Raw genomic sequence first — 54722 nt, forward strand, 5'->3', positions numbered from 1 at the left:
CCTCGGCCAGCGCCCTGCCCGCCAGCGACAGGCCGAGCGGGCCGGGGAACATCTCAGGGTAGAGGGTGAGGACAGCGGCAGTGAAAGTCATGTCCGGCTGCTCTTTTTGTCCAACACAAGCACGGTGATCGCCGAGAAGATCAGCCAGTTCAAATCAGGCCGCCCAATTCTCGACCTTCAACCCCGGCAGGTCGGCGAAATCCGAAACATTCGCTGTCACCAATATCAGTTGATGCGACAGGGCATGCGCTGCGATCAGTCGGTCATAACTGGCGCGCCTGAAAGGAATCTCGGCATATGTCTGCGCCGCCTTGTAATCGAAGGCAAGCACAGGCACTTCCTCTACGAAAGCGCGCAGTTGCTCGATCGCCGGAGGTTTACCACGCGCAGCGCCGTGGACGACTTCCGCGTACGCCACCGCCGAAGTGACGATATCGCCCTCCTCGCAATCGCCTGCACGCCGAACCACGCCGGCATCGGCGTTCATGACAAGGGCGATGATAACGTTGCTATCGAGCAGGTACTTCACGCGTCCCCGCTCTTATCATGCTCGTTCAGCAGACTGTCCCATAACAGCGGACGTTCCTTGAACACACGATCCTCGGGCTTGATGAACTCAAGGTTTGTCGCCGATCCCGCTACCTTGGCGATGTTGAACTTGCGCTGGGGCCGATCAACAGGCTCGAAACTGAAGAACTCGCCGTTTTCGACGCGAAGATCCATCTCGGTTCCAGCCTCCAACCCCAATCCTGCCGGTAAACGAAGCGCAAGCGAATTGCCAGATTTGAATACCTTGGCACGGAAGTGCTTTACGTCCTTGGTTTTCATCCAAGGTGCCGAACCGAACACGCGCATCAGGGCGGCCTTACGCCGATCCCGTACGGTATCGATTTTTTCTTCCGTGCCCATCACGGCCTCCGTATATACACGATGTATATACTACTCCGCGTAGACCGCTTCAATCAGCAATCGCTCGTGGTCCCATTCGAGCACCGCCGCCCCCTTCATCGGCACCATGAAGCGCTTGCCGTCGGGGCGTTCGATTTCCAGCACATCGCCGGCGCCGAAGTTCTCGACCGCCACGCACTCGCCCAGGTCCTCTCCGCTCGTGGAGACAGCGCGCAACCCGATCAGGTCTGCGTGGTAATACTCGTCCTCCTCCAGCTCCGGCATGGCCGAGCGGGGAACGGTCAGCGCCGTGCCGCGTAGTTTCTCGGCCGCGGTGCGGTCGGGCACTTCCTCGAAGCGCGCGATGGCGCCGCCTTTCCCGTCGTCACGCAGTTTTTTCAGAGTCAGCCCCCCTCCGCAGCCATCATCATTGAAGGCGCGGTAGCGCTTCAGCGCTTCCACGCCTTCTCCGAACAGCTTGAGGCGAACTTCGCCCGTCACGCCATGAGCGCCGGTGACGGCGGCCAGCGTGACAGGTTTGTCCCCGGCCAAGGCTCAGCCCTCGGCCTTTTCCTCAGTGGCTTCGGCCGCGGGAGCTTCTTCAGCGGGAGCTTCCTCGGCGACAACCTCCTCAACCGGAGCTTCGGCGGCGGCCTTTGCGGCTTCCTCAGCCTCGCGCAGCTTTTCAGCCTTTTCCTCTGCGCGATCCTTGGCTTTCTGGCCGGGTTCGCCCTTGTTCGGGTTATTAGTCGCGGCGCGTTCCTTGACGCCGGCCTTGTCAAGCAGACGGGCAACGCGGTCGGTCGGCTGAGCGCCGACGCCGAGCCAGTAGCGTACGCGGTCCTCGACCAGACGCACACGGTTTTCGTCGTCCTTGGTAAGCAGCGGGTTATACGTGCCGACCTGTTCCAGATACTTGCCATCACGCGGCGCGCGCGAGTTGGAGACGACGATCTTGTAATACGGGCGCTTCTTGGCGCCACCGCGCGAAAGACGGATTGAAACGGACATTTTTCTACCTTTCTATCAAATTTTTGGAATTACTTCTTGAGAAATTTACTAAGATCGGGCCCGCCACCGCCGAGACCCGGCAATCCTCCGGCGCCGGGTCCAAGGCCCTGCCCGCCCAGGCCAGGCATCGCGGCATCCAGCCCGCCCTTTCCGAACAGCGCCGCCAGCCCCTTAAGGCCACCCATCTTCTTGATCTGCTTCATCGCTTTGGACATCTCCATGTGCATTTTCAGCAGCTTGTTGACATCCTGAACCTGCGTGCCCGAACCATTGGCGACGCGGATCTTGCGCTTGGCGTTAAGCAGGGCGGGATTGCCGCGCTCCTTGGGCGTCATCGAACCGATGATCGCATCCATGCGCACCAGCACCTTGTCGTCCATCCCAGATGCCTGCATCGCCGCCTTGGCCTTCTTCATGCCTGGCATCATCCCGGCCAGCATGCCCAGGCCGCCCATGCTCTGCATCTGGCGAAGCTGCATGCGCAGGTCGTTCATATCGAACTTGCCCTGTTCCATACGCTTGGCCAGCGCCTCGGCTTCCTCGACCTTGACGGACTCAGCCGCCTTTTCGACGATCGAGACAATGTCGCCCATGCCCAGGATGCGGTTGGCGACGCGGCTGGGATGGAAGACCTCGATCGCTTCCATCTTCTCGCCGGTGCCGGCGAACTTGATCGGCTTGCCAGTAACCGCGCGCATCGAAAGCGCCGCACCGCCACGGGCATCGCCATCCATGCGGGTGAGCACCACGCCGGTCAGCTCAACCTCGCCGGCAAAGCTTTGCGCCACGTTCACGGCGTCCTGGCCGGTCAGCGAATCAACCACCAGCAGCGTTTCACGCGGATTGGAGATTTCGGCGACGGCCTTCATCTCGTCCATGAGTTGCCTGTCGACGTGAAGGCGCCCGGCCGTATCAAGCAGCAGTACGTCCACCGCCTGCAGCTTCGCCGCCTGCAGCGCCCGCGTGGCGATCTCGGTCGGTTGCTGGCCGGCGATGATCGGCAGCGTCGCCACACCCACCTGCTCGCCCAGCACCTTGAGCTGTTCCTGCGCCGCCGGACGGTTCACGTCCAGCGAGGCCATCATCACCTTCTTGCCCTGCTTCTCCTTGAGAAGCTTGCCGATCTTAGCGGTGCTGGTGGTCTTGCCTGAACCCTGGAGGCCGACCATCATGATGACCACCGGCGGGACAGCATCGAGATCGAGGCCCGGCGTGTGATCGCCACCCAGCATCTCGATCAGTGCATCATTGACGATCTTGACGACCTGTTGGCCGGGCGTGACAGACCGCAGAACAGACTGGCCGACCGCTTTCTCGGTCACCTGATCGACAAACCGGCGGACGACAGGAAGCGCGACATCGGCCTCCAGCAGCGCGATGCGCACCTCGCGCATGGCGTCACGGACGTCCTGTTCCTTGAGCGCGCCACGCCCACGCAGCTTGTCAAACACGCCGCCGAGACGATCGGACAGACTGTCGAACATCGCATCAACTCCAACTACGGCGCCGAAACGCCAAAAACGCCGGCGGACGAAACCTCGTCGGCCAGCGTATAATGTATCACCCCCACGAGACCGGGAAACCAGCCTGTGAGTATGGTGAGATTTGCTTCAGGCCGGCGCTAAAGCAGCGGTCTTCGGGAACCGGGGCGACGCAACCTTTACGGTCGTGAGCACCGGAAGCACAGAAGGCCGCGGATTGCAGCCCGGCCTGTAGCAAATATCACCATGCCCGGAAATGGTGGAGCCGAGGGGGATCGAACCCCTGACCTCTACAATGCCATTGTAGCGCTCTCCCAGCTGAGCTACGGCCCCGTGCCATTTTCGTTCGGATCGGCCCTGGGAGGTCCGCTCCGCCCCTTGCTTTCGCTTGGGAGGCCGCCCTCTAGTGGGGGCCTCCTCGGTTGGCAAGAGGGAATTTGGGAGGCGCCGGGTTTTTCACAGGACGCCTCAAGTCAAACTTTATTCGTCGCGTTCGTCGTCGTCGCCGCTGCCGATGCCGAGATCGTCGTCACCGCCCAGGTCGACGTCATTGTCCGGCGAATCGCCATCCTCGTCGAGATCCAGAACCTCTTCGGCCAGATCGACATCTTCCTCCTCGACGACTTCCTTCTTCTGGATTTCCTCGAAGGGAATCGGCTGCTTCGATTTCAGCACCGGTTCAGGGTGCCATTCGTAGCCGCATTCGATGCATTTGACCGGGTCGTCATTGCCCAGATCGTAAAAGCGGGTGCCGCATTTCGGGCAGCCGTGCTTGGCGCCCCACTCAGGCTTGGCCATGAAATGTCCTCATCTTGCCCGCCCGAAGGGACCGGGCGTGAAAATCCGTGTCTTGATGGTAAGGCGCGCACGCAAAATCAAGCCTGCAGGCCGCATCAGGGCGCGCGCCTTGCCATAGGCAGCCCGCGCTGTCAAAAGCCGCGCGTTTTCCAGCGTTCCGACAGCAGAGGCCGTTTTTTCCGTGAACCACGCCGATTCCGCCGCCATGCGCCCTCGCCGCTTTCGTCCTGCCGGAGCGTTGAAGGGACGGATTCGCGTTCCCGGCGACAAGTCGATCAGCCACCGATGCATCATGCTCGGCGCGCTGGCCTTGGGCGAAACGCGTGTAACCGGGCTTTTGGAAGGGGAGGATGTGCTGGCTACGGCAGCCGCCATGCGGGCCATGGGCGCCAGCGTGGTGCGACAGGGGGAAGGCACATGGTCCGTGCATGGCGTGGGCGTGGGCGCCCTCCTCCAGCCGCGCGGCCCGCTCGACATGGGCAATTCGGGCACCTCGACGCGCTTGCTCATGGGCCTTGTCTCCAGCCATCCGATCACCGCCTCGTTCGCGGGCGACGCCTCGCTTTCCAAGCGGCCGATGGGCCGGGTCATCGATCCGCTCTCACAGATGGGCGCAAGCTTCGAAGCCAGCGAAGGCGGCCGCCTGCCCCTGATAGTGCGCGGCGCTCTGCCAGCGGTGCCGATCTCATACCGCCTGCCCGTGGCCTCGGCCCAAGTAAAAAGCGCGGTCCTGCTGGCAGGGCTCAACACGCCGGGCATCACCACCGTGATAGAGCCGGTGCCTACCCGCGATCATTCCGAGCGCATGTTGCGCGGCTTTGGCGCCGAGTTGAATGTCGAGACGGAAACGGACGGCACGCGCATCATCACCATTCGCGGCGAGGCGGAACTCAAGCCGCAGATCATCGACGTGCCGGGTGATCCTTCTTCGGCCGCCTTTTTCATAGTCGCCGCGCTGATAGTGCCGGGCAGCGAGGTGACGATCGAGAACGTCGGACTCAATCCCACGCGCGCCGGACTTATAGAGGTGCTGCGCCGGATGGGCGGGTCGATCGAGGAGTTGAACCCGCGCGAAGTGGGCGGCGAGCCGGTCGCGGACTTGCTGGTGAAACACTCCCCACTCAGGGGCATCGAAGTCGATCCGGCGATCGCCCCCAGCATGATCGACGAGTTCCCCGCCCTCTTCGTCGCCGCTGCCCTGGCCGAAGGAATCACGGTCACCAGCGGTCTTGACGAATTGCGTGTGAAGGAATCGGATCGCCTTGCGGTTATGGCGGCTGCTCTCGGGACCGTCGGCGCGCGGATCGAAGAGCGCGAGGATGGCCTTGTCATCACGGGCACGGGAGGCGAAGCGCTGGGCGGATCCGCGGTGACCATCGCCACTCACCTCGATCACCGCATTGCGATGTCGATGGCGGTGGCGGGTCTCGTCAGCCGCGAAGGTATCGAGATTGATGACACGCGGCCCATCGCCACCAGCTTCCCGGTGTTCGAGGCGATGCTTCACGGCCTCGCCGCATGATCCTGTCCCACCAGGCAGCCAATGTCGTGGGATTCGCGGGCATGGCCTGCATTATTTTCGCTTACGCCTATGTTACCGGCCGAGCGCGAGCGAACCCATTCATTCAGCACGGCGTGAACCTGCTCGGCGCCTGCCTGCTCACGGTTTCGCTCTTGGTGAACCTCAACCCGCCCTCGCTTGTCCTGGAAGGCTTCTGGGCGGCCATCGCCATATGGGGCCTCACTAAGGCAATGCGCGCACGGCGAGGCGGGCATTGACGGGGATAGCTCACGGCCGCGCTTGCCTGATCCCGCGAGCCGCGCCAAAGGCGGCACAATGATTATCGCCGTCGATGGACCAACCGCCTCAGGCAAAGGCACGATCGCCAAAGCGCTGGCGGCGCATTTCCGATTGCCGCATCTCGATACCGGGCTCCTTTATCGAGCGGTCGGTCGCCAATGCCAGCTTGACGGAGGCGATCCCAACGATCCGGTCGCGGCGTTGGCCGCCTGCAGCTTTCCTGAAAGCCTGCTCGCCGATCCGGAACTGCGCTCGGAAGAAGCGGGGGGCCTGGCTAGCCAAGTCTCAGTGCATCCGACCGTTCGCCGCGCCCTTTATGAAAGGCAGCGCAGCTTCGCGCTGCAGCCTGGCGGTGCAGTGCTCGACGGGCGCGATATCGGCACGGTGATCGCGCCGGAGGCGGACATAAAGCTTTTCGTCACCGCTTCGGTCGAAGCACGGGCGCTGCGCCGTTTCCTAGAAATGCAGGCACATGGCCGCGCGGTGTCCTTAAAGGATGTCGCTACCGATCTGGCGGCCCGCGACGACCGCGACCTTAGCCGCAAGGAAGCCCCACTGGCCGTGGCCGAGGACGCGATAGTCCTCGATACATCCGAACTGGACCGCGATGAGGCGATTGCCGCCGCCATCGCGGTTGCGGGCAAGAGGCGCTAATCCCGCTTGCGATTGCGCCAGCGTTCGACGCCCGCTCGCGCGTCCTGCACGAAGCGCGAACGTCTTACCCCTTCCAGGAACAAGTTGCCGATTATCCACCCGACAGGGCCGACCGGCCGCTTGAATTGCACCAGCAGGACGATCCGCGTCTCGTCGCTGTCGTTGACAACCTCATGATTATAGACGTCATCGAAGACAAGGCATTTGCCTTCCCGCCATTCCAGCCATTCGTCAACGACGCGCATCCGGCATTTGGCGGACTCTCGCGGAACCTGGATGCCGAGGTGGCAGGTGAGGAAAGCCTTGGACACGCCGGTATGCGCCGGCAGATGCGTGCCCGGCACCAGAATCGAAAAGAATGCGGAGTTCAGCCCCGGCACTTTCGAAATCAGTTCAGCGGTGCGAGGGCAGGCGCGGCAATTCGCTTCATCGCGATATCGGTAACCCACCAGAAAGAATGAGCGCCAGCGCCCGGCCGGTGCGATCCGCCGGTGATCCGGCGAAATCGTCGCGAGCGGCGGCACTTCTTCAAGGTCCTGCAGCACGGCGGCCGCCTCATCGCGAATGATCTCCCAATTATCCTCAAGGGTGCGAGTCCAGGCGAAGTCGGCGGCATCATAGACCGGAACGTCAGGAACGCGCGAACTGCGCGAAATCCAGCGATTGGTCTTGGGCTGAATCCATTTGCCGAAACGAATGAGCAGGGAAGCCTTGGGCACCAGCGCCTTGCTGGGAGGCAATGTTGCATCGATAGCATCGGGAATGGGCGCGGTAACCGGGTCCGCCATGAAATGAAATGTCCTCAAATTGTTCCGGCAACTGAAAATGAAAGGTTTTACGCCCTTGCGCAAGCATCTTACTTTCCGGTCGGCTCTCTATTTGCGCCCGTTTTTCTTTGCATTTTCATGCCCAGGGGCATAAGGGCGGCCGGTCCGTCAGGCTATTGATGCTTGGCGGTCGCCGTGATCGGCATTCGGTCGCCACGGCAGTTCGGCCCTTTTGGCCCGCCGATGCAATGGTGCGGATGGCGGAGGAAGACCGGCGGAACCAACCGCCTGGCCGGAAAATCGTTAATAGAGAGAATCTTACATGGCATCTTTCGCCAACCCCACTCGCGATGATTTCGCGAAATTGCTTGACGAACAGCTCGGCGGCGTCGCCGATGATGGCTTTGAGGGCCGCGTCGTCAAGGGCACCATTACCGCCATCGAAAATGACAAGGCCGTCATCGACGTGGGCCTCAAGAGCGAAGGCCGCGTGCCGCTGCGCGAGTTCGCGCGCGGCGAAGGCGAACATGGCCTGAAAGTCGGCGACGAAGTCGAAGTCTATGTCGACCGTGTCGAGAACGCCGATGGCGAAGCCATGCTTTCGCGCGACCGCGCCCGCCGCGAAGCCGCGTGGGACAAGCTGGAAAGCGAATTTGGCGAAGGCAAACGCGTCGAAGGCGTGATCTTCGGCCGCGTCAAGGGCGGCTTCACCGTCGATCTCGACGGCGCCGTGGCCTTCCTGCCGGGCTCGCAGGTCGATATCCGCCCGGTCCGCGACGTGCAGCCGCTGATGGACGTGCCGCAGCCCTTCCAGATCCTCAAGATGGATCGCCGCCGCGGCAACATCGTGGTTTCACGCCGCGCCGTGCTCGAAGAAACGCGCGCCGAACAGCGCAGCGAACTGATCGACAAGCTCTCCGAGGGCCAGATCCTCGACGGCGTCGTCAAGAACATCACCGATTACGGCGCGTTCGTTGACCTCGGCGGCATCGACGGCCTGCTCCATGTCACCGACATGAGCTACAAGCGGGTGAACCACCCCAACGAGGTCATTAACATCGGCGACACCGTGCGGGTCCAGATCATCCGCATCAACCAGGACACGCAGCGCATCTCGCTGGGCATGAAGCAGCTTGAGAGCGATCCCTGGGAAGGCGCGGCGGTCAAGTATCCGGTCGGCGCCAAGCTCTCCGGCACGGTCACCAACATCACCGAATACGGCGCCTTCGTGGAACTGGAGGCGGGCATCGAGGGCCTTGTCCACGTGTCCGAGATGTCCTGGACCAAGAAGAACGTCCACCCCGGCAAGATCGTCTCGACCTCGCAGGAAGTCGAAGTCATGGTCCTCGAAGTCGACAGCGACAAGCGCCGCATCTCGCTTGGCCTCAAGCAGGCCCAGCAGAATCCGTGGGAAGCTTTCGCCGAGAAACACCCGGTCGGCTCGCAGGTCGAAGGCGAAGTCAAGAACGCAACCGAGTTCGGCCTGTTCATCGGCCTCGACGGCGATGTGGACGGCATGGTCCACATGTCGGATATCGCCTGGGGCATTTCTGGCGAAGATGCGCTGGCGCTGCATCGCAAGGGCGAAATGGTCCAGGCGGTGGTGCTTGACGTCGATGTCGAGAAGGAACGCATCAGCCTTGGCATGAAACAGCTTGAGCGTGGCGCCCCCGCTGCTGGCGGCGCGACTTCGGGCAGCTCGCTGCGTCGTAACGAGGTCATCACCGTGACCGTGCTTGAAGTGCGCGACGGCGGGCTCGAAGTGCAGGCCGGCGACGATGGCGCCACCGGCTTCATCAAGCGCTCCGACCTTGGCCGCGACCGTGACGAACAGCGTCCCGACCGCTTCCAGGTTGGCCAGAAGGTCGATGCCATGGTCACCGGCTTCGATCGCTCGAAGAAGCCCAACTTCTCGATCAAGGCGCGCCAGCTTGCCGAAGAGAAGGAAGCTGTTGAGCAGTACGGCTCGTCCGATTCGGGCGCGTCGCTCGGCGACATCCTTGGTGAAGCGCTGAAGAACCGTTGATCGCAGGCCCGGCTTCGCCGGGGCGCGAAACGAAAAGCCCGTCCGGAGCGATCCGGGCGGGCTTTTGCTTTGACGGACAAACGCTACATTAATGAACGAGGAGAAATCCGATGCTTGAAATTCACCAGTTCCCGTGCCTGTCCGACAATTACGGTTACCTCCTTCACGATCCGGAGAGTCAGGAAACCGCCTGCATCGACACACCCGATGCTGAGGAATATCTGCGCCAGGCGGGCCGCAAGGGATGGCAGATCACGCAGATCTGGAACACGCACTGGCATCCCGACCATGCCGGCGGCAACACTACGATCAAGGCAGCCACCGGCTGCCGTATCATCGCGCCAGCGGCCGAAGCCGATAAGATCGCCGGCGTCGATCGTAGCATCAAACACGGCGATGTTGTGGCGATCGGCAATCGCAAGGCTGCGGTGATTGATGTGGGAGGCCATACGCTTGGCCATGTCGCCTATCACTTGCCGGGTGCCTGCGTCGCCTTCGTCGGCGATTCGCTTTTCGCGCTGGGTTGCGGGCGCATGTTCGAAGGCACGGCTTCGCAGTTTTGGACCAGCCTCAAACGCCTGAAAGCGCTTCCTCCCGAAACCATGCTTTACTGCGCGCACGAATATACCGCATCCAACGCGAAGTTCGCACTGCACGCTGATCCCGACAACGCCGACCTTGCAGCCTATGTCGAGGAAATAACCCGCCGCCGCGCGCGCGATCTGCCCACCGTGCCCACCAAGCTCGAACGCGAACTCAAGACAAACCCGTTCCTGCGGGCGGATGATCCCAAAATGCGGGCCCGTTGGGGCGGCGGCGATGCCGTAGCGACGTTTGCGGCACTGAGGAGCGCGAAGGACTCTTTCTGATCGCGCGAAAAGGCGGGAACCGGTCTTTCGCAAAAAACGATGCGGCAACAAAGAATGAAAGAAGGCACCCCGCGTCCGCTTCAACGCAGCCCACGCTAAGGAACGTCGCCATGGATGGCGCACGATCCGATCGAATTGAATCAGATCATGCGCGAAATTTCCTTTTTGTGCATTTCCCGGCCGTCAGCGGTTCAAGCTGATTTGAAAATGCTTTAGCGAACCGTGAAATCGAAAATGCGGGCCGTCATCGCTCCGCCGGCACCTGCGCCGGCAAGGGAATAGATGAAGCCATATTCACCCGCCGGCAACGGCGCCTGAGGCTGAACGACAAATACCCCTGGCCGAACCGCCGAATGCGTAAAGGCAATCCGCTCCTTGTCCATCACGCCGGTCTTTGCGCCGCCAATGTTTACGCTGCCGACGCGCGCTTCCCGCCGCCCATTCTTTTTCGTCAGACGCACCAGCGTCAATTCGGCCGGCGAATTGACGACCGTGTTAGCGCCGCTCGCCCATGCGGAACTGCTGTCGCCATTGGACTCGGCCGAAAAAAAATAGAACTTCGGCTGAGTACCCATCGGCACGCGCGACGTGTCGTTCTGGATCGCGGCCTTGATGCTCATGCTCGCCAAGCCGCCTGTCAGAGCATAACCGAACAGCCCGCCGGTCTTTGCCTGATTGCTAACCGTCGGCTCCATCCGTTGCATGCGTTGAATCCGCCCCTCCTCCTGCAAGGCGTAGAATCCGGCAGGATGCGGCACCATGGGATCGGGCGAATCGAGGGATGGCGCAATCTTGGCTACGTAACGATTGCCGATCAGCGCAGCGATCACAGCCGAGGACACCCCTTGCCTCCGAAGCGCGATCATGTCGTCCGTGGAAAGATCGAAATCGACCTTGTCTGCTGCGATCTTGGCGATGATCGCATCATCGCCAAGTCCCAGTTGAGTCAATTGGACGGCCGATGTCTTGTCAAGCGGACCTGCCAGCACGGGAGCTGCCGCGCACGTTAACGAAAGCAGCATAGTGAATTTGGCGATAGCTTTCATATTCCCCCCTTGATTCCAAACACATGGAACCTCAACGAAGCCTCTCCGCCGGAATTATCATGACGGTGGCGAAATTAAAGCGGATCGACGATTAAATTGCTGAAAATCGTCCGCGAGGATAACGCCTTTCGCTCAGGCGCCCATTACGTTTTGGGAAACGCCATGGTCCGGTTAAGGCGATCCATCACTTCTTCCAGGGGCTCGACCACGGTAACGCTGCGGCCTTCTCCGAAACGGATGCGCGTGCCTTCGCTCACTTGCGAAATGAAAGTGACCTGGCCAGCGTTGATTGCGGTGGCAGTGCGATCGGTTCCGGTGAACTTGACGAACATGTGCGTCCTCTCCTTCCCAGCTCAATTCGGCTGGAAAGCTGGAGCCTAAGGCCAGACTGGTCACAGTGAAAGCTGTTCACGCAAAAAAGCCCCCGCCCAAACGCGGAGGCTTTCTTGTTCCAGATCGAGCCGAAGCGGCGCGAGATCAGATCCCGGCGATCGCCTTATCGACCAGCGCCTTGTCTGCAGCGGCCGAATGATTGGCTGCGATCAAACCCTTGGCGGCTGCAGCCGCCGCGGCGGCTGCCTGGTTGCGCAAGTCCGTGACGGCGGCGAGTTCAGCAGCGGCGATCTTGTCATGCGCCATCTTCTCACGCCGGGCTATGACCTCGGCGGTGTCCTTCTCCGCCTTGGCTACAATCGCCTCAGCTTCGTGGCGAGCGTGATCGAGCATGGCGGCGGCGTCCTTTTCGGCGCCGGCGATCTTGTCAGCATATTCCTTGCGCAACGCTTCGGCCTCAGCACGCAGGGTCTTGGCCTCCTCCAACTGGGCCTTGATCTCCGCGATCTTGGCATCCAGTCCGCCGGCCAGCAGCCGGGGCGCGCCCTTCCAGACCAGGATCGCCAGCAATACGATCATCGATGTGCTGACAATCGCGACCGGCGGCGCGAATCCGAGCAGCATCGGCTCAGCTTCATGCTCTACAACGGCGTGGGGGGCGTTCTGCGCCGTGACGGTATTTTCAGCCATGGACGAGGTTCTCCTTCACGGCGGAGCGCACCGCGCCATCGTCAAGCGAAATGCCCGCGATGCGGCTCACGATCTCGCGCGCGGCGTCGGCGGCGACGTCCTCAATCTCGGCCGAAGCCGAGCGGCGAGCTTCGGCGATGCGCTTCTCAGCGTCCGCCAGCTTGCCATCGATCACCACCTGAACCGCGCTCAAGCGCTCGGCAGCAGCGGATGCGGCCTTGTCGCGTGCGGCGGCGATCAGCCCGTGGGCTTCGGCGCGATTCGCATTCTCGCGAGCGAGCCAGTCCGCCTCCTCCTGTTCCGCCTGCTTGCGCGCACGCTCTGCGGCGAGGAGGTCATCGGCAATCTGCTTGTCGCGCTTAGCGACGGTATCCATCACCTTCGGCACCATGCCCCGCCCGACGACGAAGAAGGTGAGTCCGAAGAAAACCAGCAACCAGAAGATCTGGCTGGCGTAAAATTCGCCTAGCTGTGCGATCTGAGGCATGAATCAGCCCTGTCTTAAGGTGGCTGTGAAAAACGTCATTGCCGGATCGCCGACCACCCTGCCCAAAGGCGCTGGCGGCCGCTCGATCCGGCAATGACGGGCTATCACTTGAAGATCAGCAGCGCTGCGATAACGAACGACAGCAAGCCCAGAAGCTCCGCACCGGCGAAGCCGATGAAGAGGCGACCCTGCTGAGCGTCAGCGGCGCCCGGATTGCGCAGCGCGCCTTCGAGGAACTTCGCGAAGACGTTGCCCACACCGATCGAGGCGAGGCCAGCGCCGATAGCGGCGAAACCAGCACCGAGCAGCTTTGCAGCTTCTGCGTCCATTTCAAAAACTCCTTTGGTAAACCCGATTGGCGATAAAATCAGTGAAGGTTCTCAGCGTCGTTAAGGTAGACGCAGGTGAGAAGAGCGAAAACATATGCCTGAATGCCGGCGACCAGCAGTTCCAGCGCGCAGATGCCGACCATCAGGATGAAGCTTGGCAAGCCCGCAACCGCGAAGAGCACCGCCCCGCCATTGCCGCCGCTGATGACGAAGCTGGACAGCACCTCCAGTAGGACGTGGCCGGCCATCATCGCCACGAAAAGCCGCAGGCCAAGGCTGAACGGGCGCACCAGGAATGAGATCAGTTCCACGCAGAAGATCAGCGGGATCATGATGACCGGGGTGCCGTGCGGCACGAACAGCGAGAAGAAGTGCAGCTTGTGCTTGGCGAAGCCGACGATCAGCACGATCGAGAAGGAGAGGATCGCTAGCACGCCGGTGGCCGAGAAATGGCTGGTGAAGGTGAACGGGTGCAGGCCGAACACGCCCAGCGGCATCAGCCCCAGGAAGTTGGCGAAGAGAATGAACATAAACAGGGAAAAGATGTACGGAACGTATTTCTTGCCCCCCGGCCCGACGTTGGCGGCCAGCATTCCATCGATGAAGCCGGTGAAAGTTTCCACCGCCATCTGCCAGCGGCCGGGCACCAGTTGGCGCTTCATGCCGCCGGCCACGAAGATAATAAGCGCAACCGCGGCGATCGCCATCCAGAGCGCCGAATTGGTAAAAGGAATATGGTAGCCCGCGATGTTCCAGTTCGCTCCAGCCAGCGTCTCTAGCTGGAACTGGTGCATCGGGTCGACCTTGCCTTCGGCTGCCACGCGAATATCCCTGCTGCCAATGAACGACAGCGCCCTTTCCACCCCTGATGGGTCAGTCCGGGCGCCGGTTCGAAATCCGGATTATGTTCCTGAAGGCGACACCAATCCCAAGGAACAGCATCACCAACAGACCCCAGGGCGACGTTCCGGCAAAGTGATCGATCACCCAGCCCAGGAACAAGCCGCCCGCGATTCCCCCCAGCAATTCCGACAGCACACGATTACCGACGCGATAGCTCTCGTCCGTTTCCATGCCCGCCGCCGGTCGGTTGCGCTTCTCTTCCCGCTCACGAAGGGCTTTCAGCCTTTCGTCGAGCGCGTCCATCCGCGCATCCTCGCCAACAGGGTCTCGGGCAGGCGGCTCGTCGTTCATGTCAGGCTCCTTTTGCGCAGGAACGGTTGACGCGTGCAACGGCTACCCGCCGAGGGCGCCGCCCCCTTAGGTTGCGGCTTTTGCCAAGTCAACCTTGGCGGGCGCCGGGCCTTGCTTGTCATTTCGAATTACACCCGCTCGCCCGGATAAATTCGGGCGCCAACCGAACGGCAGCTTTCAACGAGCCGTTCCGAGTCCGAGAATGTCGGATTTTCAGGCGGGTCAGGATAGCCTTGCTCTGAACCAATCCGCCACTTCAGCTTCGGCCAGCGTGCCACTGGCCAGGGCCAGAACCATATGGACGGCTTCCTCAGGCACAAAACCGATCTGCACATCGTTAAGGGCCAGAAACAAACGCGCCAGCACCCACGCCGTGCGCTTGTTGCCATCTGTAAAAGGATGGTTGCGCGCCACGCCATAGGCATAGGCCGCCGCCAGAGCACACAGATCAGTTTCGCCATAGGCCCATTGGTTGCGCGGGTGGCCCAGTGCCGATTCCAGAATCGCAGTATCTCGCAAACCAATCGGGCCACTATGCTCGGCCAGTTGGCGATCGTGGATCGCCAAGGCAAGCTCGGTCTCAATCCAGACCGGTTCAGCAATTTGGACCATCTTACTTGGCCAGAACCCTCAGGATATCCCTGTCCTCACGCATGATTTGCTCGGCCAACGCCATTTTAACTTCGAATGAAGGATCGGCGGCCGTGATCCGGATGCCATCGGGCGTTTCGGACACGTATAGCGTGTCGCCCACCCCGGCGCGCAGCTTGGCGAGCAATTCCTTGGGCAGGACGACACCGGCGGAATTGCCGATCTTGGTGATCTTGAGGCTGGCGTTCATACGAGGGTTATAACATCAGATGCGAGATTCTCAACGGGCTATCCTGAAGCCGTGAACTGCCGATCAGGCCGCGCATGACTTAGGAGCCACGCTTCCAACCGCGTTATCGCATTCAATCGTGGTTTTCCCGCCCGCGGCCTTACAAAGTAGTAGCCCTCCCCAAGAGAGAGCGTTGGGCCTAGGGCGTAAAGATGGCCGGTCGCCAGATAGGGCGCGGTATAAGCGTGATCCATCATCGCGACGCCCGCGCCTGCCAAGGCGGCTTCCATCGCCTGCGCCCGGGTCTCGACCACCATGCTCCGATCAGGCGGATCGCCGACCTTGCCCAATGCTCTCCACCAACGATTCCAATCCCGAAAACGGGAGCGCGCGCGGATGACGGTGCTGGCGTCGCACAACTCTGCAATGTCAGGGTGTGCGACAGGATGCAGCGTTTCGTGGAATAGCCGGGTTGCGATCAGACCTCCCCAACCACCGAGACCGTGCCGAATGGCGCAGTCGAAGTCTTCAGCTTCCAGATCAACTGTTCTTGTCGTTGTGGAGATAGCCAATTCCACATCGGGGTTTTGACGTTGCCAGTCCGAAAGACGCGGTATCAACCAGCGCGATGCAAAGGTTGCAACTGTGCTGATCCGTAATTGTCCATGTCGGCGCCGAAGGGGTGTCACAGCGGCCTCTATACGGTCGAGCGCGTCTCCCATCACCATCAAGAGGGCTTCTGCGTCATCCGTCAATTTGGCGCATCGGCCAACCTGACGCACAAGCGTTACACCGAGCTGCCGTTCCAATTCTGCGATCCTGTGCGAGAGCGCCGAACGCGTCACACCTAGGGCCTCAGCCGCCCTCGATAGGCTTGGTGCGCTTTTCAGGGCGGCAAGAGCCTGCAAGCTTCTGGTTGAAGGTAAGTCCATGTCGCCTGTGCCCCCGATGCGACGCGTGAATATATCTCACGCAATTCTTTCCGCAAAGCCGCTACCTTCCAGGGAGGAGATCAAACATGAACGCAACAGTCTTCAACCAGTTCGCCGGTTACAATCGTTGGGCAAATGCCCGCCTTTATACGGCTGCCCTTGCCTTGCCGGACGAGGCTTATCGGCGTCCCTTAGGCGTTTTCTTCAAGAGCCTGCATGGCACGCTAAATCATCTGCTTGCCATCGATCGACTGTGGCTTCGTCGTCTGACAGGTGAAGGTGTGCCTCCTGATCGACTTGACGCCATCATACACAAGGATCGACACGATCTAGCGCGCGCCCGCGTCGAGGAGGACGAACGAATCTTGGCGGTTGTCTCAAGCTACGATGAAGCCGCCTTGGACCGCATTCATGCTTACCGGACGATCGGCGGCAAGCCACAGGAGCAGCGGGTCGCGGATATCCTCCAGCACTTATTCAACCATCAGACGCATCATCGCGGGCAAGCGCATGCCTGCTGCTCGATATTGACCGGGGAGGAGCCGCCCTCGCTTGACCTTCTCGCATTTCAACGTGGTGTTCCGGCGCCATCTCTGGCCGGCGATGGTTCCACTTCAGGATCGGCGCAGCAATCATAGAGTGCCTAAAACGTGATAGACCTGATACGACCGCCTCCCGCAGAGAAAGCATCAACAGTCAGCGCCAACTCTGCCGCTGAATGCCTTTGTCCGTGCCGGACTACCGGCGTGCCACGGTTATTTGCAGCCCGCCGGGCGCTGAGGCATGGCCGGACCGCGCGTTTGCCACGAACCGTCAGGCGCCTGGTACTTTTCGCCCGCCCTTGTTTCCGCCAGCAGGCGGCAGGCCGAGGCTGTGGCGTATTCCTGCACCGTGCTTTTCGACGTGGCGGCGCCTTCGGTATAGACTTGGCGGCGCTTGTTGTTCAGATCGCGCACCATCGCGGTGACCGAGGCCGGTTGGCTGCCCACGACACCGAGATAACCGTCCTGCTGCTCACCCACCTGACCGGCGGCGCGCGCGGCGGCATATTCGGGACTGCGCCCTTCGGCATGGGCCGTGACAGCGCCGGTCGCCAACACGGCAGCCGCGCCGGCCATTCCCAACGTTCTGAAACCTTTGATAGTCCATCTGGCCATCAGAAAATGTCCCTGTTCTGCTCGATCGTCTTGGCCGCGTCTCCGTCCAGACGATAGACTACTTCCTGCCGGATGTTGATGTTCAGTTCGATCACGATCGGCTTCTCGGGCGCCGCGACATTCACGCATCCGCCCAGTATTCCGATCGCGCCTCCGACCACCAGCATCACACCGGCGCGAACGGCGCGCCTGCCGGACCCGTGATTTTCCCGCTGCAGTTTCATTTCGCCCCGCCGTTTGTTGGGAGGGTACTTCGCAGCCGGAAAGCCTCCGGTCAATTCGCGTGCCTTCATGGATTTTTCTCACTGACTGGAGGCTGAATGGTCGGTTCGGGGCTGACCGGTTCGGCGCCTCGGTTCGGAAGCGGCCGCCCGTCCGTGCCGATAAGACCCAGCGTGCGTGGGTCGGTTACATAAGTGGGATCGTAAAGCGAGCGCAGCGGGGCAAAGAGGCTGAAGAACGGCGCCTTAACGTTGACGATGAAATGGATCGGCAGCTTCGCAACCTGCTTTGTCAGGAAATTCCGTTTGGCCCCGGCGCCCTGGCTGATGCCGTTGAAGCTGACGCGGGTGATGATTTCACCCGCCAGAGTGCCGTCCAGCGAGATTTCCATGCGTTGGTAATTCATCGACTTGAGCGCCTCGAAGGCGAAATTGCCCATCGCCGACAAATCCTTGTAGCTAAGCTCGCCCACGTAAGCGACGCTGCCCCCCGGTGGGCGCGAGACGAGGCGGCCCGCTTCGATGCGCCCACCGTTCTCGTCAAAGATCAGGGGCAGTTCACCATCGAAAACACCCGATGCGCTGAGGTTTTCTAGCTGCAGGTGCTGAACCAGCGCAGATGCGTAAAGGCCATTGACCTTCAGCGTGTAATGGCGGGTTTCCGCGATGCCGATTTTCATTCGCGCCGGCTCCAGCGCCAGCGTGCCGCCCATGAAGGGCCAGTGCGCGCCATTGATCTGGAGAAGATGATCCGGCTTCATCTCGAACGAGACGATGCCGTCCGTCACTTCGATGCCGGGATTGATCGAGGCGATGCGCAGCGTCTGGTCAGGAGCCGTAACAAGGCCGAGCAGATCAGTGAGCGCCACCTCACCGACAAGGCCCTTAACCGGGCCGAAAGGCGCGGCGAAGGCGAGCCCATCCGTGGCGAAGCGGCCATGGCTCGTAACGCCCTTGGGATTCCAGTCGATGCGTCCGGTGCCGCGGACGGTGCCTTCAAGGTTCGAGACTACGCCAAGCGCCAATGGTGAGAGCGTATCGGCCTGCAGCTTTTGATCGAACCGGACACCCTTCACCGTAAGGTCCGCGTGCCCGGCGGCGGTGGCAAGATTGTGGACGATTTCCTCCCGCACCACTTCGCGGTCACTCATCGGTTCGCGAAGGACCGCCTGTGCCGTGACGACATCGTTCGCCAGATGCAGGACGGCGTCGCGCGCGATCAGCGGCTTGAAGCGAGCGTCCTTCTGGCGATCCACAAGTGTGAAGCGCGCGCCGTCGATTGCCAGCATCCCGTTGGAATAGCGCCAGCGGCCAGCCATGTTCCGAAGATCAAGCGGCACCGCGTAAAGCCCCATGTCGGCGCGATCGAACGTCCCGGCTATATCCTTTCCGACGCTTGCCTGCAGATCACTGATGCTGAAATGCGAAGCGTTGGCAACCGGCCCCAGATCGATCTTGAGCGCCTGCGCTTTTATCGCGCCGGGCCGCGAGCCCGCTCGGGCAAAACTGATCGGACCGCTGGCAATGCGAATGGGCGTCTGCCCGAGGTGGCCGGCGAGATCAAGTGTGGGAACGCCGGCAGCGATCCGCCATTCCGCACCCTGCCCGGTCACAACCGCCCCACCACCGGCCGGACATAGTTTCAGTCGGTGGCGGTCAACCGTCAGACTTGCGAAAGTCAGGCGATCGAACGTCACTTGCGTGCAAGTCTGCCAAAGCGAGAGGTCGCCATTAGCGGCCCAACGCCCGTCAATCGGAAGCACCAGATTTTCGGCACGGCCACCGGGCAGATCGCCTGTGACTGCGGTTTGCCCACTGAATGCCAAGGTTCCGTCAGCGCTTACCGCGAGCGCCAATCGGGGCAAAGCGATGCGGGCGTTGCCAGCACTATATTCGGGCATGTCGACATGCATCGCCAAGGCGCCGCCATAGCTTTCCATTCGCCCGGAAACCTGCGGCAACTGACGACCGCCGGTGACGAAATTCCCGGTCACGTGCGGCCTGCCCGTGGCGGGGAACATCGCCTGAACACGCGAAAGCGTCAGCAAGGAGACTCCGCTGCCGCCTTTGAGCGCGCCGTGTGGCACGACCATGCTCATCCCCTCGGGAGAACGACGCAAGATCAGGTTGACCGCCAGTGTGCTGTTGCGGGTTTCGCGCGCCAGGCCCGCGCGTACTTGCGCGGCGATCGGCGCCAGCAACGTTCCCGTGCCCGCACGCTCGGTCTGAAGCAGCATCCGGTCAGGAAGGGAGCCGAGCGCTATCCCGTTGCCGTCGAAATCGCCCTCGACATCGAAACGGCCAAGTCCTTCTGCAGAGCGGGCGCGCCCGTCAAAGGAAAGTGCGGCGAAGCGTGCTTGCGGCGTCACCACGCCGCGGGCTGCGACGCGATAGCGAGCGTTCAGCGCATGCTTGCGATAAGTAAAGCCGCCGGTGCCTGACGCGCCCTGAAGCGCATTGCCCCCATAACGTCCACGATCGGCGCTAAGACCGAACTTCCCTTCGGCTCCGTCCAATCCCTTGTCGAAAGTGACCTTCGCCTGCAAACCCGCGCGGGCCAGCGCCAGCGACTGTGCTGGACAGACCAGGTCCCGAAGCCGCACCGGCCCTTCGAATCTGGGTTTCTGCGCTGCCGTGGTGACCTTTCCGTAAAGTGTCACCTGCCCCGTCTTGCAGCCGTTGATGGAGAGCGTCGGCATGATCGCGGCCAGTTCGCCGGAAAATCCCCCCCGCAGCCGGCCCTTGCCCTGCAATCTAGCGCCGAGCCGCCCATAATCGCTCTCAATCAGCGCACGACCGTCCACCACCGCCAGATCGAGGTCAGGCATCTCGAAGGGGCCGCCCTTCCCTTTGAAAAGGGCCTTGTCGAGACTGCCCAAAGTCAACTTTCCGCCATGCATGTCACCATAAAGGCGCGGCTTTACCACCGTTATCCGCCCGATGCCGGGCATGCCCCAATCCAGGCGCGTGGCCACGCGCAGTTCCTTGATGGTGATATCCGGCTTAGCCGGGTCGCCGATCACCAGATCGCGAACCACCTGCTCGGACGGACCGACCGACACAATCGTGTAGCGCGCATGCAGACCCAGCGAATCGAGCTGCCGGGCAATCACATTGTCAGCGATGTCCTTGCGCATCGCCCAGGTCAGACCCAGCGCGACTGTCAGCACGCCGGCGCCGACGAACAATGCGGTACGCCCGCGGGCACGGCGAAGTGACGGTGCGCCCGTGTCGTTCGCCGTAAGATCGGCGTCAGGGGACTGGTCCTGCTCTTGCACCATCTGCTCCATCCCTTGCGCTGGCGGCGCGAGAAAGGCAATTGGTTGCGCAGCATATGCCTGACGATGCCCCACTCTTTGATGAATGCGCCGCGCCGACTTCCCGTTCCGTTGATGCGGCTCATGATCCCTCCGGTCATCGCAAACGGCTTCGCAAGCGCTTGCTGGACGGCGGAACCGAGGCGCTTGCCGATCATGAGGTGATCGAGCTTCTGCTCACGCAGGCGGTGGCGCGGCGAGACATGAAGCCGTTGGCCCGCAGCCTGCTGCAACGCTTCGGTTCGCTGGCCGGCGTCCTCCATGCCGATCCGCGCACGCTGGCCACGCACCCTGGCATGGGCGAAGCAACCACTGTGGCGCTGCAGCTCGTTCGTGTCGCGGCCACCCGCATGGCGCGCCAGCAAGTGCGCGAGGCCCCCGTGGTGGGATCGTGGCAGGCCCTGATCGACTATCTGACAATCGACATGGCGCACCTGACGGTGGAGCGCGTTCGAGTGCTTTACCTTAACGCCAAGAACATGCTGATTCTTGACGATCTGGTCGGAGAAGGTTCGATCGACGAGGCCGCCATCCATCCGCGTGAAGTGATCCGCCGCGCGTTGGACGTGGGCGCGACGGCGCTGATCCTGGTGCACAATCACCCTTCCGGGGCCCCGAACCCCAGTCGCGCGGATATCGAGATTACCAATCGGATCGCCGAAGCGGGACGCCTTCTTGGGGTTACCGTATACGACCATGTGATTATCGGCCGCGAGGGGCATGTTAGCCTCAAGGCCAAAGGGCTCATCTGATGTGTGTCGCGGCGCTCGCCTGGGATGCGCATCCCGATTGGCTGCTCGTCTGCGCCGGCAATCGGGATGAGTTCCACGCCCGGCCTGCCGCTCCCCTGGCACGGTGGACGGATGATTCGGGCATTATCGCCGGCCGGGACCTGACAGGCGGCGGCACCTGGCTCGGGCTAACAGAGATGAGCAGGTTCGCGCTCGTCACCAATTACCGCGTGTCCGATGGCGCTCGACCCGGCCGTCCTTCACGCGGGCGTCTCGTCACGGACCTGCTGACCGGTGCGACGCCGCACGACATGGCGGAAATGAATCCTTTCAACTTGGTGCTGGTCGAAAACTGCAGCGCGTGGTTCCTGACCAATCATCCGCAAATCGAGCGGCGCCCCCTCTCGCCCGGGATTCATGGCTTGTCCAACGGGGGTTTCGATGTGCCATGGCCCAAGACTCTGAAGGTCGAGAACATGCTCGTGCAATGGCTCGAACATGCCCACGGCAATTTGGCCCCGTTGATCGATGCCCTGCGCGATGAAACGCCGGCCATCGATCCCAGCTCAGATCACGGTCCCGAGCCCAGGTTCGCGCCGGTCTTCATTCACAATCCCACTTACGGCACTCGCTGCAGCACGGTTCTGGCCATCGGCCGCAATGGCAAAGGCGTCGTGATGGAGCGCAGCTTTGCGCCGGAAGGAACGATGATCGGCGAGCGTATTGAAACTTTCATGTGGACTGAGGTATTCTGAACTTAAATATTTGAATAATATATATTTATCGTATTTTTTGGTGGATTTTCCTACACTGGACAAATCTGCGATACCTGCACGATGCAGTCCCACGAGCATTCTATGCCTTCCCTCAGGCGGGGCCGTCAGCCGGGCTTACGAAAGCCGCCGGAGTTTTCGCTCTGGACCGTGTCAACTGTGTCAACCGTCGGTATCGGCCCTCTGCATCTGCGCCCCTTTCGTGCATTGGGGCCGCCTCGGCCCTTGCCATTGCGCCCCCCCGCGCCTAGCGGCTCGCGCGTCAGGAATGTAGGAGTCGAACCATGGTCCCCCGCTACGCCCGCCCCGCGATGACCGCCATCTGGGAGCCGGAAGCGCGCTATCGCATCTGGTTCGAGATCGAGGCTCACGCCGCCGTCAAGATGGGCGAGATGGGCACCGTGCCCGCCAGCGCCGGTGCCGCGCTCTGGGACTGGTGGGCCAGCAACCCCGTCATCGACGTGGCGGCGATCGACGCGATCGAGGCCGTGACCAAGCATGACGTGATCGCCTTCCTTGATTGGGTGGCGCAGCAGGTCGGTCCCGAAGCGCGCTTCATGCACCAGGGCATGACCAGTTCCGACGTGCTGGACACCACGCTCAATGTCCAACTCACGCGCGCGGCCGATATCCTGCTCGCGGATCTCGATGCTCTGCTCACCGCGATCCAGCGCCGCGCGCAAGAGCACAAGTATACGCCCACGATCGGACGCAGCCACGGCATTCACGCCGAACCCGTGACTTTCGGCCTCAAGCTGGCCGAAGCCTTTGCCGAGTTTTCGCGTTGCAGGAAGCGCCTGGTCGCCGCGCGCGAGGAAGTGGCCACTTGCGCCATCTCCGGCGCGGTCGGCACTTTCGCCAACGTCGATCCAGCGGTGGAAGCTTACGTCGCCGAAAAGATGGACCTGAGCGTCGAGCCGGTTTCCACCCAGGTCATCCCGCGCGATCGCCACGCGATGTTCTTCGCCACGCTGGGTGTCATCGCCAGCTCGATCGAACGCCTTGCCGTCGAGGTTCGCCACTTGCAGCGCACCGAGGTGCTGGAGGCAGAGGAATACTTCTCGCCGGGGCAAAAGGGCTCCAGCGCCATGCCGCATAAGCGCAATCCGGTGCTGACCGAGAATCTGACCGGCCTTGCCCGCGTCGTCCGCTCGGCCGTCGTCCCGGCCATGGAGAACGTGGCGCTCTGGCACGAACGCGACATCTCGCACTCTTCGGTCGAACGCTTCATCGGCCCGGACGCTACCATCACATTGGACTTCGCGCTGGCGCGCCTCACCAGCGTCATCGACAAGCTGCTCGTCTATCCCGAACGGATGAAGAAGAACCTCGATCGGATGGGTGGCCTTGTCCATTCCCAGCGCGTCCTGCTGGCGCTAACCCAGGCCGGCCTGAGCCGCGATGAAAGCTACCGCCTCGTTCAGCGCAACGCGATGAAGGTGTGGGAGTCCGACGGACAACTCAGCCTCATGGAACTGCTCAAGGCCGATCCGGAGGTCGCCGCCGCGCTCCCGGCGGAAGTGATCGAGGAGAAGTTCAACCTCGATTACCACTTCAAGCACGTCGATACGATCTTCGCCCGCGTGTTCGGCGCCTGAACGTGCCTGCCGCTCTTCCCTTGCCCCGGATTCCGGCCTAGCATCCGCTGTCACGCGGGGGCGCAGGAGGAAGAATGCAGATCATCCGTACCGTGGGGTGGATCGCCGTCACAGCGATCCTGGTTGCCTTCATTGCCATGAACTGGACAAAGGTTCCGGTGAATTTCTGGCCGCTGGACGATGGCAACTATTTCCATTTCGAATGGCCGGTGGGGGTCATCGCGCTGGTGTTCTTCGCGTTAGGGATGGCGCCCTTGTGGCTTTACTTGCGGGCCGTGCGCTGGCGCCTGGGCAAGCGGATCGCCAACCTCGAAAATTCGCTGCGTGCCAGTTCCCTGCCCTCGATCGCCGCGCGCGCCGATGACGCTCCATCAATGGGGGCGACGTTTTCCGAAGCCCTCCCGCCAACTCCTTCTCCGGAAATCTGAGCAATGAATCACAATCCCGTCTACCTTGCGCTCGATCTGCCCCGCCTTGACGCCGCGGAAGCATTGGCGCGCAAGGTTGCGGGCCATATCGGCGGGATCAAGCTGGGCCTGGAGTTCTTCTGCGCGCATGGTCATCACGGCGTGCATGAATTGCACAAGCTGGGCCTGCCGATCTTCCTCGACCTCAAGCTGCACGATATTCCCAATACTGTCGCCGCCGCGATGCAGGCGATCCACGTGCTGGAACCATCGATCGTCACCGTTCACGCTGCCGGCGGCCGCGCCATGATGGAAGACGCCAAGGCCGCAGCGGGAGAAAATTGCAAGGTCGTGGCCGTCACGGTTCTTACCAGCCTTGACGGGGATGACCTATGCGCCACCGGCGTATCTTTTTCCCCCCACGATCAGGCACTTCGCCTCGCCGAACTTGCGAAAGCCGCCGGGCTCGACGGTATCGTCTGTTCCGGCCATGAGGTGAGCGCCGTGCACAGGCAGTGGAAGGACGGCTTCTTCGTCGTTCCCGGCCTACGTCCGGATAATGGCAAAAAGGGGGGCAAGAACGGTGACCAGAAGCGCACCGTAACCCCGCGCGAAGCCAGAGATGCGGGTGCCAGCGTGCTGGTGGTCGGCCGCCCGATCAGCCGCGCCGACGATCCGCTGGCTGCAGCGCGTGCCATAGAGGCGACACTCTAGCGCCATAAATTCGCTCCATCGGTTCAGGCACGCGCAATCTGCCTTGCGGCAAGCCGTTGTCGTTGTTGGACAAATGGAGAGATGTCGAATGAAACGCCCGAAGCTGCTTGCCAGCGCCCTCATCCTTGGAACCTGTGTCGCCAGCGCCCAGCCGGCAGCCGCCCAAGCAAGCCTGATTCCGGCGATAGAAGCGGGGCACACCCTGCTGACAGTGACGGCGGAAGGCAGTTCCACCCGGACACCGGACATGGCAGCCTATTCAGCCGGTGTGACCACGCAAGGCACCACAGCAAGCGAAGCTCTGTCCGCTAATTCCACTCAGATGAACCGCGTGATCGCCGCTCTCAAGCAGGCGGGGATCGCAGACAGGGACATTCAGACCAGCAATCTCAATCTCAACCCCGTCTATTCCCAACCCAAGCGCCTGCCAGACGGCAGCGATGTCGAGGGGCCGCAGCGCATCGTCGGGTATCAGGCGAACAACACCGTTTCGGTGCGCCAACGCAAGCTCGACGAAATGGGCAAAGTGATCGACGCACTGGTCCAGGCGGGCGCCAATCAGGTCAACGGCCCTGACTTCACACTGGCGGAACCTGCCGCCGCGCGTGACGAAGCCCGTGTAAAAGCGCTCAAGGATGCACGCGCCCGCGCCGACCTCTATGCCAAGGCGGCGGGCCTGCGTGTCGTCCGCATCCTCTCGATCAGCGAAAGCGGCGGTTATGCCCCACAGCCGATCATGGTCACGGCGATGCGTAAAGGGGCCATGGACTTCGCGGCCGCACCCGCGCCGGTGGCTGCCGGCGAACTGGAGATGAACGTCAATGTCACGGCGCAATTCGAACTGGCGCCGTGATTGTTTGACAGGCTAAGGGGCGGCTATGCCTGCCCCAGCGATCAAGATTTGCGGAATCAGCACCCCCGGCGCGCTCGAAGCGGCGATCCGCGCGCGCGCCGCTTATATCGGCCTCAATTTCTTTCCGAAGAGCCCGCGCTTCGTATCCCCGGGACAAGCGGCTGAGCTATCGGAGCGTGCAGAGGGTCGCGTCCGCCGCGTTGGGCTGTTCGTCGACGCGGACGACGACGCACTTGCCCAATTCATCGCAGCCACGCAACTGGACGGGCTGCAGCTTCACGGTTCGGAAAGTCCTGAGCGCACAGCTCAGGTTCGCGCTCGTTTTGGCCTGCCGGTGTGGAAGGCGCTGTCAGTGGCCAGTGCGGATGATGTCGCGCATGCTCATGCCTATGCCGGCGCCGCCGACCTCATCCTGTTCGATGCCAAGACGCCCAAGGGCGCCCTGCCCGGCGGCATGGGCCTGAGCTTCGATTGGAGCCTGGTGGCACAGTGGAAGGGAGCGGTGGCCTGGGGTCTTGCCGGCGGTCTTACCCCGGAAAACGTGGCCGAGGCGGTCGCTCTTACCGGCGCTCCGCTAGTCGACACATCCTCAGGCGTGGAAAGCGCACCGGGCATCAAGGACGAGGGTAAGATCGCGGCCTTTTGCGCTGCCGTTCAAAGGGCATAGAAAAAGGCGGCCCGCCCGAAGCGGACCGCCCTCCTCTTTTCCGACCTCGGTGCAATCGGATCAGAACTTCATGCCCACACCGGCAAGCACGGCATCGGTATCGGGCGTGTGATCGCCGATGATGTTATGGCGGTACTCCACCTTGCCGTAGAGCTTTTGGCCAATATCCTGCTGATAACCGCCGCCGACCGCGACCGACTCATTGCAAGTGGCGCAATTCTTGGTCTGGTAATCGGACAGGGCATAGAGTTTGCCGCCGCTGCCGGTCTTCATGCCCAGGCGACCACCGAAGCCCCAGGAAACGCGTGTACCGGAAGTCAGCAGCTTGTCGGCTGACACGTCGACGCCGACAAATGCCCGGCTGCCCAGATCGAAGTCATAGCCACCGGCCACGCCCGCTGTCGCTTCGGTATCGCCGTGATTCCAGACAACGCCGCCACGAGTCTCCAAGCGGGCCTCGTTGGCAAACGCCGGCGCGGCAAGCGCGGCGGTGGCGGCCGCGGCAAGCGAAAGGATGGCAATACGCATAATCGATACTCCAGATAATCTTCCCGGCTTACCGGGACCCACCCCGGCTAGGCCCGCCGCGCTTGCCCGCAGGTGAACCAATCGGGGCAATTTCAGGGCAAATGGTCGCAGGCCAACGACAGTTCACAACAACCGCGAGATAACTGAATCCTAAAGTTATTTTTTCACATTCATCCGCCTTTGCGCCATTCATTCGGACACGGGCAAGGTCCAACGGTCCGCCGCCCGGGCTGCGCCTCCGGCAAGACGATTGGAAGGGCCCGGCAAGGCTGCTCTGGACAAGCGTGGGAGCCTCTGCCAAGCGCGCTCTATGACTGTCCGACCGCCCGTGAACTCTCTGCGCTCGCTGCCTGACGCGACCGGCCATTTCGGTCAGTTCGGCGGCCGCTACGTGGCCGAGACGCTGATGCCGCTGATCCTCGATCTGGATAAGGAGTATCGCAAGGCGAAAGAAGATCCGGCCTTTCGAGCTGAGTTCGAAGACCTGCTGAAGCATTTCGTCGGTCGGCCAAGCCCGCTCTATCATGCGCCGCGCATGACCGAGCACTTCCGCGAACTGGCTCCGGCGGGCAAAGGCCCCAAGATCTATTTCAAGCGCGAAGACCTGAATCACACGGGCGCGCACAAGATAAACAATTGCATCGGCCAGATCCTGCTCGCCCGCCGCATGGGCAAGACGCGGATCATTGCTGAGACAGGCGCCGGGCAGCACGGCGTCGCGACCGCTACGGTCGCCGCCCGTTTCGGCCTTCCCTGCGTGATCTTCATGGGCGCCAAGGATGTAGAGCGGCAAAAGCCCAACGTGTTCCGCATGAAGCTGCTCGGTGCGGAAGTGCATCCCGTGACCAGCGGCGCGGAAACGCTGAAAGATGCGATGAACGAAGCGCTGCGCGACTGGGTCGCCAATGTGCATGACACGTTCTACATCATCGGTACGGCGGCGGGGCCGCACCCCTATCCTGAGCTCGTACGCGATTTCCAAAGCGTGATCGGAAACGAGACCCGCGAACAGATCATGGAAGCGGAGCGCCGCCTGCCGGACACGCTGGTGGCGGCCGTGGGCGGCGGCTCCAATGCGATCGGCATGTTTCATCCCTTCCTGGACGATCCCGATGTGGCGATGGTCGGCATAGAAGCTGCGGGCCACGGCATCGAAAGCGGTCAGCACGCGGCCAGCCTTACCGGCGGACGTCCCGGCATCCTTCACGGCAACAAGACGTATTTGCTGCAGGACGAGGACGGGCAGATCACGGAAGCTCACTCGATCAGCGCCGGTCTCGATTATCCCGGCCTTGGGCCGGAACACTCTTGGCTGCACGAAAGCGGCAGGGTCCGCTATGTGCCGATCACGGACGACCAGGCACTGGAAGCCTTCCAACTCTGCTGCGCGCTCGAGGGCATCATCCCGGCGTTGGAAAGCGCGCACGCCCTGGCCGCCCTGCCCCAGCTCACCGCCGAGATGGATGAGGACAAGATCCTTGTCGTGAATGTCTCCGGCCGGGGGGACAAGGATATCTTCACTGTGGCGGACGCCTTGGGAGTGGATCTCTGACATGACCCGCTTCGAAACCGCATTCGCAAAGGGCCCCGCCCTCGTCTGTTTCATCACCGCCGGTGACGGTGACACCGCCGCCAATCTGGACGCCCTTGTCGAAGGTGGCGCCGATGTGATCGAGCTGGGCATGCCCTTCACTGATCCCATGGCCGATGGCCCGGCGATCCAGGAAGCGAACCTTCGCTCCCTGGCCAAGGGCACGCGCACGGCGGACATCTTCCGCATGGCGGGCGAATTTCGTCAGCGCCATCCGCATGTGCCGCTTGTACTGATGGGCTATGCCAATCCGATGACCATTCGCGGCCCCGAATGGTTCGCGATCGAATGTGCCAAAGCGGGCGTCGATGGAGTGATCTGCGTCGACATTCCGCCCGAGGAAGATGCGGAGCTTGGACCGGCCCTGCGCACCGCAGGCGTCTCTCTGATCCGGCTTGCCACGCCTACCACGGACGCGGCGCGGCTTCCCGCCGTGCTCAGCGGCTCCTCAGGCTTTCTCTATTACGTCTCCGTTGCCGGAATCACCGGGATGCAGCAAGCCGCGCAGGCGTCGATCGAGCAGGCGGTAAGCAAGCTCAAAGCGGCATCGGACATCCCCGTCGCTGTCGGCTTTGGCGTCCGTACGCCGGAACAGGCCAGTGCAATCGCCAAAGTGGCGGACGGCGTGGTGGTTGGCTCCGCACTGGTGGACGTTGTGAAGCAGCATGGCGACGCGGCGGCCGCTCCCTTGCGCGAATTGACGGCCGCTCTTGCCAGCGCGGTACATTCGGTGCGCTGACTATGCGCGACTTCGCGGTTTCAGACGATCCGCGCGTGCAGGCGCAACTCGATCGGCTCGGAACGCTGTCCTTGCCGCAGGGGCGGATCGGGATCGAAACGATTGGTGCGCTGCTGGAGCGTCTTGGCGACCCGCAGCGACGCTTGCCGCCCGTATTCCACATTGCCGGGACCAACGGCAAAGGATCGACCTGCGCCTTTCTGCGCGCCGCTCTGGAGGCGGCGGGCCATAAGGTCCATGCCTTCACCAGCCCGCATCTCGTGCGCTTTAATGAGCGGATTCGCATCGCCGGAAAACTGATCGACGACGAAGCCCTGGCAGCCCTGCTTGCAGAAGTGCTGGATGCGGCCGAAGCAGCAGGGATCGCCGCCAGCTTTTTCGAGATTTCGACCGCCGTCGCCTTTCTGACCTTCGCCCACTCCCCGGCCGATGCCTGTGTGATCGAGGTTGGTTTGGGCGGTCGTTTCGATGCAACCAACGTGTTGGAAAGCCCCGCGGTCTGCGGCATCGCTTCGCTCGGCATCGATCACGAGGCGTTCCTGCTGGCCGCCGAAGAAGGCGCACCAAGCGCGCCCTTTTCTCGCATCGCCTTTGAAAAAGCGGGAATCGCCAAACGCGGCGTGCCGCTCGTCACGCTCGATTATACCCCAGCGATGAACGAGACCATTGCCGACCAGGCCGCGCGGGCGGGCGGGCCGCTCGTTCGGCAAGGGCGCGAATGGTCCCTTCATCCCCAAACCGAAGGTTTCATCTATCGCGATGCTAAGGGAGAAGTAGCGCTTCCCGCACCTGGCCTGCCTGGCGCTCATCAGATCAGCAACGCGGGCCTCGCGGTGGCCATGCTGCGGCACCAGGATGCGATCCAGATGTCCGAGGCGGCGCTGGCCAGCGCCGTCAGCAGTACTCATTGGCCGGCGCGTCTCCAACCACTGCGAGAAGGTCCGCTGACCGCCCTTCTCCCTTCGCGCGCTCCATGCTGGCTCGACGGAGGGCACAACCCTGACGCGGGCAGAGCGCTGGCGAGCCATTTCAGCGCCTCGAACGCGCCAATACATCTCATCATCGGCATGCTGGCAAACAAGAATCCGGCTGCGCTGCTCGCCCCTTTGGAAGGCCGGCTGGCGAGTGTGACGGCGGTTCCGGTTCCCGGTCATCCTTCACACGACGTCGCGGCTTTCGCCCAGGTTTCAGACAAGGTCCGGCCTGGCGCGGCGGCTAACGTCGCCGAAGCGCTGCGCCGGCTTCCCATCAATCCAGACGCAGGGGAAATCGTGCTGATCGCAGGTTCGCTCTATCTGGCGGGCGAAGTGCTGCGACTTAATCAACAGATTCCGGACTGACCCGTTTTTCCCGGCTGACGCGCAGCCATTCCAGCGACACGAACAGCACCGATATCAATGCGGTCGCCGCGGTCACCCGAAATACGGGGGCATAGCCGTAAAGATCAAACGCCTCACCAACCGCGCCGCGTCCGAGGGTGCCGACCAGCGAAAGCAATGATGAAAGCAGCGCATACTGAATCGCGCCGTAACGCTTGCTGACGATGCCGGATACGTAGGCCACAAAGGCCGTCAGCGCGAGGCCGGTGGCTACGTTCTCATAGCATATCGCCAGCAACAACCGCGTCATCCGTCCGTCGGAACCCAGGGAGGCGGCCAACGAATCAAGCCGCAAGAGATGTGAAAACGCGTCAATCGTATGCCCCCCTTCCGCAAGGTCAGCATAAAGAAAGTTGCCGAGTGGTGGCAGCACAGCGCCCAGCATGATCGTGGGGAATCGACCGATCCGGGTGAACAGATAGCCGCCCAGACTGATCCCCAGCATCGTCATCACGATGCCAAAGATCTTGGAGGCGAAGGCGACCTCTTCCTTGGTATACTTCAGTTCATCAAGGTAGAAAGGATACGCGAAACTGGCCCAGATATTATAGCAGATCGCATATGTCAGGATGAAGCCGAGCACGATCAACACACCTATCTTCAGTCGCCCGGCAAGTTCCGCCAGCGGCGCGACCAACGCGGAATAAAGGTGATTGGCGACCGTCCGTGCGGTGGAATGCACTGGATCATGCCGGGCCAGCACTTGATCCGGCCGGGTCTTCAACCAATTGCTGAAGGCGGCGACCGCAAGGGGCAGGAAGACAGTTGCGAGCAGAATCCACGGCCCCCAGATGCGTGTAAAATCGGCAACCGAAGGTGGCGCTTCGCCCGGCGCGGCTTCATTCAGCATCGAGACCGCGAAGCTGGCGATGCGCCAGATCGCCCAAAGCCAACTCAGCCCCACCACGCCAAGGCATACAGCGCGTGTGTGCGGCTTGAGTGCGCCGGGCTCCGCGAGCGCTCCCTGCAGGATCTGACGTTGGGGGCGCGGCGTGTCCGGCGCCGCCAATGTCAGCGCGATCAGGACCGCCACCACCGCGGCCATGGCCAGATAGACCTCCGCCCAGCTCATATGGCTTGCCATAACCAGCGCGATCGCCCCTCCCACGATAGAGGCAGTGCGATACCCGAACTGATAAATGGCCGAGAGCAGTTCGATCGGCACATCATCATCCGCAACATCGATCCGCCAGCCGTCTATCGCGATATCATGCGTGGCGGAAGCCAGCGCACCGACGAAGGCAAAGCCGACGAAGCTGCCGATTGAATTTACGGGATCAGTAAAGGAAATGCCGGCGAGGGAAACGAGGATCAACGCCTGGCACAATGCGATCCAGCTCTTGCGTCGGCCCAGTCGCTCCAGCCCAGGCAAACGCACCCGGTCAACTACCGGCGACCATATGAACTTGAACGAATAGCTCAGGCCGATCCAGGAGAAGACGCCGATCATCGCCAGCTTCACGCCAACTTCCCCCAGCCAGGCGGTCAGCGTGCCCACCAGGAGCGCGAAAGGCAGGCCGGACGAGAAACCAAAGGCAAGCATCATCGCCGATTTGCGGTTCTGCAAGGCCAGCCACAGCAATCGCAGCCCTTTTGGGCGCTCCGGCTTCGTAGTTGCTGCGGTAGTCATGCCTGGATATTGCCTCCTGCCTGCAAACATCGGAGCTTAACGCCCGACGCCCTCAAGGGAAGGCTGGATGAACTGCCGATCAACAGCTAAGGCACTGCCATGCCAAGACCTCCCAGAAAAACCAGCGGGCCAGGGGGCGGTCCGCCACGCGGCCGCCATTCCGACAGCAGCCGCGGCGCGCCGCCGCACTCGCGCAAGCCCGACAGCGAAAGGGCGCGAACGAATAGACCACGCGCGGCAGCTCCGACGCCTAAATCACCTTCCCTGCCCCCGCGCGAGGGAGAACGCATCGCCAAGCTGCTTTCCCGCGCCGGAGTTGCCAGCCGGCGGGAGGCGGAACGACTGATCGCGGAAGGACGCGTCAAACTGGGAGAACAGGTGATTGATGCACCCTCGACCGTGCTCACCAGTTTGAAAGGCGTGACGGTTGACGGCAAGCCGGTCAAGGAAGCGGAAGCTACGCGTCTGTTCGTGTTCCACAAACCCGCCGGCCTTATCACGGCGGAACGCGATCCGGCCGGACGGCCTACGATCTATGCGGCGCTAAGAAATGCGCTTCCCGCAGGAGCCGGGCGAGTCATGCCGATCGGCAGGTTGGACTTCAACACCGAGGGGCTGCTGCTGCTGACTAACGACGGCGAGTTCAAGCGCCAGTTGGAGCTGCCCGCCACTGGGGTGCCACGCACTTATCGTGCGCGCGCTTTCGGAGATATTACACAAGCCCAGCTTGAAGATCTGATCGACGGGATCGAGATTGACGGCGTACGTTATGGCCGGATCGACGCGAATATGGAGCGCCGCACCGGGCGCAACCAGTGGGTCGAAATGACGTTGTCGGAAGGCAAGAACCGCGAAGTCCGCCGCGTGCTCGAACATCTCGGCCTTAAAGTGAGCCGCTTGATCCGGGCGGCATATGGCCCCTTTGTGCTCGGCAATTTGCCCAAAGGCACAGCCGGGGAAGTCGCCCCCCGTGACATCGAAGCTTTCCGGCGAACCTTGCCGGGAGGCAAGGAATGAAAGACGGGCTGCGCATCGTGGCGGGCGAATGGCGCGGACGCAAGCTGGCCGCCCCTGAGGGTGATACCACCAGGCCCACGGCCGATCGCACCCGCGAGACTTTGTTTTCCATGCTCACGAGCCGCCTTGGCTCGTTCGAGGGCCTGAAGGTGGCCGATCTTTTTGCCGGATCGGGCGCGTTGGGGCTTGAAGCCTTGTCACGCGGTGCCGCGCATTGCCTCTTCATCGACCAGGATCCAGCGGCGATCCGCGCGATCCGACGCAACATCGCAAACCTGCAAGCACAGACCCGCAGCGAGGTGCGCGCCTGCTCCGTTCTCTCGCTCGGGCCAGCACGAGAGCCGCTTGATCTCGTTTTGCTGGACCCGCCTTACGGGACCGGCGCCGGCGCGGTCGCGATCGATAAGCTGGCAAGGCTCGGCTGGATCGGCCACATGACCTGGATCAGTCTCGAAACGGCGCGGGACGAAACTGTCTCGATCAGGGGTTTCGAAACGGAGACCATGCGGGATACGGGTAAGGCACGGCTACATATCCTGCGGTGGCAGGGCCAGTCGTGAACGTAGATGGGACGCCTACTTTCCCGGCGCCCACCTTCCGTCTCCTGGCACGGTCTTATGCGCTGTTGGTTTTGGCGGGTTCATGCTCGCGCGCCCAATGTTGAAGGGGCTGATTACCCCAATTCAGTCCGGCCTGGCCGGATTGATGCATTCATCCTGCTTTTGAGCGTTGCAGACGGCGTAATTCTGACCGTCAAACCTGCACTTCCGTGGCTCGGCCGTGACTATCCCTGGATATGACCTGTGTCGGGCCGGCGGCGGCGGCGCTAGCCGTCGCAATTACCGCGGCGATGACAGAAAGCACCTGCTTCATCATGGTCGATCTCCCAATCTGGGTCCCCTGTCGCTGCGTCTAAAACGGCGCCTGGATTGAAGTTCCCGCCGTCAGCAAACGTGCGACAAATGACGAGACTTGGGAGGTAGCCTCGAACCAACGATCTTGCCGAAGAACGGGCGGCTCATTTACCGCCCGGATTACGGCAGTTGTCCTGAATTTTTCTGGTGCAAACCGGATAAGTCTTGTTCATCTCAGTGGCCGGCGGCGGTGTCAGCGCACCCTTATACGGCCCGGCGTGATAGCTCTGGTCAGCCGGCATGGCTGGGGGCACAGGCTCGCTGGCCGTGTGGGGATCGGTGGGTCCACTTGTCGGCGTTCCTCCTCCCGGTGGGTTGGCCTGTTTCTGCACTGTGTTCGCCGTGCTTGCGGCCTGCCCCTTGAGTTGCTGCATAACGGATTGCCAGGCAATTTCCCGCTGCTGCGGGCTCATTTTGTAAATCTGGCCCCGTTGTTCAGGCGTAAGCGCCCAATAGCCTTCCTGCCGCTCCGGCGGCAAAGTCCAGAAGTAGGCTTTGTTCTCGGGCGGCCAGCCAGCATAGTCCGCTTGCCGCTCAGGCGGCCAGGCGTCGTGAGCAGCTTGTTGCTGCGCCGTCAGCTTAGGCTCCCCGGCAGGCGTCGTGGCTGCCGGTCCTGACTGCGTGGGATCAGACGCGACTGGCGGTGTCGATCCGGGTGTGGACGGCTCAGATGAGGAAGGCGACGACCCAGCCGGGTCCGAACCGGATGGTGGAGGCACGGCGTCACTGGGAACTTCGCTGGCGGCGTCAGCGACCGAACTCACGATCGGTCCGACCGTCAGAGCCATAACCGCAGCCCCGGCAAGAAAGAACTTGCGCATGATTTTACCCTCCGTCGCGATGATGCAAGTGGGGGAAACACGAACCGGCCTGGCCATTGTTCCATTCGTTGCGACGAAGCGGCCTTGCGCCACGACACTCCGTTCCCTAGTTGTTCACGGGTGAACGATTTGAAATATCCCCTGTCCGCCGGCTCTGAAGACCCGCTGATCGTGGGGCTGAACGCCCCCCAGCGTGAGGCTGTTCTGACAACCGAAGGCCCTGTGCTGATGTTGGCCGGCGCGGGCACCGGCAAGACGGCAGCGCTTACCGCACGGCTTGCGCATTTGATCCGCAGTCGTCTCGCATGGCCCAGCGAGATCCTTTGCGTCACTTTCACGAACAAGGCGGCGCGCGAAATGCGTCAGCGCGTAGGAGGGCTGATCGGCCCGGCGGTGGAGGGCATGCCCTGGCTGGGCACCTTCCACGCCATCGCTGCGAAGATGCTCAGGCGACACGCCGAACTGGTGGGGCTGCAAGCCAATTACACGATCATCGACACGGACGACCAGCTTCGCCTGCTCAAGCAACTAATCCAAGCGGAAGGGGTGGATGAAAAGCGCTGGCCTGCGCGCCAACTGGCCGGCTGCATAGATCGCTGGAAGAATCGGGGCCTTAATCCGCAAGACATCGATGCAGGAGAGAACGAAGCTTACTGCAATGGCCGGGGCCGAAAGTTCTACCAGCTTTACCAGGATCGTTTGAAAGCGCTCAATGCATGCGATTTCGGCGATCTTCTCCTGCACATGCTGAATATCCTGCGCACTCGCCGCGAGGTGCTGGAACAGTACCAGCAACGGTTCAAGTACGTGATGGTGGACGAATATCAGGACACCAACCAGGTGCAGTATCTTTGGCTGCGTCTGATCGCACAAGGCCGGCAGAACATCTGCGTAGTGGGCGATGACGATCAGTCGATCTATTCCTGGCGCGGCGCCGAAGTGGCGAATATCCTGCGCTTCGAGAAGGATTTTCCCGGCGCCAAAGTGATCCGGCTGGAGCAGAATTATCGCTCCACGCCGCAAATATTGGCCGCCGCCTCCGGCCTTATCAGCGAGAACAGCCAGCGCCTGGGCAAGACGCTGTGGACCGAGCGCCACCCCGGCGACAAGCTGCGCGTGATCGGCGTTTGGGATGGCCCCGAAGAAGCGCGTCGGATCGGCGACGAAATCGAACGGCTTGAACGCGAAGGCGCGCCGCTCGATCAGGTCGCCATTCTCGTTCGCGCGCAATATCAGACGCGCGAACTCGAAGACCGCTTTATCAGCATCGGCCTGAGATACCGCATCATCGGCGGCTTCCGCTTTTATGAGCGTGCCGAGATCCGTGATGCATTGGCATATCTGCGCGTAATTGAGCAGCCGGCTGACGATCTTGCTTTCGAACGCATCTACAACACGCCTAAGCGCGGGCTTGGGGCCAAGGCGATCGAAGCACTGCACCAGCTGGCCCGCCGTCAGTCCATCCCGCTTACCGCCGCCGCGATTGAGATCGCCGATACGGACGAACTGCCCGCGCGCGCCCGCAATACCTTCCTTTCGCTGATGCGCGATTTTGCGCGCTGGCGCAGCCTGTCAGGCTCCGAAAGCCCGGCCAACCTGTTGCGCACTGTACTCGACGAAAGCGGCTATACCGATGCACTCCAGTCCGAAAAGACGGCAGAGGCGGCTGGGCGGCTGGAGAACCTCGTCGAACTCGCGCGCGCCATGGAGGAATATGACGGCCTTGGCGACTTCCTTGAGCATGTCAGCCTGGTGATGGACAACGACGCCGCGGCTGATGAGGAAAAGGTGACGATCATGACCATGCACGCCGCCAAAGGGCTGGAATTCGATCACGTCTTCCTGCCGGGCTGGGAGGAAGGGGTGTTTCCGTCACAGCGGGCGCTTGACGAAGGCGGCCTCGCCAGCCTTGAGGAGGAACGGCGCCTCGCTTATGTCGCCATCACGCGGGCGCGTCGCAAATGCACGATCCTTCACGCTGCCAACCGGCGCATTTATGGCCAGTGGACCAGTTCCATACCCTCGCGCTTCATCGCCGAATTGCCCGACGAACATGTGGAACAGGAAACGACACTTTCCGGGGGCGCGTCGCTGTGGCGAGCGCAATGGTCGGAACACGCCGATCCCTTCGCCGATGTCGCGCGCGCCAATCCTGCCCGCACGGTGACGCGCGGTCCAGGCTGGCAACGCGCGACGCGTCAGGAATACGATCCCATGCCGCGCAAGATCGCGGAAACCACGCGTAGCGCCGCAAGTTTCGCCGCCAAACCGCGCACGGACATTGCGGTGGGCGCGCGCGTCTTTCACGAAAAGTTCGGTTACGGCGTGGTTGCGGGGCAGGAAGGCAACAAGCTGGAGATCGATTTCGAACAAGCGGGCCGCAAGCGGGTGATCGACAGCTTTATAAAGATTCCGGATTGAAGGCGGCGTCGAGCAGACGCCCCGGCCCGCTTAAGTTCAAATCACGCCGGGTATTAGCCGCGATCGTACCGCGCTGGCATAGCTGCGATAGGCCGGGTCCTGCAGCAAGACCTTCTCTTCCTCACCGGCCCGCATCCAGAGCAGGATCCAGCACAAGGCGATCACAGCAACGTTCCAGACCGAAAGAAACAGCAGCAAAATGCCAAGGTGATTAATCAGATAACCGGAATACATGGGATGGCGCACGAAGCGGTAAAGCCCGCTCCGCTTTACGCCACGGTTCGCGGCCACGAGCCCGAAGCTGCGGCGTAACGAAAGCTTGGCCAGGATCGACAGCGCGACGCCGCCGGTGACAAGAGTGGTAGAAATCGCGTCCGGCAGTATCTGCTTGCCGACCGGCAGGATCAGAAGCGGACAGGCGGTTCCAACGAAGCCTAGCAACACCGGACGCAGCGCCATCGCCACCTCACCTGGCCGCTGCAATACGACCAGCAACACGCCGAGAATTTCGGCTGTCAGGAACACAATCACCTGCGGATGATGCGTCATTGTTGCGGCCATGCGGCTGACCGCTAACGAGGCCAGAGCAATGAGCAGCGCGCATTCGGTGTAGTGAATCAGACGATAACGCATCACCGCACTCCCCCAGATCACGCAAAACGTCGTCCCCTAACGACAGATCATCCGTACCGGATCGCGGTAAACAACCCGTTATGACGATCCGACAGCCCCCCATTTAGTCTTCAGAAACCACATGATGCTAAATCTCGATCTCGCAAAGAAACGGGCAACGGCATAAAAAAGCACAAATGCTGGATCTGATCGTCATCGTTGAGGCGCTTGTCGTGAGCGCGTTGCTGTTCGTTCCCTTAGAACGGCTTCTCCCGGTGCCGGATGCCGGTCGTCGAACATTGAAAAGCTGGATCGTCGATTTGGCTCATGCCACGCTAGGCGGTCAGGCCATCAAAACCGGCGCGACCGTGCTGCTGGCTCTCATCCTGATGGGCCATCCGCAATCGACGCTGGCCGCATCTCTGCCAATTTGGCTTCAAGTGATCCTCCTGCTTCTCATCTGTGATTTGATTATCTGGATTGTGCACCGTGCCTGCCATGCCATGCCTCTGCTATGGCGCTTTCATCGCATTCATCACAGCAGCACGCGCCTTGATTGGTTGGCGGCCTCCCGCGTCCACCCCTGCGAGCAAATCCTGATGACGACGGCAATCGCCTTGCCGATGCTGACACTGGGCTTTTCCCCTGCAGCAACCGCCATTTATCTTGGTGTTTACGAAGTTCATGCAGTGCTGCTTCATGCCAACACCCGTATGTCACTCGGCCCGCTGGAAGCGATCTTCACGCCGCCGCGCATCCATCACTGGCATCATGCCGACGAACCCCATGCCTATGACAGCAATTTCGGATCACAGCTCGTAATCTGGGACAGGATGTTCGGCACGGCCTATCATCCTCAACGACGCTATCCGAAGCGTTTCGGAGTAGATGCACCGCCGGAGGAGGATTTCGTCACGCACCTGCTCGCGCCGTTCAAGGCACAGCCTCCGGTCGCTGCCGATAGCGCATCAACCTCACAAATCGTGTGACGCTATACTCGCGTTACACCAAGGCGGACACACTGAGGAAATCCGGCACCGGACCGTTCCAACCTTCCTCAGCCGCACCGATATCCAGGTCCTCACGACGCGTGCCTCGCGCTTTGCGTGGCTTGACGGCGCTCTGTTCCTGTTGACGCGCGCTCTGGTCCCGCTTCACCCGGGGGCTGGTTTCGCGTCCACCGCTCTGGCCCTCGCGCCGCTGGCGCGGCGACGCTTCCTGGAAACGCTCTTCCGGCTCATCAAGCCGGAGTTCATAAATCGGAATTTTGCCTCCGGTCAGCTTCTCGACACTCTCGATCGCTTCGGCATCTTCCGGCGTGACAAGAGTGAAGGCGCGCCCCGTCGCCCCACCTCGGCCAGTGCGGCCGATACGGTGGACATAGTCATCCGGATGCCAAGGCGTGTCGAAGTTGAAGACGTGGGAAACGCCCTTGATGTCCAGGCCGCGTGCCGCGACATCGGATGCGCACAGGATATTGATCTCGCCGGCCTTGAAGCGGTCAAGCTCGGCAAGGCGGGCGGGTTGGTCCATGTCACCATGGATCTCGCCAGCGGCAAAGCCGTGTCGCTTGAGGCTTTTAGCCAATTCCCGCACCGCCGTCTTGCGGTTGCAGAAGACAATGGCGGTCGAAACGTCATCCGCGTGGAGCAAATGGCGTAGCGCCTCGCGCTTCTTCCTCGCAGGCACTGCCACTTTATGCTGCGCGATGTTGGTATTCGTCGTCGCCGGCCGCGCGACCTCTATATACTTGGGATTTGAGAGGAAGCGGTCAGCCAGCTTTTTGATCGGCGGCGGCATGGTCGCGGAAAAGAGAAGAGTCTGGCGATTTGTCGGCAGTTTCGCGCAGATATTCTCGATGTCGGGGATAAATCCCATGTCGAGCATGCGGTCTGCCTCATCGATCACCAGGAGTTCACAGCCGGTGAGCAGAATCTTTCCGCGCTCAAACAGGTCCATCAGGCGGCCCGGCGTGGCGATCAGCACGTCCACCCCTTCCGAAAGCGCCTTGACCTGATCGCCCATCTGCACGCCGCCGATCAGAAGCGCCATCTTCAGATCGTGATTCTTGCCGTACTTCTCGAAATTCTCGGAAACCTGTGCGGCCAGTTCGCGCGTAGGTTCCAGGATCAGCGAGCGCGGCATAAGTGCACGGCGCCGGCCGTGAGCAAGAATGTCGATCATCGGCAACACGAAGCTCGCCGTCTTGCCGGTGCCGGTCTGAGCGATGCCGATCAGATCCTTCATCATCAGAACCGGCGGAATCGCCTGCGCCTGAATAGGAGTCGGCTCCGTGTAGCCTGCGGCTTCCACCGCTTGCAGCAATTCGTCTGACAGGCCGAGATCGGCGAAGCTCATAAGTGACTGGTTTTCCGGAAAGGCTTGAGTGCATACGCACGACGCCGACCTGGAACGGGATCATTCATCCCCTCGCAAGCCGATCATGCAACTGCGCGGGCCCTTTGCGCGAAAGCGCGTCAAAGTCAAGGATTTCCGCGCCGACGGCGCAGTAAGATCAGCGGCTCACCGGTCGCTTTCCGTGAGTTGCCGAATGCGGGTGAGTTTGCAGTTCATCCCGCTACGCGAAAGCAGCGTGTCGCGATCGACGCAGAGCTGCCCGTCGGCCGTTCGCGAAAGATAAAAGCCCAGATAGAAATCGCGCGCCCGGCAGGATCGCTCCAAATCGGCCGCTACAAGCCGCCGGTCGCGCATATATAGCAGCAGGCGATTGCCGCGATCCGGTTGCACGCCCGCAATGCCGGCAATGGAAAGACAATTGCCGATCTTACGCTCCTTGTAACGCACCTCGCTTTCGGCTTCGGGAATGCCGATGAACATGGGCGGCGATATTGGAATGGTTCCGCGCGGGCTGATGCGGATTTCCATACGCTGTTCGATATGTACCTGCCAGCCTGGTTCCGGTTCGACCTCCCGCAGCATGATGGTCGCAAAAGGCCAATCCGGCGCCAACACAGAGGGAACAGCATCGCCTCCGGCATAATGGGGCGAACGAGCGTCAGTCGGCAAGGCTATGACCGGCGGCGCGTCAGCGTCCGAATCACTCTCAATCGCGCCTGCCGTCGGAAGCAGCATGACGATCGGATAGAGCAGAACGGAAACGAGGTTCATTCTTGGGCGGATCTCCGAGGCACCGCAATGCCGCGCTGGAGAGCTTATCGCAAGACCTTGAACCAGCGCTTAACTTCGAGAACTGTGCATTTCGCAAAGGGTGCAAACCGACTGACGCCGTGCCATATCAAGAGGATGACGACACTAACTGACTTTCTTGATGAGGTAGCCGCCCGTCTGGGACCTCGGGGTCTGACCCGCGACGGCGACCTGATCGCGCCCTGGCTCACCGATTGGCGTGGCCGTTTCACCGGGCAAGCCTGCGCTATGGCGTCCCCGGCGAATACGCAGGAAGTTGTCAGTCTGGTGCAACTTTGCGCAACGCATGGCGTGCCGATCGTGCCACAAGGCGGGAACAGCGGGATGTCAGGTGGGGCGACCCCGGACGAGACCGGGAACGCGCTGCTCCTGTCGATGCGGCGGATGAACGCGATCCGCGAGATCGATGTGGAAACGCGGCGCGTCACATGCGAAGCCGGTGTCGTTCTGCAAACGCTGCACGACACGGTCGAAGAGAAGGGCCTGCGCTTTCCCCTGACACTGGGGGGAAAAGGATCGGCGACGATTGGGGGCTTAATTTCGACTAACGCGGGCGGCTCGCAAGTCCTTCGTCATGGGTCAATGCGGGAACTGGTGCTGGGGCTGGAAGCCGTCCTGGCGGATGGCAGGGTGTTCTCGATGCTAACGCCGCTCAAGAAGGATAACCGGGGGTTTGATCTCAAACAATTGCTGATCGGCTCGGAAGGCACGATGGGAATCGTCACCGCGGCCACTTTGAAATTGCTGCCCACAATGGCGGAGCGGGTGGTGATCTGGGCCGGCGTGCGTTCGGCCACCGTTGCGCGCAGCCTGCTTCTGTATTGCGAGGATGCGGCTGGGCAAGCGCTGGAAGGTTTTGAGGTCATGCCGCAGCAATGCCTGGATGCCGTATTGGACCACTTGCCCACGGCGCGGGCGCCATTGCCGGATCGTCATCCCTGGCATGTTCTTATCGAAGTTGTCGCGGATCATGGTTCTGCCGCCTCTTTGCGCGAACGCTGTGAGACGATGATGGCCGAAGCCTACGAGCGGAATCTGATTGAAGACGCGGTGATGTCCGCAAGCGAGGCGCAGGCGGAAGCCTTCTGGTTGCTGCGCGAATCGGTTTCACCGGCGGAACGCGAGCGGGGCCCCGCAGTTCAGCATGATATTTCCGTTCCGGTCGAGAAGATGCCCGAATTTATCGAACTAACCGCCCCCATGATCGAGGCGGAGTGGCCTGGCACGGAAGCTATCGCTTTCGGGCATCTCGGCGACGGAAACGTTCATTATCACGTGATCGCCCCTCACGTGACGGATGGGCGCGCCTGGCAGAAAAACGAAGGCAAGGCGATCAGCCGCCGCGTGCATGATCTCGTTACCGAATGGGGCGGCTCTATCAGCGCCGAACACGGCATCGGCCAGCTCAAGCGCGAGGAACTCGCGCGGTTGGGCGATCCCGTGGCCCTTTCAATGCTGCGCGCAGTCAAGAAGGCGCTCGATCCGCAAGACCTGCTGAATCCCGGCAAGTTGATGTGAAACCCGACAGCGCCGGCGCGCGCTTGCGCCGCCTAAGCCCAGCCTCTAAAGCGGCGGCTATTTCACGCCCCATTCGCGGAGAGTAAGCCATGGCCACCGCGCCGCAAGATCCCGGACTGCCCTTGTTCTACAAGGACCTCATCCCGCTCAACTCGCAGCAGCACGCGAATTGGAAAACCCGCTCGACGGACAAGGCCACCTGGCTTGTCAACGTCAACTCCGTACCGCTCACGGTTGAAGAGTTCCCGCAGGCGCAGCGCAATTTCCCGATCATCTTCACCAGTGGAGATAATCCGATTCCGCTTGCGCTGATGGGAATGAATGAAGGCGTCAACGTCTTCGTCGAAGATGACGGCAGCCTCATCTCGCCTGTATACATTCCCGCTTACGCTCGCCGCTATCCGTTCATGCTCGCACGGCTGCGGCCGGACGCAGAAGAGCTTTCGCTCTGCATCGACCCGACGAGCGATCTGGTCGGCGAGCTTGACGACGGCGAAGCGCTGTTCGCGGATGCACAGCCGAGCGAAGCCACGAAGAGCATGCTCCAGTTCTGCGAGAATTTCGAAATCGCCGGCACTAAGACCGGTAACTTCGTCGCCGAACTCAAGAAGCACAACCTGCTTATGGATGGAGAGCTTAACATCGACACCGGCGATGGCAGGCCGTTCAACTATCGCGGTTTCCAGATGGTCGATGAAAACAAGCTTCGCGACATGCGCGGCGATATCCTTCGGCAATGGAATCAGAACGGCATGCTGCCGCTCATATACGCGCACCTGTTCTCCCTTGAGCTTGTCCGCGACATTTTCGGCCGCCAGGCGGCCCAAGGGAAAATGCCTCAGCCTCCGCTGAATGCCTAAGCGCTTTCGGGCGGGCGAATTATGGCACAATTGTCACACAAGCAACCATTCTTCGCCCCACCACAAAGCAGCGCTGGACAAACCGCATTTGATTTGCATCAACGAATCTCTTGAAACTCGCCGCAGGTTTGCTTATGTTGGCAATGCCTGATCGGCGCTACCCTCATGGCCCGGTCAGGTTGGTGCACATTGTGCACCTCCTCCCTGAACCTTGGCCACCTCGTGCTATGCACGAGGTGGTTTTTTAATGCCTACTCGGCTGCCAGAGGCCAACCTTTCCCATCGACGCCTTGTCCGAGCCCGGAGACGACCGCCGCCAAACAGCGGACAAGCGCGCACATATCTTCGATCATGGAGGGCAGGCCCCGGCCCGGTTCCACAAGGCCGTGGTCCAGATATCGGCTGCGATCTATCTCGAGTTGAATGGCATGAAGTCCGGAACGCGGGTCAGCGTGGCGCTCCAGCACATATCCTCCCGCATAAGGGCGATTATGTGCAGCTTCACGGCCCGACTTGGCGAGTTGAGAGAACGCTGCCGCCACCAGACTACCGTGGCAGGCAGCGCCAAACCTATCACCGACCACCACTTCAGCCGCCACTGCGCCCGCGCGCGCCTGCAATGGCGGCATCGAATGGAGATCGATCAGCAGCGCAGCCCCCCACCGATCCCGCAAGGCACGTAACGCCCGTTCCAACGCCGCGTGGTAAGGGGCGTGGATGCCTTCGATCCTGTCCGCAAGGTCCGCAAGGGCAAGCCGCCGCCGCCACAGCTCGCCGATCATGGGCAGCCGGCGAGGTATCACCCCCAGCCCTGTCCGCGCCCGCCGACTCGGTGCGGTTGCCCAGTCAGCCGGCCTATCGCGCCGCACGAACATCTCCCAATCCACGTCGTCCGGCGCCCGGTTCAAGTCGATCATTGCGCGCGGGGCGTTAGCAATCAGCAGATGCGCGCCCGTCGCCCGTGCGACGCCGCGGGCGATCCTATCGACATAGCGGTCCTCAAGACGCAGCAGGACCGATTTGTCATGGCGCATATCGCCCAGCAACAAGCGCGGATAAGCACGGCCACTGTGAGGCACCGCGATCAGCACCGGGATCGCGGAGGGCTCACCCCCGTGAAGCATGAAGGCAGGAATGCCCGGAGAGCCCGGAATTAGCCCTCCCGATTGCAACAGCGAATCACTCTCCGGGGGCTGCTCGATCATCCGCTCACGCTGTCCCTTTCATCTTGTCGAGTCAAAGCGTCCCGTTACCGGTCAGTCCTGAATCCGGGCGAGAAAATTAACTGCTAAAGGGTTATACGCCTCACCAGAACCTGTAGTCGCACAAGCACTCAACAATCTGGAATCAAGCGATGATCCGCATCCTCCTTGCCGAAGATGACCCGGCAATGCGCACTTATCTTACGCGCGCTCTTCAAAATGCCGGTTACGATGTCGTCGCCGTCGACAGAGGGTCCGCGGCGCTGCCCTATCTCGAGAGCGAGGAATTTGACCTGTTGCTTTCGGATATCGTCATGCCGGAGATGGACGGCATCGAACTGGCACAGCGTTGCGCGGAGATTTCGCCACTGACGAAAGTGATGTTCATCACTGGTTTTGCCGCCGTGACTCTGCGCGCGAGCCGGGAAGCGCCGCACGCTAAAGTGCTTTCCAAGCCTTTCCACCTCCGCGACATCGTGATGGAAGTGCAGCGCATATTCGGCCTTTCCGCGCACGCACAGCTTTGACCGGGAATTTTTCCGCGCCAAAGCGTCTTGCATCGATAAAAAGCCGACGCTAAAGGGCCAGTCCTCCAAGCGGACAGTCTCTAGGGATCACTGCAAGGAAGCTCGGTGGAATGGGCGTATAGCTCAGTGGTAGAGCACTATGTTGACATCGTAGGGGTCGCAAGTTCAATCCTTGCTACGCCCACCATTCCCTGAAAGCCCGCCGCGACCACCGGCGGGCTTTTCGCTTTTTTGCAGCCTCCTGCTTCCTCAGCGACGTGATCGTCCTTGCGACCGGAACTCACGCGCCGCCCACCTCCTATCCTTGCCTTGCTATGCGCCCTTCGCCTGCCTAAGGAGGCGCGCAAATTCTCATCCCTCAGCGGAGCTTTCGCGAATGGCAAAGATCAAGGTTGCAAACCCCATCGTCGAGATGGACGGCGATGAAATGACGCGGATCATCTGGCAGTGGATCCGCGAGCGTCTGATACTCCCTTATCTCGACATCGATCTGAAATATTACGATCTCTCGGTCCAGAAGCGCGATGACACGAACGATCAGATCACCGTCGATGCCGCCAACGCCACGAAGCAATATGGCGTGGCCGTAAAGTGTGCGACGATCACACCGGATGAGGCCCGCGTCGAAGAGTTCAGCCTCAAGAAGATGTGGAAGTCGCCGAACGGTACGATTCGCAACATCCTGGGCGGCGTCGTCTTTCGCGAGCCGATCGTGATCTCTAACGTACCGCGCCTGGTTCCGGGCTGGACCGATCCGATTGTCGTCGGCCGTCACGCCTTCGGCGACCAGTACCGCGCCACGGACACGCTGATCCCCGGCGCGGGCAAGCTGCGCCTGGTGTGGGACGGCGAAAACGGTGAGAAGATCGATCTCGACGTATTCGATTTCCCGGCCCCTGGCGTCGCCATGGCGATGTACAACCTGGACGAATCGATCCGCGACTTCGCCCGCGCCTCTTTCAATTACGGCCTTTCGCTGGGCTGGCCCGTGTATCTTTCAACCAAGAACACGATCTTGAAAGCCTATGACGGGCGCTTCAAGGATCTGTTCCAGGAAGTCTTCGACAATGAAGGCTTTGCGGAGCAGTTCAAGGCCAAGGGCATCACTTATGAGCACCGTCTGATCGACGACATGGTTGCCTCAGCCCTCAAGTGGTCGGGCAAGTTCGTCTGGGCGTGCAAGAACTATGACGGCGATGTACAGTCGGATACGGTGGCACAGGGCTTCGGCTCGCTGGGTCTGATGACGTCGGTGTTGATGGCGCCTGATGGCAAAACCGTTGAGGCAGAGGCTGCTCACGGCACTGTGACTCGCCACTACCGTCAACATCAGCAAGGTAAATCGACATCGACCAACCCGATCGCCTCGATCTTTGCCTGGACCCGTGGCCTCATGTATCGTGGCAAGTTCGACAACACACCGGAAGTCGTGAAGTTCGCCGAGACTTTGGAACGCGTTTGCGTGGAAACGGTCGAGAGCGGCAAGATGACGAAGGACCTCGCTCTTCTGATCGGCCCGGATCAAAGCTGGATGACCACCGAGCAATTCTTTGAGGCGATTGTCGAAAACCTTGAAAAGGAAATGGTGAGCTGGGCGTAGGCTCTTCACCGATTTCAACGGCATTCTAAAGCCCCCTTCCGGCGACGGGAGGGGGCTTTTACTTGGCAACGAAGCGCGTCGCCCCGCGTGCCGCATTGACTATTTGTTCTTGATATGTTCAATTACTCCAATGTCGGCAATCAGAGGCAGAGGAGCAGTCAGCAGCAACGCGAGCGCGCGTTTCAAGCTGCCCGCGAAGGAACCGGACGGCGATTGGCTGGATGGCCTCGAGGCGATCGACGGCGAACAACGCCATCCCGCCACGACTGTTACGGAAGAACACCCCCGGTCGATCCTGTCGTTCAACAAATCGCCTGATGTTCCTTTCGACCGTTCTATCAATGCTTACCGCGGCTGCGAGCATGGCTGCATCTACTGCTTTGCCCGGCCCACGCATGCTTATCACGATCTCTCGCCGGGATTGGACTTCGAAACCAAGCTGTTCGCCAAGCCTGACGCCGCACGGCTCTTGCGAGAAACGCTTGCCAAGCCGGGGTATTCCCCCGCGCCGATCGCTATGGGCACTAACACTGATCCATATCAGCCGATCGAGAATCGTTATCGAATAACCCGGCAGATCCTCGAACTCTGCCTGGAAACGCGCCATCCCGTGACGATCACCACCAAGTCGGACCGAGTGCTGCGCGATCTCGACCTTCTGGAAAAACTTGCACAACAAAACCTCACGTTCGTCGCCATTTCCATCACCAGCCTCGATCCGCATCTCTCGCGTCTGCTGGAGCCGCGCGCAGCCTCACCGGCCAAGCGCGTCGCCGCGTTGGGGCGGTTGGTGGGCGCCGGGGTGCCCGCCTATGTCTCGATCGCGCCGGTTATTCCTTCGATCACGGACAGCTTCCTGGAAGCCATTCTAGCCGAAGCTGCAGGGCACGGAATCCGCGCGGCAACCTGGCTTTTGATCCGGCTGCCTCACGAAGTCGCCCCGCTGTTTCGAGAATGGCTGGAGACTCACTTCCCTGACCGTGCGGCCAAGGTTATGGCGACGATCCGTTCGATGCGCGGGGGCCGAGACAACGATCCCCAGTTCTTCACCCGAATGAAGCCCGAGGGGGTCTGGGCGGACTTATTCCGCCAACGCTTTCGCTTAACCGCAAGGCGGCTGGGAATTGGTAAGCCCGACGTAAAGCTCGATTGCACCGCATTCCGGCGTCCATCCCTGAACGGACAGCTGCCACTGCTATAGGCGCGCGCATTCGTACAAAGAGTGCTCAATTCTCTCAATGCGAGGGCAGAGGAAACCTCTGGAACCCGTCGCGCGTTTGTCTGGCCATACTCGTCATTAACGAGAGGAGGCAGATATGGCCGACGAAACCGTCACAACCTCTGACCCGAATGAACCAACGCCGACGGCGCATACCACGATCATCCGCGAGGGATCATCCGGCAGCGGCCTGGGAATATTCCTGGCGGTGATCCTGCTGATCGCCATCATTGGCGGCATCTACATATTCAACCGCAATTCCGCGAGCGAGGATACCCGGAACAACGCCGTCGCCGAAGCGGCCCGAAATGTCGGCAATGCCGCAACGAAAGCCGGCAATGCGGCAGAGAATGCCGCGAACAATACCGCAGACAATGCACAACCGCAAAAATGACCAAGTCCGCTAACGGTGTCGGGCATCAAGCAACCCGACGAAGAGGTTCCGGACGCCTGCTTGCCGTTAGCGAAATATTGGAGAGGCCATCAATCGAAGCAAGCTGTTCCGCGAAGTCGCCGTCCAATGCAAAATCACGGCCCAGTCTGACTTTCTGCTGCTGGCCATTTCCGAGCTGAAGGGTTGCGATAACTTCACCGCAGCCCTTGGTGCCGGGGCGCATCAGCAATGCCAATTCCTGCACCGCCTCAATCCGATCGATATCGAGCCGGAGCAGCATGCGTGCATCGGCCTTTACCTCGGCCAGCGGTCTCGCCCCGCGAACGGTGACACGCGGCGGTTCGTCAACACTCGGGCTGTCGAGTTCGACAGTCAGCAGGACGCAAGCGCCCTCCCTCGCCCACCTGACAAAATCATCAACAAGGCTTTCCTCGAAGCAGGAGGCGGAAAAGTTGCCGGACTGATCCGAGAAATCAGCCATCACGAAATCCCTGCCTTTACGCGTCTTTCGCTTTTGCACGGATTCCACCATCGCGGCCATGACCGCGCCGGTGCGACCGCCAGCGCCGCTTGCAGTCAGGCTGGCGTGCGTGCGTGCGCCATTGGCTGAGGCTACGGTGCGATATTGCTCGACCGGATGAGCGGCGAAGTAGAAGCCGAAGTTCTCGCGCTCCTTGGCCATTTGGTCCGTCCGACTCCAGGGTTCACATTCGATGAGGCGTAATGCCTGTTCCGTGTGATCGCCGCCGCCGAACAGCCCATGTTGGTCGCTGGCGCGCTCGCGGGAGGAGCGATCCGCCTCGGCCAGCAGCGTATCAGCGTTGGCAAGCACTTTGGCGCGGTTCGGCTCAAGGCTGTCAAAGGCACCTACAGCCGCAAGGCTTTCAAGTTGGCGACGGTTCATTGACCCGGCGGGCGCGCGGCGGAATACATCGTCGAGGTCAACGAAAGGTCCTTTCGCTTCACGCTCGGCGACAATTGCCTCCATCGCTTTTTCGCCGACATTGCGGATGCCGGCCAGAGCATAGCGCACGGCATGGCTTTCCGCCGTCTCCTCAACGCAGAACTCGGCTTCGGAACGGTTGATGTCGGGCGCGGCGATCTCAATCCCGTTGCGACGGGCATCATCCACGAAGATGGCGAGCTTTTCTGACTGATGCATGTCGAAACACATCGCCGCGGCATAAAACTCATGCGGGTAATGCGCCTTCAGCCAGGCGGTGTGATAAGCGAGCAAGGCATAAGCTGCGGCGTGCGATTTGTTGAAGCCGTATCCGGCGAACTTGTCGATCAAATCGAAAAGCTCGTTGGCCTTGGCCGCGTCGATACCGGACACCGCCTTGCAACCGTCGACGAAGCGCTGGCGCTGCGCATCCATTTCCGCCTGCACCTTTTTGCCCATAGCGCGCCGCAACAGATCGGCATCGCCGAGCGAATAGCCGGCCAGGATCTGCGCCGCCTGCATAACCTGTTCCTGGTAAACGAAGATCCCGTATGTCTCACTGAGAATGCCGGCGAGTTTCTCATGCGGATATTCGATCGCCTCCAGTCCGTTCTTGCGGCGACCGAACAGCGGAATATTGTCCATCGGGCCGGGTCGATAAAGCGAAACGAGCGCGATGATATCGCCGAAATTAGTCGGTTTGACCGCCGCCAGCGTGCGACGCATGCCCTCCGATTCCAGCTGGAACACGCCAACCGTATCACCTCGCTTGAGCAGTTCATAAACAGCTGGATCCTCCCACCCCAGCGTCGCGAGGTCGATCGATATCCCCCGGCGTTCCAGCAGGTCGCACGCCTTGCGCAGGACTGACAGCGTCTTGAGGCCCAGAAAATCGAATTTCACTAGGCCGGTATCTTCGACGTACTTCATGTCGAATTGGGTAACCGGCATGTCGGACCGCGGATCGCGATACAATGGGATCAGCTTTGCCAGCGGTCGATCCCCGATCACCACACCCGCAGCGTGCGTAGAGGAATTGCGTGGCAAACCTTCGAGCTGGACCGCAAGGTCAACGAGGCGTTTCACCTCGGGATCAGTGTCGTATTCGCGGCGAAAATCCGACGCGCCATTGAGAGTACGTTCGAGCGTCCAGGGATCGGTGGGATGGTTGGGAACCATCTTGCACAGCGAATCAACACGGCCATATCCCATCTGCAATATACGTCCGCAGTCCCGCAGCACCGCGCGCGCCTTCATTGTGCCGTAAGTGATGATCTGAGCGACGTGATCGTCGCCATATTTGGCTTGCACATAGCGGATCACCTCTCCGCGCCGGGTTTCACAGAAATCGATGTCGAAGTCCGGCATCGACACGCGTTCCGGATTGAGAAACCGTTCGAACAGCAGACCCAGCTTAAGCGGGTCGAGATCGGTAATCGTCAGCGCCCATGCGACCAGCGAGCCCGCCCCTGATCCGCGGCCCGGTCCCACGGGAATGCCCTGCTCCTTGGCCCACTTGATAAAGTCGGCAACGATCAGGAAATAGCCGGGAAAGCCCATGCCAATGATGATCTTTGTCTCGAAGTCGAGCCGATCGGCATAAGCGAGGAAGTCTTCGCCAACGCCTTTTTCACGCAAACTCTCGTAAGCCGCTTCACGTTCACCGCCGGTGCGTGCAAGCACATCGGCCAGGTCTGCCTCGGTGACGCCCGGCCAATAAAGCGCCAGGCGCCGTGCAAGGCCGAGCCGCGCGTCGTCCTCGAGCATCCGCGCCTCGCCCTCTCGATCGCCGGCAAGGCTGGGTAGCAGAGGCTTGCGTTTGGGCGGCGCGTAAGCGCAACGCTGAGCCACAACCAGCGTATTCGCCAAAGCCTCCGGAAGATCGGAGAACAATTCCTCCATGACATCGGCCGGCTTGACCCAACGTTCGGAACTGGATCGGGGGCGATCGCCGGCGTCCACATGCGTTGAATTGGCAATGCACAGCATGGCGTCATGCGCTGCATGGAAATGCTTTTCCGCGAACTGCGCGGGATTAGTCGCCACCAATGGAATGTCACGCGCATAGGCAAGCGCAATCAGATCATTCTCGCTCGCGTCCTCCTCCGGTTCACCGGTGCGAGTGATTTCGATATAGAAGCGGTCATTGAACAGCGTTTGCAATGCATCGCAATAACGCGCGGCGGCTTCACCGCGACCTTCGGCATAGAGACGGGCCAGAGCGCCTTCATTGCCGCCACTGAGGCATATCAGCCCTTCGGTATATCCGCGCAGGCTCTCCAGCTCGACATGTGGGTCGAGTTCCAGCGGCCGATCGAGATGAGCGCGGCTTACATGCCGGCAAAGATTGAGCCAACCCGCCTCATTTTGGGCAAAAAGAGCGAGCCAGTCGATCGGCGGGTCCTGCACTTGTTCCGACCCGTGTGGCCGGGCAACCGCCAGGAACGCGCCCACCATCGGTTGTACGCCCGTGCCCTTGCAAGCGGCTGCGAAAGTCGGCGCTCCATAAAGGCCATTACGATCACAGATTGCCGCAGCAGGAAACTTGCGCTCCTTTGCCAGCTTGGCCGCCGCTTTCGGGTCGATCGCTCCGTCAAGCATGGTGAAACTGGAGAAGATGCGAAGCGGAACGAAGCGGGCAAAAGACATGTCGTTAAGGTAACGCGCCCGCCTGTCCGATCAAGGCACGAAGACGACAAATAGGGGAAAACAGGTTCTTGCTATGCAAGGACAGAACAATGTGTTTCTCTCCTTTGCGGGAAGGCATCCGAGGAGGGCTATCATGGACACTGAAAGTGGCACTGGTGCAGGCGGCAAGCAACTTTTCGAGCGCGCAAAGGCGATAATTCTGCAACCGAAGACGGAATGGCCCGTCATCGTCGCGGAAAGCGCTTCGCCCGCAAGCATTCTCAAAAACTACGTCCTGCCCCTGGCGGCGATTGGTCCGGTGGACCATTTCATTGGTGGGCAGGTATTCGGATACGGCGCCTTGTTCGTCCGTTTCCGGCCTGGCCTTATGTCGGGCCTGACATCCGCTATCGTGAGCTATGTCATGGCGATCGTCATGGTCTATGTCCTGGCGTGGATCGCCAATTTTCTTGCGCCCAAGTTCTCCGGTGCCGAGAACTGGAAGGGCGCGTTCAAACTGGTGGTCTACAGTATGACGGCCGGTTGGGTGGCAGGCGTTTTCGGCTTGGTCCCCGCGCTTTCAGTCCTGGGCATCGTCGGATTTTACAGCCTTTACCTCTTCTACGCCGGGGCGCCGATGCTGATGCAAGTGCCGGAAGACAAAGCTTTGGGTTATACCGCCGTCACGGTGGTCTGCGCGATCATACTTGGCTTTATCGCAGCGACGGTCACTGCCTCGATGGCGGGCATGTTCGCGGGGCCCGTGCTGTTCTCATCCACCAACAACAAGGTCATTGACGACACCGTAAGCATTCCCGGCGTCGGATCGGTCGATACCGGGAAGATCGATGCGATGACGAAGCAGATGCAGGACGCAGCCAGCGGCAGGACCAAAGCGGTTCCCGCTGACAGCCTCAAGGGCCTGCTGCCCGCGTCCATCGGCTCCTACGCGCGCACTTCGGTGGAGACTGTCGGGGCCGGTTCCATGGGGGCCTCGGCCGAGGCGAAGTACGCCTCCGGCGACAAGAGCTTCACGGTGAGGATCGCCGATCTTCACGGAATGGGCGCGTTGGCGGGTATGGGCGCTGCCATGGGCGTGGAACAGTCGAAGGAAGATGCGAACGGCTACGAAAAGACCGGCACGGTAGATGGGCAGATGCAGACAGAAGCCTGGGACAATGCGAACAAGAGCGGGAAATTCGGCCGCATGGTGGATAACCGCTTTTTAGTTGAGGCCGAAGGCTCGGCCGGCAGTGTGGACGAGCTTAAATCAGCGGTCGGCACGATCTCCGAAGGTGCTCTTCACCGCTTGGAAAACTGAGATATCGTACGTAGGCGACCGCCGTTAAAGCAGCGTTTCGATATCCTGGGAAATGCTTTCCGGCTTGTGCGCAGGTGCATAGCGGCGCACGACCTTGCCGTCGCGTCCGATCAGGAACTTGGTGAAATTCCATTTGATCGTCTTGCTGCCCAGGATGCCCGGCGCCTCGTTCTTAAGCCAATCGTACAGCGGGATCGCGCCGGGGCCATTCACTTCCACCTTTCCCATGAGCGGGAACGAGAGGCCGAAGTTCACCTCGCAGAAGCCGGCTATCTCTTCGGCGTTGCCGGGTTCCTGACCCCCAAACTGGTTGCAGGGAAAAGCGATCACCTCGAAGCCGCGATCCCGATACCGCCGCCAGAGCGCCTCGAGGCCCCCATATTGTGGCGTAAAGCCGCATTTGCTGGCGGTATTGACCACCAGCACGATTTTGCCCAGCCGATCAGCGAGACTTACCGACTCGCCGCTAGGCAGGACCGCCGCAAAATCAGCGATCGTGCGCGGATCAGTCGGCACGCCGGGGAAAGTCGGCCCGGCGGGAGAGGCTGCGGATATCGCCGATCTTGAACATGCGATCGCCATCCTTCTCAATGGCATAATCCTGCTGCCTGTTTTCGGGTAGCTCCAGCACGAAATGAATGAGTTCGGCCATCGTCCCTCGCCGGATTGTCTTGAAGCGATGAAACAGCCCGCCGCCATCCTCGCACCTGTGCAATTCCGCGGAATCGTGCCAGCCGAAGCTCCCCGGTGTTTCATCACCGGCGCGCGTGGTTGACGGCCTGTCGCTCATCGGAAAATCCTTTCCTTCACTGCCGTATATCGATGTGGAGGATGAAGCGCAAAAATCAACGCCGGCCTCTCTTTCGTTACACTTATGCAAGAACGCCGTCATGCAGCCGCACAATCCGATCCATCCGCATCGCCAGCCGCTCGTTGTGCGTAGCCACCAGCGCTGCACTGCCTTGCCCCCGCACGAGCGTGAGGAACTGGCTGAGCACGATGTCGGCGGTCGCCTCATCGAGATTGCCGGTCGGCTCGTCCGCCAGGACCAGATGGGGCCGGTTCGCGAGGGCGCGAGCGACGGCGACGCGTTGCTGCTCGCCTCCGGAGAGTTTGCTGGGAGGAT

General features: G+C 61.3%; 58 protein-coding genes, 2 tRNA genes and 1 pseudogene (1 of these 61 running past the window's edge). 28 read left to right on the forward strand and 33 right to left on the reverse strand.

The window, feature by feature from the left end:
* The 8 genes and pseudogenes from V7D69_RS02360 to V7D69_RS02395 all read right to left on the reverse strand — a co-directional run.
* Positions 1-91 (reverse strand): annotated as a pseudogene (locus V7D69_RS02360) (tRNA (guanosine(37)-N1)-methyltransferase TrmD); the annotation flags it as partial.
* A gap of 63 nt (positions 92-154) precedes the next feature.
* Positions 155-529 carry a type II toxin-antitoxin system VapC family toxin gene (locus V7D69_RS02365; RefSeq protein ID WP_333604982.1) on the reverse strand — a complete coding sequence of 125 codons (375 nt, stop codon included), beginning with the start codon at positions 527-529 and terminating at the stop codon, positions 155-157.
* Entirely contained in the window at positions 526-909 is a 384-nt protein-coding gene (locus V7D69_RS02370; RefSeq protein WP_333604983.1) for an AbrB/MazE/SpoVT family DNA-binding domain-containing protein, read from the reverse strand. The genes V7D69_RS02365 and V7D69_RS02370 overlap by 4 nt, the downstream gene beginning before the upstream one ends.
* 30 nt (positions 910-939) lie before the next feature.
* On the reverse strand, positions 940-1440 hold the full coding sequence (rimM, locus tag V7D69_RS02375) for a ribosome maturation factor RimM (RefSeq protein WP_333604984.1): 501 nt from the start codon (positions 1438-1440) through the stop codon (positions 940-942).
* A gap of 3 nt (positions 1441-1443) precedes the next feature.
* A complete protein-coding gene (gene rpsP / locus V7D69_RS02380) occupies positions 1444-1899 on the reverse strand; it encodes a 30S ribosomal protein S16 (RefSeq protein ID WP_333604985.1) in 456 nt (151 codons plus the stop codon).
* A gap of 29 nt (positions 1900-1928) precedes the next feature.
* Positions 1929-3383, reverse strand: a complete 1455-nt coding sequence (gene ffh, locus V7D69_RS02385; RefSeq protein WP_333604986.1) for a signal recognition particle protein — start codon at positions 3381-3383, stop codon at positions 1929-1931.
* Between the two features lie 254 nt (positions 3384-3637).
* Positions 3638-3713, reverse strand: a tRNA-Ala gene (locus tag V7D69_RS02390).
* A gap of 147 nt (positions 3714-3860) precedes the next feature.
* Positions 3861-4178, reverse strand: a complete 318-nt coding sequence (locus tag V7D69_RS02395) for a TIGR02300 family protein (RefSeq protein ID WP_324062355.1) — start codon at positions 4176-4178, stop codon at positions 3861-3863.
* Positions 4179-4383: 205 nt separating this feature from the next.
* Here V7D69_RS02395 and aroA point away from each other — a divergent pair, with 205 nt between their 5' ends.
* The 3 genes from aroA to V7D69_RS02410 are packed head-to-tail and all read left to right on the forward strand — an operon-like array spanning position 4384 to position 6633.
* Entirely contained in the window at positions 4384-5700 is a 1317-nt protein-coding gene (aroA, locus tag V7D69_RS02400) for a 3-phosphoshikimate 1-carboxyvinyltransferase (protein WP_324062375.1), read from the forward strand.
* Positions 5697-5957, forward strand: a complete 261-nt coding sequence (locus tag V7D69_RS02405) for a CBU_0592 family membrane protein (RefSeq protein ID WP_324062357.1) — start codon at positions 5697-5699, stop codon at positions 5955-5957. The genes aroA and V7D69_RS02405 overlap by 4 nt, the downstream gene beginning before the upstream one ends.
* Positions 5958-6015: 58 nt before the next feature.
* Positions 6016-6633: a (d)CMP kinase gene (locus V7D69_RS02410; protein ID WP_324062359.1), complete on the forward strand. Its 618-nt coding sequence runs from the start codon at positions 6016-6018 to the stop codon at positions 6631-6633.
* Here the strand turns inward: V7D69_RS02410 and V7D69_RS02415 are convergent.
* Positions 6630-7421 carry an aspartyl/asparaginyl beta-hydroxylase domain-containing protein gene (locus V7D69_RS02415; protein WP_333604987.1) on the reverse strand — a complete coding sequence of 264 codons (792 nt, stop codon included), beginning with the start codon at positions 7419-7421 and terminating at the stop codon, positions 6630-6632. The genes V7D69_RS02410 and V7D69_RS02415 overlap by 4 nt on opposite strands.
* A 301-nt stretch (positions 7422-7722) precedes the next feature.
* Here V7D69_RS02415 and rpsA point away from each other — a divergent pair, with 301 nt between their 5' ends.
* Both rpsA and gloB read left to right on the forward strand, forming a co-directional pair.
* Entirely contained in the window at positions 7723-9426 is a 1704-nt protein-coding gene (gene rpsA, locus V7D69_RS02420; RefSeq protein ID WP_324062363.1) for a 30S ribosomal protein S1, read from the forward strand.
* 110 nt (positions 9427-9536) lie between these two features.
* Positions 9537-10295 (forward strand): hydroxyacylglutathione hydrolase, encoded by a 759-nt coding sequence (gene gloB / locus V7D69_RS02425; RefSeq protein WP_324062365.1) that lies wholly within the window; start codon positions 9537-9539, stop codon positions 10293-10295.
* Positions 10296-10507: 212 nt separating this feature from the next.
* On the opposite strand, the gene V7D69_RS02430 is transcribed toward gloB, so the two are convergent.
* From V7D69_RS02430 to V7D69_RS02475, 10 genes are all read right to left on the reverse strand, one after another.
* Complete coding sequence (locus tag V7D69_RS02430; protein WP_324062367.1) at positions 10508-11341, reverse strand: hypothetical protein; 834 nt, start codon at positions 11339-11341, stop codon at positions 10508-10510.
* Positions 11342-11484: 143 nt separating this feature from the next.
* Positions 11485-11673 (reverse strand): hypothetical protein, encoded by a 189-nt coding sequence (locus tag V7D69_RS02435; RefSeq protein ID WP_324062369.1) that lies wholly within the window; start codon positions 11671-11673, stop codon positions 11485-11487.
* 145 nt (positions 11674-11818) lie between these two features.
* Positions 11819-12364, reverse strand: a complete 546-nt coding sequence (locus V7D69_RS02440; protein ID WP_324062371.1) for a F0F1 ATP synthase subunit B family protein — start codon at positions 12362-12364, stop codon at positions 11819-11821.
* Positions 12357-12851 carry a F0F1 ATP synthase subunit B family protein gene (locus tag V7D69_RS02445; protein ID WP_324062373.1) on the reverse strand — a complete coding sequence of 165 codons (495 nt, stop codon included), beginning with the start codon at positions 12849-12851 and terminating at the stop codon, positions 12357-12359. Before V7D69_RS02445 ends, V7D69_RS02440 begins: the two co-directional genes overlap by 8 nt.
* Before the next feature lie 104 nt (positions 12852-12955).
* Positions 12956-13180 (reverse strand): F0F1 ATP synthase subunit C, encoded by a 225-nt coding sequence (locus V7D69_RS02450; RefSeq protein ID WP_324061877.1) that lies wholly within the window; start codon positions 13178-13180, stop codon positions 12956-12958.
* A gap of 38 nt (positions 13181-13218) precedes the next feature.
* Positions 13219-14001 (reverse strand): F0F1 ATP synthase subunit A, encoded by a 783-nt coding sequence (locus V7D69_RS02455; protein ID WP_324061879.1) that lies wholly within the window; start codon positions 13999-14001, stop codon positions 13219-13221.
* Positions 14002-14053: 52 nt separating this feature from the next.
* Entirely contained in the window at positions 14054-14374 is a 321-nt protein-coding gene (locus tag V7D69_RS02460) for an AtpZ/AtpI family protein (RefSeq protein ID WP_324061881.1), read from the reverse strand.
* 222 nt (positions 14375-14596) lie between these two features.
* Complete coding sequence (locus tag V7D69_RS02465) at positions 14597-14986, reverse strand: type II toxin-antitoxin system death-on-curing family toxin (RefSeq protein ID WP_333604988.1); 390 nt, start codon at positions 14984-14986, stop codon at positions 14597-14599.
* 1 nt (position 14987) lies between these two features.
* Positions 14988-15215 carry an AbrB/MazE/SpoVT family DNA-binding domain-containing protein gene (locus V7D69_RS02470; RefSeq protein ID WP_324061885.1) on the reverse strand — a complete coding sequence of 76 codons (228 nt, stop codon included), beginning with the start codon at positions 15213-15215 and terminating at the stop codon, positions 14988-14990.
* Between the two features lie 38 nt (positions 15216-15253).
* On the reverse strand, positions 15254-16126 hold the full coding sequence (locus tag V7D69_RS02475) for a LysR substrate-binding domain-containing protein (protein WP_324061886.1): 873 nt from the start codon (positions 16124-16126) through the stop codon (positions 15254-15256).
* Between the two features lie 86 nt (positions 16127-16212).
* Between V7D69_RS02475 and V7D69_RS02480 the strand changes: the two genes are divergently transcribed.
* A complete protein-coding gene (locus tag V7D69_RS02480) occupies positions 16213-16764 on the forward strand; it encodes a DinB family protein (RefSeq protein ID WP_324061888.1) in 552 nt (183 codons plus the stop codon).
* 117 nt (positions 16765-16881) lie between these two features.
* On the opposite strand, the gene V7D69_RS02485 is transcribed toward V7D69_RS02480, so the two are convergent.
* From V7D69_RS02485 to V7D69_RS02495, 3 genes are all read right to left on the reverse strand, one after another.
* On the reverse strand, positions 16882-17283 hold the full coding sequence (locus tag V7D69_RS02485; protein ID WP_324061890.1) for a YdbL family protein: 402 nt from the start codon (positions 17281-17283) through the stop codon (positions 16882-16884).
* Complete coding sequence (locus tag V7D69_RS02490) at positions 17283-17507, reverse strand: YnbE family lipoprotein (protein ID WP_324061892.1); 225 nt, start codon at positions 17505-17507, stop codon at positions 17283-17285. Before V7D69_RS02490 ends, V7D69_RS02485 begins: the two co-directional genes overlap by 1 nt.
* Positions 17508-17572: 65 nt before the next feature.
* On the reverse strand, positions 17573-20785 hold the full coding sequence (locus V7D69_RS02495; protein ID WP_333604989.1) for a YdbH domain-containing protein: 3213 nt from the start codon (positions 20783-20785) through the stop codon (positions 17573-17575).
* Between the two features lie 53 nt (positions 20786-20838).
* Here V7D69_RS02495 and radC point away from each other — a divergent pair, with 53 nt between their 5' ends.
* From radC to V7D69_RS02530, 7 genes are all read left to right on the forward strand, one after another.
* Entirely contained in the window at positions 20839-21573 is a 735-nt protein-coding gene (gene radC / locus V7D69_RS02500; RefSeq protein WP_324061896.1) for a RadC family protein, read from the forward strand.
* A complete protein-coding gene (locus V7D69_RS02505; protein ID WP_324061898.1) occupies positions 21573-22307 on the forward strand; it encodes an NRDE family protein in 735 nt (244 codons plus the stop codon). The genes radC and V7D69_RS02505 overlap by 1 nt, the downstream gene beginning before the upstream one ends.
* A 302-nt stretch (positions 22308-22609) precedes the next feature.
* Positions 22610-23923, forward strand: a complete 1314-nt coding sequence (gene purB, locus V7D69_RS02510) for an adenylosuccinate lyase (protein ID WP_324061900.1) — start codon at positions 22610-22612, stop codon at positions 23921-23923.
* A 74-nt stretch (positions 23924-23997) separates the two neighbouring features.
* Complete coding sequence (locus V7D69_RS02515; RefSeq protein ID WP_324061902.1) at positions 23998-24351, forward strand: LapA family protein; 354 nt, start codon at positions 23998-24000, stop codon at positions 24349-24351.
* Between the two features lie 3 nt (positions 24352-24354).
* Positions 24355-25044: an orotidine-5'-phosphate decarboxylase gene (gene pyrF, locus V7D69_RS02520; protein ID WP_324061904.1), complete on the forward strand. Its 690-nt coding sequence runs from the start codon at positions 24355-24357 to the stop codon at positions 25042-25044.
* An 88-nt stretch (positions 25045-25132) separates the two neighbouring features.
* Positions 25133-25897 carry an SIMPL domain-containing protein gene (locus tag V7D69_RS02525; RefSeq protein WP_324061906.1) on the forward strand — a complete coding sequence of 255 codons (765 nt, stop codon included), beginning with the start codon at positions 25133-25135 and terminating at the stop codon, positions 25895-25897.
* 25 nt (positions 25898-25922) lie between these two features.
* Entirely contained in the window at positions 25923-26564 is a 642-nt protein-coding gene (locus V7D69_RS02530) for a phosphoribosylanthranilate isomerase (protein WP_333604990.1), read from the forward strand.
* Positions 26565-26624: 60 nt separating this feature from the next.
* Here V7D69_RS02530 and V7D69_RS02535 read toward each other — a convergent pair whose 3' ends face one another.
* The gene (locus tag V7D69_RS02535; protein WP_324061910.1) at positions 26625-27092 is read right to left on the reverse strand and encodes a hypothetical protein; all 468 of its coding nucleotides are present in this window, start codon (positions 27090-27092) and stop codon (positions 26625-26627) included.
* Between the two features lie 310 nt (positions 27093-27402).
* On the opposite strand from V7D69_RS02535, the gene trpB reads away from it, so the two are divergent.
* The 3 genes from trpB to V7D69_RS02550 are packed head-to-tail and all read left to right on the forward strand — an operon-like array spanning position 27403 to position 30762.
* The gene (trpB, locus tag V7D69_RS02540; RefSeq protein WP_324061912.1) at positions 27403-28644 is read left to right on the forward strand and encodes a tryptophan synthase subunit beta; all 1242 of its coding nucleotides are present in this window, start codon (positions 27403-27405) and stop codon (positions 28642-28644) included.
* 1 nt (position 28645) lies between these two features.
* Positions 28646-29422: a tryptophan synthase subunit alpha gene (gene trpA / locus V7D69_RS02545; protein ID WP_324061914.1), complete on the forward strand. Its 777-nt coding sequence runs from the start codon at positions 28646-28648 to the stop codon at positions 29420-29422.
* Between the two features lie 2 nt (positions 29423-29424).
* Positions 29425-30762, forward strand: coding sequence for a bifunctional folylpolyglutamate synthase/dihydrofolate synthase (locus V7D69_RS02550; RefSeq protein WP_333604991.1), 1338 nt, complete (start codon positions 29425-29427; stop codon positions 30760-30762).
* On the opposite strand, the gene V7D69_RS02555 is transcribed toward V7D69_RS02550, so the two are convergent.
* Complete coding sequence (locus V7D69_RS02555) at positions 30740-32431, reverse strand: AmpG family muropeptide MFS transporter (protein ID WP_333604992.1); 1692 nt, start codon at positions 32429-32431, stop codon at positions 30740-30742. The genes V7D69_RS02550 and V7D69_RS02555 overlap by 23 nt on opposite strands.
* Positions 32432-32530: 99 nt before the next feature.
* Here V7D69_RS02555 and V7D69_RS02560 point away from each other — a divergent pair, with 99 nt between their 5' ends.
* Both V7D69_RS02560 and rsmD read left to right on the forward strand, forming a co-directional pair.
* Positions 32531-33448 (forward strand): pseudouridine synthase, encoded by a 918-nt coding sequence (locus V7D69_RS02560; protein WP_324061920.1) that lies wholly within the window; start codon positions 32531-32533, stop codon positions 33446-33448.
* Entirely contained in the window at positions 33445-34008 is a 564-nt protein-coding gene (gene rsmD / locus V7D69_RS02565; RefSeq protein ID WP_324061922.1) for a 16S rRNA (guanine(966)-N(2))-methyltransferase RsmD, read from the forward strand. Before V7D69_RS02560 ends, rsmD begins: the two co-directional genes overlap by 4 nt.
* 458 nt (positions 34009-34466) lie before the next feature.
* On the opposite strand, the gene V7D69_RS02570 is transcribed toward rsmD, so the two are convergent.
* On the reverse strand, positions 34467-35240 hold the full coding sequence (locus V7D69_RS02570) for a hypothetical protein (RefSeq protein ID WP_333604993.1): 774 nt from the start codon (positions 35238-35240) through the stop codon (positions 34467-34469).
* Positions 35241-35303: 63 nt separating this feature from the next.
* Here V7D69_RS02570 and V7D69_RS02575 point away from each other — a divergent pair, with 63 nt between their 5' ends.
* Positions 35304-37604 carry an ATP-dependent helicase gene (locus tag V7D69_RS02575; protein WP_333604994.1) on the forward strand — a complete coding sequence of 767 codons (2301 nt, stop codon included), beginning with the start codon at positions 35304-35306 and terminating at the stop codon, positions 37602-37604.
* 36 nt (positions 37605-37640) lie between these two features.
* Here the strand turns inward: V7D69_RS02575 and V7D69_RS02580 are convergent, their stop codons facing one another.
* Positions 37641-38237 carry a methyltransferase family protein gene (locus V7D69_RS02580; RefSeq protein WP_333604995.1) on the reverse strand — a complete coding sequence of 199 codons (597 nt, stop codon included), beginning with the start codon at positions 38235-38237 and terminating at the stop codon, positions 37641-37643.
* Between the two features lie 176 nt (positions 38238-38413).
* On the opposite strand from V7D69_RS02580, the gene V7D69_RS02585 reads away from it, so the two are divergent.
* On the forward strand, positions 38414-39205 hold the full coding sequence (locus V7D69_RS02585; RefSeq protein WP_333604996.1) for a sterol desaturase family protein: 792 nt from the start codon (positions 38414-38416) through the stop codon (positions 39203-39205).
* Positions 39206-39218: 13 nt separating this feature from the next.
* On the opposite strand, the gene V7D69_RS02590 is transcribed toward V7D69_RS02585, so the two are convergent.
* Together V7D69_RS02590 and V7D69_RS02595 are read right to left on the reverse strand one after the other, a co-directional pair.
* Complete coding sequence (locus V7D69_RS02590) at positions 39219-40574, reverse strand: DEAD/DEAH box helicase (protein ID WP_324063996.1); 1356 nt, start codon at positions 40572-40574, stop codon at positions 39219-39221.
* A 165-nt stretch (positions 40575-40739) separates the two neighbouring features.
* Positions 40740-41345 carry a hypothetical protein gene (locus V7D69_RS02595; RefSeq protein WP_333604997.1) on the reverse strand — a complete coding sequence of 202 codons (606 nt, stop codon included), beginning with the start codon at positions 41343-41345 and terminating at the stop codon, positions 40740-40742.
* A 135-nt stretch (positions 41346-41480) separates the two neighbouring features.
* On the opposite strand from V7D69_RS02595, the gene V7D69_RS02600 reads away from it, so the two are divergent.
* Positions 41481-42902 carry an FAD-binding oxidoreductase gene (locus V7D69_RS02600; RefSeq protein WP_324063998.1) on the forward strand — a complete coding sequence of 474 codons (1422 nt, stop codon included), beginning with the start codon at positions 41481-41483 and terminating at the stop codon, positions 42900-42902.
* A gap of 89 nt (positions 42903-42991) precedes the next feature.
* On the forward strand, positions 42992-43762 hold the full coding sequence (locus V7D69_RS02605) for a SapC family protein (protein ID WP_324063999.1): 771 nt from the start codon (positions 42992-42994) through the stop codon (positions 43760-43762).
* A 251-nt stretch (positions 43763-44013) separates the two neighbouring features.
* On the opposite strand, the gene V7D69_RS02610 is transcribed toward V7D69_RS02605, so the two are convergent.
* Positions 44014-44967, reverse strand: coding sequence for an N-formylglutamate amidohydrolase (locus tag V7D69_RS02610; RefSeq protein WP_324064000.1), 954 nt, complete (start codon positions 44965-44967; stop codon positions 44014-44016).
* Between the two features lie 149 nt (positions 44968-45116).
* Between V7D69_RS02610 and cpdR the strand changes: the two genes are divergently transcribed.
* The 5 genes from cpdR (at position 45117) to V7D69_RS02635 (ending at position 48704) form a co-directional block, all read left to right on the forward strand.
* On the forward strand, positions 45117-45491 hold the full coding sequence (cpdR, locus tag V7D69_RS02615) for a cell cycle two-component system response regulator CpdR (protein ID WP_324064001.1): 375 nt from the start codon (positions 45117-45119) through the stop codon (positions 45489-45491).
* 112 nt (positions 45492-45603) lie between these two features.
* Positions 45604-45678: transfer RNA gene (locus tag V7D69_RS02620), tRNA-Val, on the forward strand.
* 189 nt (positions 45679-45867) lie between these two features.
* Positions 45868-47091 (forward strand): NADP-dependent isocitrate dehydrogenase, encoded by a 1224-nt coding sequence (locus tag V7D69_RS02625; RefSeq protein ID WP_324064002.1) that lies wholly within the window; start codon positions 45868-45870, stop codon positions 47089-47091.
* A gap of 130 nt (positions 47092-47221) precedes the next feature.
* Positions 47222-48292: a PA0069 family radical SAM protein gene (locus V7D69_RS02630; RefSeq protein ID WP_333604998.1), complete on the forward strand. Its 1071-nt coding sequence runs from the start codon at positions 47222-47224 to the stop codon at positions 48290-48292.
* Positions 48293-48407: 115 nt separating this feature from the next.
* Positions 48408-48704, forward strand: coding sequence for a hypothetical protein (locus tag V7D69_RS02635; RefSeq protein WP_324063381.1), 297 nt, complete (start codon positions 48408-48410; stop codon positions 48702-48704).
* Positions 48705-48729: 25 nt separating this feature from the next.
* On the opposite strand, the gene dnaE is transcribed toward V7D69_RS02635, so the two are convergent.
* Positions 48730-52296 carry a DNA polymerase III subunit alpha gene (gene dnaE, locus V7D69_RS02640; protein ID WP_333604999.1) on the reverse strand — a complete coding sequence of 1189 codons (3567 nt, stop codon included), beginning with the start codon at positions 52294-52296 and terminating at the stop codon, positions 48730-48732.
* Positions 52297-52429: 133 nt separating this feature from the next.
* Between dnaE and V7D69_RS02645 the strand changes: the two genes are divergently transcribed.
* The gene (locus V7D69_RS02645) at positions 52430-53596 is read left to right on the forward strand and encodes a Yip1 family protein (RefSeq protein ID WP_333605000.1); all 1167 of its coding nucleotides are present in this window, start codon (positions 52430-52432) and stop codon (positions 53594-53596) included.
* A gap of 24 nt (positions 53597-53620) precedes the next feature.
* On the opposite strand, the gene V7D69_RS02650 is transcribed toward V7D69_RS02645, so the two are convergent.
* From V7D69_RS02650 to V7D69_RS02660, 3 genes are all read right to left on the reverse strand, one after another.
* Positions 53621-54112, reverse strand: coding sequence for a glutathione peroxidase (locus V7D69_RS02650; protein WP_333605001.1), 492 nt, complete (start codon positions 54110-54112; stop codon positions 53621-53623).
* Positions 54102-54386, reverse strand: coding sequence for a hypothetical protein (locus V7D69_RS02655; RefSeq protein ID WP_324063388.1), 285 nt, complete (start codon positions 54384-54386; stop codon positions 54102-54104). Before V7D69_RS02655 ends, V7D69_RS02650 begins: the two co-directional genes overlap by 11 nt.
* Before the next feature lie 82 nt (positions 54387-54468).
* Positions 54469-54722, reverse strand: partial view of an ABC transporter ATP-binding protein gene (locus tag V7D69_RS02660; protein ID WP_324063389.1) — the end only. Its footprint extends 433 nt past the window's final position; the window shows 254 of its 687 coding nt (coding positions 434-687); its start codon lies beyond the right edge, outside the window; the stop codon is at positions 54469-54471.

Origin of the sequence: Novosphingobium sp. (assembly GCF_036733805.1) — a bacterium.
Classification (GTDB): domain Bacteria; phylum Pseudomonadota; class Alphaproteobacteria; order Sphingomonadales; family Sphingomonadaceae; genus Novosphingobium.

Bases quoted from the DNA above. Each gene is read 5' to 3' on its own strand.
- V7D69_RS02560 (WP_324061920.1), top strand. From the start codon at position 32,531: ATGCCAAGACCTCCCAGAAAAACCAGCGGGCCAGGGGGCGGTCCGCCA.
- V7D69_RS02415 (WP_333604987.1), bottom strand. From the start codon at position 7,421: ATGGCGGACCCGGTTACCGCGCCCATTCCCGATGCTATCGATGCAACA.
- V7D69_RS02530 (WP_333604990.1), top strand. From the start codon at position 25,923: ATGCCTGCCCCAGCGATCAAGATTTGCGGAATCAGCACCCCCGGCGCG.
- V7D69_RS02495 (WP_333604989.1), bottom strand. From the start codon at position 20,785: ATGGTGCAAGAGCAGGACCAGTCCCCTGACGCCGATCTTACGGCGAAC.
- V7D69_RS02485 (WP_324061890.1), bottom strand. From the start codon at position 17,283: ATGGCCAGATGGACTATCAAAGGTTTCAGAACGTTGGGAATGGCCGGC.
- V7D69_RS02655 (WP_324063388.1), bottom strand. From the start codon at position 54,386: ATGAGCGACAGGCCGTCAACCACGCGCGCCGGTGATGAAACACCGGGG.
- cpdR (WP_324064001.1), top strand. From the start codon at position 45,117: ATGATCCGCATCCTCCTTGCCGAAGATGACCCGGCAATGCGCACTTAT.
- V7D69_RS02605 (WP_324063999.1), top strand. From the start codon at position 42,992: ATGGCCACCGCGCCGCAAGATCCCGGACTGCCCTTGTTCTACAAGGAC.
- V7D69_RS02555 (WP_333604992.1), bottom strand. From the start codon at position 32,431: ATGACTACCGCAGCAACTACGAAGCCGGAGCGCCCAAAAGGGCTGCGA.
- V7D69_RS02600 (WP_324063998.1), top strand. From the start codon at position 41,481: ATGACGACACTAACTGACTTTCTTGATGAGGTAGCCGCCCGTCTGGGA.
- V7D69_RS02465 (WP_333604988.1), bottom strand. From the start codon at position 14,986: ATGGTCCAAATTGCTGAACCGGTCTGGATTGAGACCGAGCTTGCCTTG.
- V7D69_RS02645 (WP_333605000.1), top strand. From the start codon at position 52,430: ATGGACACTGAAAGTGGCACTGGTGCAGGCGGCAAGCAACTTTTCGAG.
- V7D69_RS02610 (WP_324064000.1), bottom strand. From the start codon at position 44,967: ATGATCGAGCAGCCCCCGGAGAGTGATTCGCTGTTGCAATCGGGAGGG.
- V7D69_RS02505 (WP_324061898.1), top strand. From the start codon at position 21,573: ATGTGTGTCGCGGCGCTCGCCTGGGATGCGCATCCCGATTGGCTGCTC.
- gloB (WP_324062365.1), top strand. From the start codon at position 9,537: ATGCTTGAAATTCACCAGTTCCCGTGCCTGTCCGACAATTACGGTTAC.
- V7D69_RS02470 (WP_324061885.1), bottom strand. From the start codon at position 15,215: ATGAACGCCAGCCTCAAGATCACCAAGATCGGCAATTCCGCCGGTGTC.
- rpsP (WP_333604985.1), bottom strand. From the start codon at position 1,899: ATGTCCGTTTCAATCCGTCTTTCGCGCGGTGGCGCCAAGAAGCGCCCG.
- V7D69_RS02585 (WP_333604996.1), top strand. From the start codon at position 38,414: ATGCTGGATCTGATCGTCATCGTTGAGGCGCTTGTCGTGAGCGCGTTG.
- pyrF (WP_324061904.1), top strand. From the start codon at position 24,355: ATGAATCACAATCCCGTCTACCTTGCGCTCGATCTGCCCCGCCTTGAC.
- V7D69_RS02595 (WP_333604997.1), bottom strand. From the start codon at position 41,345: ATGAACCTCGTTTCCGTTCTGCTCTATCCGATCGTCATGCTGCTTCCG.
- V7D69_RS02395 (WP_324062355.1), bottom strand. From the start codon at position 4,178: ATGGCCAAGCCTGAGTGGGGCGCCAAGCACGGCTGCCCGAAATGCGGC.
- V7D69_RS02430 (WP_324062367.1), bottom strand. From the start codon at position 11,341: ATGAAAGCTATCGCCAAATTCACTATGCTGCTTTCGTTAACGTGCGCG.
- V7D69_RS02580 (WP_333604995.1), bottom strand. From the start codon at position 38,237: ATGCGTTATCGTCTGATTCACTACACCGAATGCGCGCTGCTCATTGCT.
- V7D69_RS02525 (WP_324061906.1), top strand. From the start codon at position 25,133: ATGAAACGCCCGAAGCTGCTTGCCAGCGCCCTCATCCTTGGAACCTGT.
- V7D69_RS02550 (WP_333604991.1), top strand. From the start codon at position 29,425: ATGCGCGACTTCGCGGTTTCAGACGATCCGCGCGTGCAGGCGCAACTC.
- aroA (WP_324062375.1), top strand. From the start codon at position 4,384: ATGCGCCCTCGCCGCTTTCGTCCTGCCGGAGCGTTGAAGGGACGGATT.
- ffh (WP_333604986.1), bottom strand. From the start codon at position 3,383: ATGTTCGACAGTCTGTCCGATCGTCTCGGCGGCGTGTTTGACAAGCTG.
- V7D69_RS02405 (WP_324062357.1), top strand. From the start codon at position 5,697: ATGATCCTGTCCCACCAGGCAGCCAATGTCGTGGGATTCGCGGGCATG.
- V7D69_RS02490 (WP_324061892.1), bottom strand. From the start codon at position 17,507: ATGAAACTGCAGCGGGAAAATCACGGGTCCGGCAGGCGCGCCGTTCGC.
- dnaE (WP_333604999.1), bottom strand. From the start codon at position 52,296: ATGTCTTTTGCCCGCTTCGTTCCGCTTCGCATCTTCTCCAGTTTCACC.
- V7D69_RS02370 (WP_333604983.1), bottom strand. From the start codon at position 909: ATGGGCACGGAAGAAAAAATCGATACCGTACGGGATCGGCGTAAGGCC.
- rpsA (WP_324062363.1), top strand. From the start codon at position 7,723: ATGGCATCTTTCGCCAACCCCACTCGCGATGATTTCGCGAAATTGCTT.
- V7D69_RS02630 (WP_333604998.1), top strand. From the start codon at position 47,222: ATGTCGGCAATCAGAGGCAGAGGAGCAGTCAGCAGCAACGCGAGCGCG.
- V7D69_RS02535 (WP_324061910.1), bottom strand. From the start codon at position 27,092: ATGCGTATTGCCATCCTTTCGCTTGCCGCGGCCGCCACCGCCGCGCTT.
- V7D69_RS02460 (WP_324061881.1), bottom strand. From the start codon at position 14,374: ATGAACGACGAGCCGCCTGCCCGAGACCCTGTTGGCGAGGATGCGCGG.
- V7D69_RS02515 (WP_324061902.1), top strand. From the start codon at position 23,998: ATGCAGATCATCCGTACCGTGGGGTGGATCGCCGTCACAGCGATCCTG.
- V7D69_RS02435 (WP_324062369.1), bottom strand. From the start codon at position 11,673: ATGTTCGTCAAGTTCACCGGAACCGATCGCACTGCCACCGCAATCAAC.
- V7D69_RS02475 (WP_324061886.1), bottom strand. From the start codon at position 16,126: ATGGACTTACCTTCAACCAGAAGCTTGCAGGCTCTTGCCGCCCTGAAA.
- purB (WP_324061900.1), top strand. From the start codon at position 22,610: ATGGTCCCCCGCTACGCCCGCCCCGCGATGACCGCCATCTGGGAGCCG.
- V7D69_RS02440 (WP_324062371.1), bottom strand. From the start codon at position 12,364: ATGGCTGAAAATACCGTCACGGCGCAGAACGCCCCCCACGCCGTTGTA.
- V7D69_RS02445 (WP_324062373.1), bottom strand. From the start codon at position 12,851: ATGCCTCAGATCGCACAGCTAGGCGAATTTTACGCCAGCCAGATCTTC.
- V7D69_RS02410 (WP_324062359.1), top strand. From the start codon at position 6,016: ATGATTATCGCCGTCGATGGACCAACCGCCTCAGGCAAAGGCACGATC.
- trpB (WP_324061912.1), top strand. From the start codon at position 27,403: ATGACTGTCCGACCGCCCGTGAACTCTCTGCGCTCGCTGCCTGACGCG.
- V7D69_RS02570 (WP_333604993.1), bottom strand. From the start codon at position 35,240: ATGGCCAGGCCGGTTCGTGTTTCCCCCACTTGCATCATCGCGACGGAG.
- V7D69_RS02450 (WP_324061877.1), bottom strand. From the start codon at position 13,180: ATGGACGCAGAAGCTGCAAAGCTGCTCGGTGCTGGTTTCGCCGCTATC.
- V7D69_RS02590 (WP_324063996.1), bottom strand. From the start codon at position 40,574: ATGAGCTTCGCCGATCTCGGCCTGTCAGACGAATTGCTGCAAGCGGTG.
- radC (WP_324061896.1), top strand. From the start codon at position 20,839: ATGCCTGACGATGCCCCACTCTTTGATGAATGCGCCGCGCCGACTTCC.
- V7D69_RS02625 (WP_324064002.1), top strand. From the start codon at position 45,868: ATGGCAAAGATCAAGGTTGCAAACCCCATCGTCGAGATGGACGGCGAT.
- trpA (WP_324061914.1), top strand. From the start codon at position 28,646: ATGACCCGCTTCGAAACCGCATTCGCAAAGGGCCCCGCCCTCGTCTGT.
- V7D69_RS02480 (WP_324061888.1), top strand. From the start codon at position 16,213: ATGAACGCAACAGTCTTCAACCAGTTCGCCGGTTACAATCGTTGGGCA.
- V7D69_RS02635 (WP_324063381.1), top strand. From the start codon at position 48,408: ATGGCCGACGAAACCGTCACAACCTCTGACCCGAATGAACCAACGCCG.
- rsmD (WP_324061922.1), top strand. From the start codon at position 33,445: ATGAAAGACGGGCTGCGCATCGTGGCGGGCGAATGGCGCGGACGCAAG.